The sequence below is a fragment of the Mucilaginibacter sp. P2_A4 genome (assembly GCF_056405015.1).
This window is the reverse complement of sequence record NZ_JBFUCX010000010.1, coordinates 173014-230684: the sequence shown is the minus strand read 5'-3', so window position 1 is coordinate 230684 and position 57671 is coordinate 173014. Positions and strand designations below refer to the sequence as shown.

The window sequence follows — 57671 nt, the reverse complement described above, 5'->3', positions numbered from 1 at the left end:
TCCGCTGTCTTGGGGTTTCCTTACCTCCGGCCATGTATTATAAATCTTAGCTTGTAAAAAATCTATTTATTATTAGTTAACACGTGGCTGTGGTTCATAGCTGTAAGCATATTACCATAGATAGCATTTAATGCACCAAGGTTTTTAGCTAAACGGCCAACCTCATCTTTAAACTGTTTTGAATCATCCAATGATTCGTTAAAGTTGTTCATGGTTAATGACAGGTTTTGGTAAAACTTGTTCATTGATTTTAAATGCGCGCTTGAATCCTGTAACTCCAGTTCATAAACCGCGTTTAATGAACCTAAGTTTTTAGCAAGCTTGTTAATTTGTTCATGGTAGGCTTTTGCGTCAACATTTGAATTGGCAAGCTCAGATAAATTTGCTGATGCCTTATCAAATGATACACTTAAGTTATCATAACTTGCAGTAGCAGCTTTTATTTTAGAAGTAAAAGCAATGGTAGCTTCGCCTGCATCGGTAACCCTTGATATAGCGGCTACTTTATCACCAAATGTTCTTAATCCGTCGCCTAAGCTACGAACCAGCTCGGGGCCTATCTTGGCATCATCAAGCATTTTATCCAATGCAGCCGTACTGCTTGATCCTGCACCAATAACTGCCGGGCGTGATGATGATTTCGGCAATTCGCCCTCAAAGCTTTCACTAAGTTCGGGGTAAACACGTACCCAGTCAACCTCTTTATCCTCGCGCTGTAAACCCAGTATAAAGAAAAGCACAGCCTCGGTACCTAAACCTGCGGTAATGAATTCTGACGCGAATTTCCAGTGTTGTATTTTAAATAACAAACCGATGATAACTACCGTTGCACCAATTGAAATAATGTTTCCTATTCCGAATGGTTTTTTCTTTCCAGCTCCTGCCATAATAATCAGAAATAACTTTGTTTGAAGTTTAGTTTAAATTGTTTAGTTTATCGTTTGTCTTTGATATCCCGGCCCAGGTAGCTTGTTACACAGCGGAAACCGATATATGATTTTGCTGTATCCTGGTATTCGTAGGTACGGGTTGCATTTTGCAAAAAGTAACCGATATCTTTCCATGATCCACCGCGCACTACTTTACGTTTAAGCACTTCGGGATCAGTAGATTTTGCTTCTACGGCAAATGTTGGGGCCAGGTCATGCACAAATGTTGAGGCCGACTCATCAAAGGCTGATGATGTCCATTCTGCCACGTTACCGGCCATATTGTACAAGCCAAAATCATTAGGGAAGTATGAGCGAACATTTACTGTATAGGCACCACCATCATCTGTATAGTTACCGCGGCCCGGTTTAAAGTTGGCCAGTAAACATCCTTTAGCATTTTTTATATAAGGGCCACCCCATGGGTAATCATTGCCTATACGGCCACCGCGGGCTGCATATTCAAACTCCGCTTCGGTAGGCAATCTGTAATCGGCACGGTGGGGTAAGTGCCTCTGATCTTTATAAGCTTCGTTATAACGTGTACGCCATACGGTAAAAGCGCGCGCCTGCCTCCAGGTTACGCCAACTACCGGGTAGTTACGAAAAGCCGGATGCGAAAAATATCCCTCAACCATTGGCTCGTTGGCAGCGTATGAAAAATCGCTAAGCCAAACCAAAGTATCCGGATAAACATTTACGGTATCGCGCAAAATGAAATCAGAACGTCTTGATTTAGGATCGTTCCTGTGGTTGGCGGCATCGCGCAGAACCATTAGCGCGTAATTATATTTCAGGATACGTACATCAAGCTCATCACGATCAAACACGCGGTCTTCATTCTGGTAATACATACCCTGAAGTTTTGACTTGTTACTTGCCGCTCCTTTTTTATTGTTCCAGATGGGATTCTTTTTTACATAAGCCCAATTGATATATTTTTTACCGCTGGTGTTGGCTGCGCCTTTTATTTGCAGGTAATATTTATTATCGTTTACATAGTTGGTGATGGCGATTGAATCACGTACCCAGAATACAAATTTCTTGTATTCACTGTTAGTGATCTCGGTCTGATCCATAAAAAACGGAGCTTCTGTAACCTGTTTTGGCTGAGCTATTTGCCCAAAAGTAACGTCCTGATCGGTTTGCCCCATCATAAATGAACCACCTGGAATATAAACCATGCCGTAAGGCACCTCGGCCTTAAATGACCTTTGTGGTACGCCGGTTAATTCCCCCCTGTCGCCGCCGCCGCCGCAACCGCTTAATAATCCACCAGCCAAAACAACTATTAAAAAGTATATCTGCTTCATTTTAAAAATCAAAAATCAGTTATAAAAATATAACATTATGAGACCCCCGAATATATCAAATTTGCGTTACCGCTCCAAAAAACATTTAATTTAAGCAATAAAATGCCCATTAAATGCCGTTGGCATTGTTTCACTAAGATATAATTTTGTAAAAAACAATAAAACAACTAACTACAATACTGTAAAATTAGTTGTCATTACTACGCTATTATTCCAATAAAAGTTGCAATTGAGTTAAATAAATTTCTTTTTTTATTTATTTACTTGCTTGCAATACTGCTCAATGGCCATTGTCATGGATGGAGCAGCCGGGGTTGGGGCCGGAATATCCAGGATCAAACCAGCCTCAAGCACTGCTTTATGGGTTGTTGCTCCAAAAGCAGCTATGCGTGTATTATTTTGTTTAAAATCGGGAAAGTTTTTGTACAGAGATTGTATACTTGATGGACTAAAGAAGGCAATAACATCATAAAACACCTCTGCCAAATCAGAAAGATCGCTGCAAACGGTGCGGAAAAGCACAGCCGGTGTAAAGTTATACCCATTTTCGAGCAAGAATCGTTGCGTTTCTTCGGCCGCTACATCTGAGCATGGATAAAGAAATTTTTCAGCGGCATGTTTTTTCAACACCTCGGCCAAATCAGCGGCGGTTTGTTTGCCAAAGAATATTTTGCGCTTACGGTATTGAATATATTTTTGCAGGTAAAGCGCAATAGTTTCCGAAAGACAGAAATACTTCATCTCAACAGGCACTTCAAAACGCATTTCTTCGCAAATACGGAAAAAATGATCAGCAGAATTGCGGCTGGTAAAAATAACGGCGGTAAAATCAGCCAGATTAATCTTTTCTTTTCTGAAATCCTTAGCAGGCACACCTTCAACATGAATAAATGATCTGAAATCAATTTTCAGGTTTAGCTTCTTAGCCAACTCAGCATACGGATTTTTGTCATTCTCAGGCTTTGATAAAGTAACTAATATACTTTTAACCTTTTTTTTTCTATCTTCCAAGTCAATTATTTTAACTACCTAAATTTTAATTTCCAATGCCTTTATTAAGATTAAAATAGGGCAAATTTCGAGGGCACAAAGATACGTAAATAAATAAAACTTATGAAATCTGAAAGTAGAAATTATATTTACGCTACTTCTGAGGTATTGCCATATAAAAATCACTATGATAACAACGAGTGTAACACTCAGTAATACAGGTATATACTGTACACCAAGCAAACTAAAGCATATTACTACCGGTAAAAAGACAAATGCTATATTAAAATAAGTGAGGTGTAATATATTCAGGTACTCGCTCACCAGGCGGTTCATATCAAACACAAAGCCAAGGAACTTTAATACGATAAATTTCAAGGCAAATAAAGCGATTACGATGATAGTAAGTAACACAAAAAGCCTGCTGCCACTTACCCGGTAATACACCCCTTTGTATGCTGCCAACTGGTATAAAAACAAGCTAAAAGTTGAACAGAACAATAAAAAGAGGCCCAAAAAAGCCCATGAACTTACCAGGGCATCTTCTTTACCTGCCTGCGAAAGTACCCGCTTACTAAAAAACGAATGCAGTACAAAACCCACATCATTATTCAGGGTGATGTTGAGTATAGCTGTATACAATAGCATGCCTATAATTAATGCGATAATCCAGGGATCACGTGATGTGCGGGGAATACCATCTTTTACCCTGCCCTTATTTTGTAAATGGCTATCCAAAAAGCCATACCCTTTATACAAAGCGTGTGCAAATAAGCTATCGGTAAATTCACTGCGGGTACTTGAATCGGGGATGCGGATATAACGCATGTTAATAGAATCGGCCACAAAAAGCTTACGGTTCTGCATAGCATTGGCAACAGAATCAAGGAGGGAATTACCGCCAGCCCTGATATGCCTGTATGCGGGTGCTTCGGCACTTGCCGCGGTAGTATCCTGCTGAGCGAATGCTGCAGAAAAACTCCATAAAATCAACAGAAAGCAGCCAGCAAAAAATCGCATCTAAAAAATCAATCCTTTAAATTCGCTGCAAAATTACAGTAATAATTGATTGTTTTATAATGCCAACAGATTAAAGATTAGGCTATCAAAAATTCAGCATAGGATAGCAGGCATATTTAATTAAAATTAGCTCAAGCCCCATAACCGTTTAATTTACTACTCCTGCAGCCGCCCAAAAAACAAGGAAACCGCCCTTCGCTTTTTTAATCCCAATATAATTCAATACCCTTTTAGGATCGGGGTGAATGTTTAATACATCTATATTATGATGGTTATTTTCTGTCATTACATCGTTTTTACCCCATTTGGCCAGATCATGCAATAGGTAACCCTGGTTAGGATCACCTGCAGCAATGTCGTTATAATAATCGGGGATCTTAAAAACCTTGATCTCGATGCCATCCCAATAGCTTAATTCAACCTCCAATACTGACGGACCTTCGGCACTGGTGAAGCATAAATAAATGTCACTGTACTTTTTACCGGGTATTTTAAAACCAAATTCCCCCTCGCCTGCAACATAGCGTGCCTGGTAATTAACACTATCCTTATTATCATAGTGCAACAAAATTGGCGGATGCATACTGGTAGCAGCAATAAGCGGATCATCAGGCAAAGCATGTGAACTTTTATCACCATGAAATATGGATGCCGACATGGTGAGATAGCCGTCACCATCGCCATTACCGTCGATGCCTTTCGTCCAGCTCGTTAATTTGCCGTTTGTAATGGTGGTTACCGGACGGGCGTTTAACAAGGGATCAATATTAAACTGCACTACCCTGTTGGCCTGCTGAGCATGCGCAGCAATTGAAAGCAAGACAAGGGAAACAAACAATGACGCTGGTTTAAGGTTCATACTTTTAATGGTGGATATAAATAAAGGAAAGGCAAAACCTGGGAGGCATTTTATCCAGATCATATTTTTAGCAACTGTTATTGATCAATAAATTTATCACTAATTTTTTTGTACTAACGAATATGTGCCCAAAATTCAAAACATAAAGTAACCAACTTATCCATACTTTTGTATCATTGGGTACAGAGAAATTAAAACTAAAATGCATTGATATTTCTGAGTTAGTTTTGCGGTTATAAGCCAGCAAACCTAACTCAAAACTAAAGTTTTAAAACGGCATTTTTTTATGCCGAACCTATCAGGCAAGCCCTATCATAGTTGATTGTATAGATTTCAGTATCTTTACACAGGCAAATATGATGTATTGTAAATTACATTAACATGGCAGCAAATAATAAAATCACGGTACTTTATGTAGACGATGAAGAAAACAATCTTTTTTCGTTTAAAGCTACCTTCCGAATGAAATATGAGGTACTAACTGCAATTAGCGCTAAAGATGCTTTAACTGTTTTATCAACAAAACAAGTTCATGTTATACTTAGTGATCAGCGGATGCCGGAGATGACCGGTGTTGAATTCTTTGAGATAATATTAGAGAAATTTCCTGATCCGATGAGGATTCTGCTAACAGGCTATGCAGATATGAGTGCGGTGGTTGATGCTGTTAATAAAGGTAAAATATTTCATTACCTCGATAAACCATGGAACGAAGAGGAATTGGACCAGACAATAAACAGGGCCTATGAAAAATACCTTGAACACGTTCAATTAAAAATAATGAATGAAAAACTGGCAGACTCTAATGAACAATTGGAGTTTTTGCTAAGGCAGAAACTACTTTCGTAACCTCCGTTATTTCTATTGAAAACACTACGCTAACCGGGTAATTAACGCCTGTAAATCTGCTTTATAAAGAGGTTTCTCTATCAAACTAACAACAGTTTTATGTGCCATTATCCGGGAAATATCACTGGCATTCCGGGTACATGACAATACGCATATTTTATATTTATTTCTGATTTCAGCGGGAAGCTTTTCAAATTCTTCCACAAACTGAAAGCCATCCATCACCGGCATTTGTAAATCAAGCAAAATTATTGTCGTGAAACCTCCGCTTATACGGTTTTCACGGATGCTATCCAATCCATGTTGCGCGCTCTGAAAAACATAAACAATTAAATTCTCATCCACCTGCTGTATAACCTTTCGCGCAATGAAACAATCAAGCTCGCTTTCGTCAATAACAATGAATGCCAAATCCATATTAATTATATTGAAGGGATGGTTACTTTAAAAGTTGTTCCTTCGTGCATCACAGAGTTAACTTCTATCTGACCGTTTAATTTCAACAATGCACTTTTTACATTATATAACCCAAAACCCGACCCAACCTCCTGGGAGTTTGCCCGGTAAAAAAGGTTAAATATCTCGCCGATATGGTTTCCTAAAATACCAATACCGGTATCCTTTATAAGAATTGTTGCTACGTTTTTATGCACATCAACAATTATTTCTACTGATTTATCTTTTTTGCTTTTATCCTGGTACTTAAACGCATTTGATAAAAGGTTGTTCAGGATAAGTTTTACCGGCACCCTATCGTTTCTAAAAACCTCGTCCTGGTTAACCGTTATTTTAAACTCTACATTATTTATTTTTGAAAGCACCATATATATGGCCTTCATTTCATCAATAATTTCGTTAAAATCAATCTCTTTTATTTTTAGCTCGCCCCTTTGTAAGCTATAATAATCATGCATACTTATGATGTAAGTATCCAATTTTTTTAATGACTTCTCCATCAGGAACAGCATCTCTTTCATCTCCTCTACATCATCAATTTCGCGTGCTAAATTAATGGCACCCAAAATTCCGGATATAGGCCCCCTGATATCGTGACTTACGCTATAAGCAAACTTATTAAGTTCATTATATGCCTTTTGCAATTCATCATTTTTAATTAATAACATTGAATTGGCCATATAAAACTTATTGGCTTCTTCAATAGCCGAAATGATATCGGCTTCGAGCCATGGCTTTTTTACATATCTAAATATATTACCCTTATTAATGGCATCAATTATGGATTCAATATCTGTATAGGCGGTTAATAAAATACGTACAGGTAAAGGGTAACTGATTCGGATTTCTTCAAAAAACTCAACCCCGCTCTTACCTGGCATCCGCTGGTCGCAAAAAACAACTTTAATATCCGGGTGGTTACTTAGATAATTTAATGCCTGTGGTATATTTACAGCGGTAAAAATCTGATATTCAAGCCTTAACGATGCTTTAAAACCTACCAGGTTTTCCTGCTCATCGTCAACATATAGCACTTTTATTTTCTCTGACATTTTCTTAGGTATTAGGTGGCAACAATTGTAATGTGATGCAACCTAAAAATAGGTTATATCATACATTACCAATCCTTTATACATATTTATTTAAAATTATGTTGACTTTAAATTAAATATTATTGGTATTTGCAAAATTAATTCGGTTCCATCGCCCGGTTTACTGTTCACGAATATTTTCCCGTTGTGCTTTTTAACGGTATTATATGCAATAGACATTCCCAGGCCTGTCCCTTCTCCTACTTCTTTTGTTGTAAAAAATGGTTCAAACACCTTTTTTTGGGTTTCAGGCTCCATACCAATTCCATTATCCTTTATCGCTATTATTATATTATCCTTATCGTGGGTTGTTGTGATAACTATTATACCACCCTCCGCATCACCAAAACGCTTCTGCACCGCGTAAATGGCATTTGAGATAATATTTAAAAACACCTGGTTCAGCTTACCGGGGTAACATTCTATAGAAGGTAAATCACCATAAGCTTTAGTTACTACTATTTTTTTAAGCAAATTGTTTGCAATAACCATAGTTGATTCTAAACCCTCGTTAATATTCGCGCTCTTTAATCCATCTTCATCCAGGCGTGAGAAAATTTTCAGTCCTTTAACAATTTCAGCTGTTCTGCTGGCCCCTTCATTAATCCCTCTTATCAAATGGTTAATTTCAACGGTGAGGTAATCAAAATCCAACTCCTCCTTATATTCCCTGATCTGTTTCTCCTTTTCGGCTACTGACAAGTTGGATACCCCAACATTTTCAATAACGGCCAGGGCATCAAATATTAAACCTATATCCCGTTTTAAAGGCTTAATGTTTGAAGTGACAAAGTTTATGGGGTTATTAATTTCATGCGCTATGCCTGCAGTCAGCTGACCCAATGAAGCCATTTTCTCCGACTCCACCAATTGCGATTGCGCCTGTTTTAAATCTTCAAGCGTTTTGTTCAGCTCCTGGTTTGATGCACTTAACGCAACGGTACGCTCGTTTACCTTTGTTTCCAATAGCACGTTTTGCTCCCTAACAATCCGTTCATTTTCTTTTAAGGCTATTACCGTTTCTTCCTGCGATTTTTCTTTCTCTGCTTTGAAAATGTTTATTTTATCGGCGAGTGCCAGCGAAAGCAGGGTAACTTCAAAGGCCGTACCTGCCTGCATGGTATAGTTTGTAAAATTATTATAAGGCAATACACCCAAATTACGCAGTACAAATAAGATGATGCCGGTTAAAAATAATGTCCAGGCTAACAAAAAAAACCTTGCCGGCCTGTATCCATCAATAGAAAGTTTAATGATTACTATATATACACTAACCGTTAAGCACAACGCGCAAATATCAATCAACCGGTAGCTAACATGGGCATAACCCAGCAGCCTCACCACAATAGTTGTAGCATATAATATGATTATTGATTTAAGCACACGGCTCATAACAGGCAGCCTTTTCTTGATGCCTAAAAACGATTCGGCAAACAATAAGAGGGAGATACCCGCCATAGCCGGGAATAAAATAATGCCTATACTGAACAAGTATGGAGAATTGGCAAAAATAAACCGGTAAGTATAACCTGATAGTGAGGTTTGAGTAAGCCCTATTAACAACGTATAGGAAACGTAATATAAATAACTGATATCCCTGGTTGAGATAAATACAAAGCAATTGTAAAGCATCATCACCAATAATGTGCCTATAAGCCCTCCCCAAAGCAAATCATGAACAAGTTTTGATTCGGCTATTTTTTGTGGTGTACCAATTACTATGGGCAAAACCATCTGCTCGCCACTCTCCACCTTAAGATAAAAAGTGGCCGTACTATCTTTGGGAAGTTTGATATCGAAAAGAAAATCCTGGTGCTTATACTTCCTTTTTAAAAAGGGATTAGTATCGCTCAGCGTCTCTTTTTCAAAAACACCATTAACAGGATAATAAAATTGGCATAAATCTAATGTGGGATATTCAAGATTAAGAATAAGATCACTTTCGGGGCTTTCATTTTTAATTGTAAACCGCAGCCAAAAAGCCGAATTACTCAACTGCAGGTTAGGTACCTGGGTATGTGACTGTACAAACCCGGTGGCCGTACGTACAGATTGTATATCAAGCCGTTTAGTAGCATCTTCCAAAACAGCCACGTTTTGACCAATAACTATATTATCACCCTTAAAAAGAATCGCCTTTTGGGCAAACCCTTTTGTTAAACAAAGTATTTGAAGGAATAAAAGGCTTAAATAAATTTTTTTCATATTAACAGGTACGTGACTTACACAATCGCGCTATTGGTTTATGCAGGTTTGTATTTAATACTAAAAAACTAATGTAATACTAATCCAAAACTAATACCTGGTTTAGCGGCAATCTATAGGCCTTTAAAACAGGTTCTTCGGCTACAGCTATTTTTGTAAAAAACACCTCGGCACGGTTATTACCCAATTGAGCAATCTCATCAAACCTTTTTCTTAAGCCTGTAAGTTCCTTAATTGTTTTAGGGCTTAACCCTTCGCCGTTACCGTGTAATATTCTTGAAAATAAATAAAAAGGAGATATAACCGGGTGCACTGCCAGGTTAAGGTTGGTAGCCTCCAGCCAAAAACGTTCCATTGCACGCCCACCTTCAAAAAAGTTCTTTAAATTATATTCGGGCAAAGTGATCATGCACAGTGCGGATGCTGTTTTTACAATCTTTTTGGAAAGCGAATCAAAACCGTAACCACCTTCAAGCTTGTTGATGGTGCTGATCACTTTCTCATTTCTGATGATGCTTAAGGCTGCCAGTTGCGAGTTTGTGAAACCCAGCGTTTTTACATCAATCCCATCTTTTTTGGTCAGGGCTTCTTCGGATGTCCATCGCATTTCGTGATTGATAAAATCATTATGACCGGCAGGATTTAAAAGACGGGCCCTATCGCAGGCGCCAATAATATCTCCCAGTTCTTTTATGACATCTTCATCAGTAAAATACTGAAAAGCAGCCCCGGGGATAGATTCCGTAATAGCCGACAGCTGTTCAAAAACATTTGGAGCAAGTTCTGTTTTTGGCGATGGGTTTCTGTTGGTATGGCGTTTAAAAATAACGGCGTCAAGGTTAATCAATTCCTGATTTACCTTACTATCGGCTTTTTTGAACCGGATTGCAGCTACTAATCTTTCATTCGGTACCGGCAAAAACTCATAAAAAGCTTCTATTCCTTTAGTAAGCGCATGGATGTACAGGTTTTCATAGGCCGCGCCAAAAGAAATAAATGAGGCAGTTTTTTGAAAATCCCCGAAAGAAAAAGAACGGTATTCATCATGATAAAGAAACAGCGTTTCCTGCTGATACAACCATTTCCATGGTTGGTCGTTCCCGGTTGATGGTGCGGCACAGGCAGCCTTAACCAACTCCCGGATCAAATCATTATCAACATTTATGGTGTCTGCTTTAGCCTCAGGCTTATAGTCCTGCACCAATAACCGCAGGTCATTTTCCTTTAGCGGCGAAAACGGATTAGCCGGTACTTGTGAAATAAAGGGTTCAGGTATTTTATCTGCAATAATTTCGTCCAGGTCAACATAATATCTTCCCGAATCATGAAACTGATCAAGCAGGATCCGCCGGCATACATCGGCGCCTACAGCACCACCCAACACAACAGAACTGGCCAGCTGAGGCCATGTATTAATTGTTTGCTCTACCTCTATCATCGATGCTTTTATACGTAACGAAACGTTTTCGATACCCAGCATTTGCAATACAATGGGTATTTTTTCTTCATTAGTTAAGCCTTTTATAGTGGTGGTATCTACATCCTCAACCGTTCCGTGAAGTATTGGCCTTAGTGGTTCCAGGTCAAACCGTTCCACATCCAGCATCCCACGATCGCTGGTATCCATTACCACCGGTATTTGAAGTTCCCTGGCTTTAAAACGCGATATTATTTTCATATCAAGCCCGTCGCATTCATCCACCAACAGATCAAGCTTTCCATCTTTCAGGAAAAAATCGTCCATATTCTCCTCTGTCAAACCCTCAAAAAAGCAGGTCACATTCAAAAAGGGATCTATTTCAGCAATCTCACGGGCTGTAATCACCACTTTAGGAATACCCAGGTTATGCACCCCGGCCCTAATACGGTTTAAATTGCTCAGTTCCAATTCATCAAAATCGGCAAGGCGTAACTCACCAAATCCACGCTCCATGGCTAAAGTTAAGGCAATGGACTGCCCCACAGAAAGACCAATAATTCCAATCCTCTTGGTGCTTAATATATTCCGTTCGGCCTTAGTTATCTTATATTGATTTCTGTTTGTACGCACCTCCGTAAACTCTTCCTTATCGAGCAAGTGCACCAAACGCTGGTTCCATGGATAATAAACCCATACGCCGTATTCCCGGATATCTTTCCCGGCTAAGTGCTGCTCAATAAGTTGCGGATATTCATCCTGCTTAATTTTAATTGATGGATTATAACACTTAATGAGTTCCTGCAACTGACCATAAATTTCATCACAAACGAACGTTATTTTTGAATCTTCAAATAGTTTTTGAAAGGTTGCTTTATCCGCCTCATTATCCAATCTGAGTATGATTGGTTCATGAACGTTTTTTGTTTCTTTAAAACTTGCCAGAAAATCTGATATATTATTATCCATTGGTTAAGATTATGAACCTCTATACGAAGTGAAGTGAAAATAGTTAATCTTTTAGTAAAACTCAGGATCTTTTCTTTCCGCCTTTGCTTTTAAAAAATTTTCTTGGGCTGATGCTATAGTTGCCGATAAATTCCATTGGTCAAGATGCGGGATCTGCAGTTCAAAATGTATGGTTATTTCCTTTTGCTTTAATTCGTCAATCTTTAACGAATTGGGATGAGATCTCATGGCAAGCATAGAAAGTTTATCCTCTTCGCCGGCTTTTTCTAAAGAGGAAACATCTTTTAAAATCATAGCTGTAGCTACAAGGTCAATCTTTGGATAGTAAAAGGTTCCTTGATTACCAATGCTTGCTACCAATTCCATACCGCAATTAACTACCGGCTTTACGGTATAGGGGGCACACAATGCAAAAAGCGATTTTAAACCTATTTGAGATGAAATGGCAATACCGGTGCGTATCAATAGCGGGGTTCCTATCCCATATCCAGAAAGTTCCTGCGAGTTCCACAAACCACATATCTCGCCGGTACCATATTGTGCAAAATCATTAACCAGTGCAAACACCCTTGAGTCCATTGCCCCGGTAGCCTGTTCAATAGGTAATAGCTGCGATCCGCCGGCAACATGAACCCGGGCGCCACCATAAACCTTTTTGCCATCCAGTGATTCCACAATGATTACAAAAGCGGCGGGGTTAGTTGTCCATTCATTTTTGGAGGATGTTACTTTTGTAACCCCAATGCTGGTTAACACATTGGTATGCCCTTCAATAAATAGTTCGCAAGTTTCAGGTTCGTTAATTGCCCTGAACGCTCTAAGTCTTACGTTCGGTACTTCTTTAGTTACACTATGCTCCATTAATAGCTTTTTTCACAATCAATAAATTTAATCTGGTAAGATTATCATTTAATTAGGGGTGGATTGACGGGCGCAAATTTAGATAAATTATCGGTCGGTTTGACGTTTTTAGCTAAAGGCCTTAACTAAAAAGCTAACAAAATGACAGGGATCGGGTTCAATCATCGCAAAAAAAATCGCGAACTAATTAATAGGAAAATATAATAACTCATACATTATCCCTGTCCATAACTGCCCTTTCGGTTAAGTTAAAATGCACCCAATAACAAGAAGGCTTTATACATTCTATATCCCAAAAAAGGCCTTGAAATTTTAAACCAACACAGCGGGCAAACTGTTGACGCCAATACAACCTATTACTGGCGGGTAGTTACTATAGATGCAAAGGGCAATATATCAGATTTGGGCACGTATAACTTTTTCTTAAAATAGCCCCGGAAGCCTTTGGCCCGGGTTGCGGCAGCAAAATTTTCGTTAATTGACTAAAAAAATCCTTTATAGTAATCATAATTAGCCTAAATGGACAACCCCTGGTTTTATTAAAATAACTAAAAGTTAATTTAATAAAGTTATTTTTAAGTTTCTTTAAAAAGCATTTTACTGCTTAAACATGCCTTTACGGCATTTGCAGAGGATATAAAATTAAAACCTCCACACATGCGTTTTATTTGAATTTGTTTTTACTGACTAAAAAAACATACAGGCACTTGCTTTGCAACTGGCAGGTACGATGAACCTCTTTATAAAAAACATGGTTAGCATCCGTTGCAAACGGATTGTTGAATCAGAACTTGCAAAAGTTGGAATTAAATGCACAATGATAGATTTGGGTCGGGTTCAGATAACCGGGAGCATTACACAACTGCAAACTCAAGAAATCGCGATAGCTTTACTTGACTACGGATTGGAGCTTTTAGATAACAAGAAAAGCATCTTAATTGAAAGAATTAAGCAGGTGATAGTTGATATGATCCATCATTCAGAAATCCCCCTGAAAACAAACTTTTCTGATTACCTGAGCAATAAACTAAACCTTGATTACACTTACCTGGCCAATATATTTTCAGATGTGCAGGGTATAACTATAGAACAGTTTATCATCCTTCATAAAATTCAATTTGTAAAGCAATTGATACGGCAGGATGAACTAAACCTTACCGAAATTTCCTGGAAAATGCACTACAGCAGCGTAGCGCACTTATCTACCCAATTCAAAAAAGTTACGGGCTTAACCCCCTCGCAGTTTAAACACTTTACTTTTCAAAACCAAACCGCGCTGGTAAATGTGTGAATTATATAATTTATAAAAAAAGTTATGTAACATACGGGCTACAATCTTGCACCACATTTGTACCATCCTGAAATCTGACCCAATAGGACCCCGGGAATAACAATAAATATTTCAAATACATATTCATGAAAAAAACTTTTACTATGCCTATGGATGGCACCGGTATGCGTCAAAGCAGCGGTTATTCCAAAACATTTAAGGCCATTTGGTCGCTCATATTGCTTATTACGGTTTTAGCCTCCGGTTGTAAAAAAGACGATTATAAAGGAGAGATCAAAGGCGTATGCCCGGTTGTTGTTTCAACCGATCCGGCTGATAAGGCTGCAGACATTGTTTTAAACAAAGCGATATCTGCAACTTTTAATACCAGTATGGCCCCATCAACCATCAATGCAAAAACATTTATTATAAAACAAGGTGCCACAGCTATAGCAGGAACTATAACTACTGCCAATAACGGTACTGTATTTACATTTACACCAACCCAGCCATTATTGCCTTTTGTAACCTATACGGGTACCATTACGGCTGCAGTAACTGATACCTTACGCACTGCCATGGTGAGCGATTATTCATGGACCTTTACAACCATTCCGCAGGTAACATTAACATCAACTCCTACCCTGGGCGGTGTAACTGACGGTGCAGGAACGTTTGCACAGGCATCTGTAGTAACCGTAACAGCAACACCTAACACTGGTTATACATTTACTAACTGGACAGATAATGGAGTTATTGTTTCAACAAGCTCAAGTTATCAGTTTACCATGGCCGGTAACAAAGCATTAGTGGCCAACTTTAAGGTTATACCTGTATCACAATTTGCAGTGGTACTTTTATCAAGCCCTATTGCAGGCGGCTCAACAGATGGTTCCGGAGCTTATAACGCTGGCACCAAAGTAACTGTAACCGCCGATCCTAACGCCGGTTATACTTTTGTTAACTGGACTGATAATGGCAATATAGCATCTACAAGTTCAAGCTACCAGTTTACTTTGGCTGCCAACCGCAAATTAGTAGCCAACTTTAAAGCAATACCTGCATCGCAATTTGCATTAATATTGTCTTCAAGTCCGGCAGCTGGTGGCACAACAACAGGGTCTGGCGCGTACAGTGCAGGTTCATCTGCAAGTGCAACAGCAACTGCAAATCCTGGTTATACATTTACATCATGGAGTGGCGATGCAACGGGCACCAACAACCCGCTAACCATTACCATGAATGGAAATAAGCGTGTTACCGCAAACTTTACGCTTAACGTAGTTATAATACCTCCTATTTTGGGTAATGCCGCAAAATTTGGCGCCTTTGGTGGCAATGCAGGTGTAACCAACCAGGGCTTAAACACCGTAATTAATAACGGAAGCATTGGTACAACCGCTGCATCAACCTTAGTTACAGGGTTTCATGATGGCTTAACTGCCGATATTTATACAGAAACACCGCTTAATAAGGGTAATGTAACCGGTGGAATATTTACAGCCCCTCCGGCTCCCGGCACTGCTACCTCTTTTGCAGTTGCTTCGCAGGGACTGCTTGATGCAACCATTGCCTATAACAGCATTTCTCCGGCTTCTAAGCCAGGTGGTATTGACCCGGGTGCAGGTGAATTAGGTGGATTAACTTTAGCCGCCGGCGTTTATAAAGCGGCAAGCGGTACATTTAAAGTAACCAATGGCGATTTGACCCTTGACGCCAAAGGCGACCCTAACGCAGTATGGATTTTCCAAACAGCTGCCGGCCTTACAGTAGGCACCGCCGGACCAGCCGGAGCAAGGAATGTGGTATTGAAAAATGGCGCTCTTGCTAAAAATGTTTATTGGTATGTAGGAAGCTCGGCCGTAATTAACGGCGCAGGCGGCGGTATCATGACCGGTACTATCATATCATCTGCAGGCATCACCTTCTCTACAGCCGGCAACGCGGTACAAACGGTATTAAATGGCCGGGCAATTTCGTTGGTAGCTTCTGTTACCATGGTAAACACAACTGTTAACGTACCTCAATAAGCACAAATCGTATTACATCCCCTTCGGGGGATTTTACTACCGTGTATCACCTAAAATATTAAAGAAACATCTTATGTTACCAATCAATAAAATATTTCAAAAAGTCATCATCTGTTGTTTGATGATCATCATGGCCGGCACAACGGTTAAAGCGCAAACTACAATACCAACCTGGTGGTTTGGTGTATCTGGCGCAGCAAATTTTAACTTTAATGATGGCACAACCCAAAGGTTAAATAATTCACTAATTGCCCCCACTGCTTTCCATAAAGGCCATGATGTGCGCCCTTATGCATCCATACTTACTGAATATCGCCCGGCGGGTATTTGGGGCGTTTCATTAAATATAGCCTATGATGGCCGCGGCGGTAAGTTTAAAGATGTGGAGGCCCCTTGTAATTGCCCCGCTACCTTAGAAACCAGTACCAGCTACATTGCTATTGAGCCAAGTTTACGTTTAACAGTACCCTCAACCGGCCTGTACTTTTTTGCCGGCCCAAGGGTTGCTTTCAATATAAATAAGGATTTTGAATATACGCAGCTTAAACAACCTAATACCAATGGCGAGCTAAGCGCCATGCGCAAAACGCTTGTTTCGGGTCAGGTTGGCGCTGGTTATGATATTATGGTATCATCAGCAAGCAGCACTACCAAGGTTAGTATATCGCCATTTGTTTCTTTTCACCCATACTTTGGGCAGGAGCCACGTAGTATTGAAAGCTGGTCGGTTACTACAGTGCGCGCAGGTATAGCGCTTAAATTTGGTAAGGCATCGAAGGTTGCCCCTAAAGAGGTAACCACCACACCCGTACCAATGCATGATTTTGTATTTAACGTAACCGCGCCAAAAGCAGTGCCGGCAAAACGCCAGGTAAGCGAAGCCTTGCCATTACGTAATTCTGTATTTTTTGATGAAGGATCAAACCAAATTCCGGGCAGGTATATAACGCTTTCAAAAGATGCGTCGGCAACTTTCAGGGAAGACCAGTTACAAAACGAGCAATCTGATAACATGACAGGTCGCTCTGCAAGGCAGTTGAGTGTTTACCATAATATACTTAACATTTTGGGCGATAGATTAAGATCAAACCCGGGTGCTACTATCTTACTTACCGGTGCCGCTGCTAAAGGCCCGGGCGAAGGTAAAGCACTGGCAGAAGCAGTAAAACAATACCTGGTTACTGAATTTGCAATTGATGCATCAAGGATCGCTATTGCAGGCCGTACCAGGCCACTTATCCCATCTGAACAACCGGGTGGTACAAAAGAGCTTGTATTGCTGCGTGCCGGCGATCGCAGGGTAGATATTTCAAGTAGTTCGCCAGAATTATTAACAGAAGTAGGCGGCGATATGATGAAGCCTGTTCAAATAAACGCAACACAGGCCGATCCTCTTGATAGCCATGTAATTTTTAATATCGATAGTGCCAAGCAACTGCTTAAATCATGGTCGGTTGATATTACTGATGAAAAAGGAACAGCTCAACATTTTGGACCATTTATAAACGACCAGGAAAGTATATCAGGAGCCACTATCTTAGGTAACAATCCCGATGGAGATTATAAAGTTGTAATGACCGGCGAAACCAGGAAAGGCTTGCCCATCAGAAAAGAAAGCACCGTGCACCTGATACGCCAGGACGAAACAGTTAGCAAAGGATTGCGCTATAGTATCCTGTATGATTTTGACAGATCAAACTCTATTGCATCTTATGATAAGTTTTTAACGGATGTTGTATCAGCTTCAATTACCGATGGATCAACAGTGATTATCCACGGCCATACTGATAATATTGGCGATGAGGAGCATAACATGAAATTATCAACAGAGCGTGCACATGATGTTCAGCATACTTTAGAACTTGCTTTAGCTAAAGCAGGTAAAACCAATGTTAAGTTTGAAACAATAGGCTTTGGCGAAGATTTGAGCAAAGCCCCTTTCGAAAATAATTTTGTGGAAGAGCGTTTTTATAACCGCACCGTTATAATAGATATTATCCCCGTTAAGTAGTAAATTTTAATTCAAGTGTAAAGGAAAAGGCGGGAGAGATCTCGCCTTTTTCATTTTACCCCCCTTAGCTTTTTAAATGATGGAGGCCAAAACCAATTTCACATTGCGGATTTATAACAATGCGTGGAAGATTCCGTTAAGTAAGTTATAACATTATAAAGCTTCAGGTTTGACGAAAATCTTTTATTTTTTTTGGAACAATGTTTATAGTTTTTTGTTATCTATAATTGCATGTTACTAAATAGGGTGCATTCTTTAGGAATATCCTAAAGATCTCTTTTTTTATTCTTTTGTACTAATCCGGTTTTTTTAAGCTTAGCAACTCAAAATCAGCTTACGATAATTGTGTAGATCTGCCGTTCGGACGGTTATGATATACCCACTTAAAAATGATAATTGTCAAGCCGTATTATGGACAAAATGAATCTATCAGACCAATTAATCATTGCAAACAGAGAGTTGGTTATTCAAAATCAGGAAAAAGAAAAGCTTGCTGCCCAATTAAGCCATGCTAACAGCCTGCTGCTAATTCAAAATAAAGAAAAGGGAAAGCGTGAAGCGGAGTTAATTGTTGCCAACATCGAGCTTGATTTCCAAAACGAAGAAAAACTTAAACGTGCGGCAGAATTAATTAAAGCAAACCGGGAGCTGGATTTTCAAAACGAAGAGAAAGAAAAACGGGCCGCTGAATTAATTATAGCATATGCCCAACTCAGTCTACAAAACGAGGAAAGGGAAAAACGTGCTGCCGAACTGATATTGGCCAACACCGAGCTGATATTCCAAAACCAGGAGAAAGAAAAACGCGCCGCTGAGTTAATAATAGCAAACACCGAACTCATTTTTCAAAATTTAGAAAAAGAGAAACGGGCTGCCGAGTTGGTAATAGCCAATGCGGAACTCATTTTTCAAAATTTAGAAAAAGAGAAACGGGCTGCCGAGCTGGTAATAGCCAATGGGGAACTCATTTTTCAAAACCAGGAAAAAGAAAAAAGAGCCGCAGAACTGGCAATAGCCAATGCAGAACTCATTTTTCAAAATCAGGAAAAAGAAAAAAGGGCCGCAGAATTAGGCATTGCAAACAAGGAGCTCGTATTTCAAACCCAGGAAAAAGGGAAGCGCGCTGCCGAATTGATATTGGCTAATATTGAGCTTGATTTTCAGGATGAAGAAAAAGAAAAACGGGCTGCCGAATTAATCATAGCACTTAAAGAACTGGGCTTCCAGGATGAAGAAAAAGGGAAACGTGCGGCAGAGTTAATTATAGCCAATAGAGAAGTACAAATTCAGAAACAGGAAAAAGAACAACAGGCCGCGGCCGAAGCAAAGAAAAATGAGTTCTTTAACATGGTAAGTCATGAATTTAAAACACCCTTGACTAATATAAAAGCCATTAATCAACTACTGGAAAAAACCGCCGACAAAACCGACAAAACGTATGCCTTTATTTTAAACGCCAACAATAGCATTAAACGCCTGGAAAGATTAATAGAAGATTTGCTGGATGTTACCCGGATAAACGCCGGAAAAATAGAACTGGACATTTCTAAGTTTAATTTTTCTGACGCGCTCACCAATAGTATTTCCAAGGTACAACAGATGGTTTCCACAAACCATGAAATCCTCCTTGAAAACTCGGTTGATATGCCTTATACCGGCGATCAATTTAAAATAGAACAGGTTTTGATCAATCTCCTTAAAAATGCAATAAAATATTCGCCGGAGGCTAATAAGATAATTGTAACAGCTAAAATTACTGCCGGGAACATCGTAGTTACTGTAAAAGACTTTGGAATAGGAATTGCAAAAGAGGATATGGGGCAATTATTTCAGCGTTTTTACCGGGTAAGTAAAACATCAATGCTTTACCAGGGCGTTGGCCTTGGGCTGTACATCGCATCTGAGATTGTAAAAAAACACCAAGGAAGTTTCGCCGTAGAAAGCGAAACAGGGAAAGGAAGCAGCTTCAGTTTTAGTTTACCCCTAATTTCGTAATCATCAATTGATAAAACACTGTTTGCCCCTGGGGCTTAAAATTATGACAATCAATACAGTAGTAATTACGTACCTTGTTTTCCAAACTTCCTCTTTCTCTAATTTCCGATACATATGCCTTTAGCCTTAGCCTACCAGGAACACTCCATTCAAGTAACCCAGGATCATTTTAAGATAGCGCTTGATCAGGTACAGTTAGGTTTTTGGGAACTTAACCTCAGTGACTATGCATTAAACTGCACTTCAAAATGCAAAACCAATATCGGCATTTCCATAAACGATGTATTGGATTATGATAAACTGCTGGAATGCATATTGCCCGAAGACAGGCCTTTAATGCCCGACGAAATTATAAAAGCCATACAATCAACAGATGGGATTTATAGTTTACAGTACCGAGTTAGGCATACCGACCAAAGTATCCACTGGATTGATGCCAAAGGCACTGTTCTTTTTGAAGGAGCGGTTCCTGTCCGCATTATTGGAACCATGGTTGATATTACCGAAAAGAAGGATTTGGAACTGCTAAGGGACGAATTGTTTAACGTAACCACACACGAACTTAAAACGCCACTTTCGGCAGTTAAGGGTTACTTGCAATTGCTGGATAGGTTTATTGCAAGCGTCGGCAATGAAAAGATAACCCAGGTAGCTAAAAGAGCCTTAGGTTCTGTTGAGCGCATTACAAGGTTATTAAATGAAATGGCCGACCCGGTTAACCTGTATTCCAATCAAATCCGTTTAGCCAGAGATTATTTTGATTTAAACGCGCTTGGTGAGGAAATAGCAGGAAACACCATGCTCATTAATCCTGACTACAGGATACAGGTACTAACTACCAATATTGATAGCCTGGTATTTGCCGATAGATACCGCATTGGGCAAGTTTTAACCAACCTTATTAATAATGCCGTTAAATATTCTCCGGAGTGTAAAGATGTAGAAGTATCCATAGGAACCTACAACAACGAGATTAAAGTGCAGGTTAAAGATTACGGCATTGGTTTACCAACAAGCGAACATCATAAAGTATTTAAAAAATTTTACCGGGCCTCCTCAACGCCAAAAAACATCCCTGGATTTGGCATCGGTTTATTTTTAAGCGCCGAAATCATCATCAGGCACGGCGGACTTATCGGGGTGGAAGAAAATGAAAACCAAACTGAAAATGGAACTTGTTTTTATTTCACTCTTCCAATATATCCGTTCAGGTAACTCTGGCGTTAATACCTTATTTAATTAACAGCACAGCCAACCATTTGCAAAGTGGATGGTTTAATTTTTTTATAGCAAAGCTAAATGCATTCATTAATTTAGCTTTATCAACAACTAACACACCCAATAACGGATGCGAAATATATTTAAAGTCATTTGTATTTTTTTGATTTTAATACAAGCCTCAACCCTAAGCCAGGATTGTTCTGCCCAGGTCAAAAAGAAAAAGGGCCATTTATCAATAAGAGACTCTTTACGACAAAAGGTTTTGCACAGGGATTCCGTGATCCGTTCCTTTAAAAACGCCAATGGCTCAGTAAATATCCTGCTTGGTAAAATTGAGGATTATACCACCGCATATGTAGAAACCAACTCCGATCTGTCTCGCGGTTTTGATACTTTAGATATCAGCGAACGCTTACCTTCTTTAGAAAAGAGGATGGCTTTAATGCGCAATACCATAAACTCCTCCAGCACGCTGGGCAACCTGGTAACTATCCGCAGTATGATTGATCACCTAAAAGACCAATTGGGTGATTGGGAGGATCAGCTCACGATATACAATGACCAACTTGATAAAATGCGCGATCAGATATCTGAATTTAAAACAGATACGGTGCTGCGCACGGCTCCTGCCGATAGTAGTTTACGAGACAAGTTTTTTAGCCAGGTACAGATTTTAGATGCTAAATGGAAAACCCTGGACAAGGCCACGCAAAAATCAGTTATCAGGATAGGACTTTTACAGAACAGGGTATCTTCCCTGTCGGTATTAGTGATTGACCTTGATGACCGGATCGACCTGAAAATACACGAGTTTACCATTAAAACCATGGATAATGAATATGGCTTTATTTGGGAGATGAATGAACACGGCAAAACTGCCAGGTTAGATACCGCGGTTGTTAAAACCTATAAATTAAATTCAAGGCTATACAAGTATTTTTTTACCAGTAAATCAAATTATTGGGCACATTTTGCAAGCGTGTTGCTACTCATTGCCTTTTTTACATGGATATATACCAGCAAAAGAAAAATCGCCCGGCTTAACGAAGGGCATGCAAGCATATTTGAGCAAACGCATTATATCATAAAGCACCCATATCTATCTGCCTTAACGGTTTTCAGCATACTATCGCCATACTTTTATGATCATCCGGCACAAGTGTTTGCAAATACAATGCTTTTGATCATGATGGGCAGCATTGGTCTTTTAATAAAAGACAACTGGCCTAAACCTTTATTCAAATTTTGGCAGATATTGTTTATTGCTGCTTTATTTTTCTGTTTAAGTAGTTTACTGATATTAATAACCTATGTTGACAGGATCGTTTTGCTGTTGATATCCGGATTTATCATTTATTACTCGTTTAAATTTTTAAAAACCTTAAAAAACGCTGCCGATAAATACCCTCCTTACATGGCAGTTATTTTAAAAGTATTTATTGGCTTGCACGGACTTTCTGTTTTATTAAACATATTAGGAAGGTTTAGCCTGGCTAAAATAGTGGGTACTACCGCAACCTTAAACCTTTGTTTAGCAATGGGATTTTATCTGCTTGTGCAGATATTGATGGAAAATTTGTTTTTACAATTAGAAGCCAATAAAAACAAGGATAATAATACCGACATCACTTCATTTATTGATTTTAAGGTATTGCAAAAGAAATCCAAAAGCATCCTGGTTAAAATCACCGCTATATTGTGGCTGGTAGCTTTAACTAAAAACCTGGCGATCGACGATTATTTATATGATCAGGTTAATGATTTTTTAAATCATCCTTATAAATTTAGCAGTACTGCCTTCACCTTCCGTAGTGTGCTGGTATTTATTATTGTGATCTGGATCTCGGGTCTTTTAGCACGAATCATTAGTTATTTTTATGATTTTGCCGGCCAGCAAACTAAACTTACCCCGCAGGCTAAAAAAACAAGATCATCTATATTACTCATCAGGCTAACTGTTTTTGTTGTTGGTTTTTTTGTAGCTATAACTGCAGCAGGCATACCTATGGATAGGGTAACCATTATTATTGGCGCATTAGGAGTAGGTATTGGTTTTGGCTTGCAAAACATAGTAAATAACCTGGTATCGGGTATTATACTGGCCTTTGAAAAACCGGTGCAGGTGGGTGATATTATTGAAGTAAGCGGTAAGTCCGGTACTATTAAAGAAATAGGTATCCGGTCAAGCAAAATAGAGTGTGGGGATGGATCGGAACTTATTGTACCCAATGGCGACCTGATATCACACCACGTGGTAAACTGGACCTTAACTAATAATAACCGCCGTGTAGAGCTTATTATTCGTGTTACTTATGGATCAGATGTGGTGAAGGTTGAAAATATACTTAAAACCATTATCCAGAGCCATGACGATATCATGAGCACTCCCGCGGCGTCGGTTTTTCTATATAATTTTAGTGATACTGCAGTTGAATTCAGAGTATGGTTCTGGGCTGCGGAAATTACAAAATGGCTAAGTTTAAAAAGCAACGTAATGCGTGCCATATACATTGAATTTGCTAAAGAAGGCATAGAAATACCACAGGGCAAAAATGAGTTCCTTTTAAATTTCCCGGGCAATACTCCGCAGGAAGAAAAACCCAGGGAGCCTTTAGTTCCGGGTGATGCGCCTGCTACAGAGAAGTAACGGCTCAAATGAAGTAAGTACCTGGTTATTGCATTTAGGGTTTGGCTCCGTTTGAAATTTAATTTTCATTCGTAGCCTCAACCCCATAGCGTATGGCCGCTTCAAGTATATCAATGTTTATATCTTTTAGCGTTTTAAACTTAATGCAATACCCGGTTACGCTCGCCTTGCCTATTGCTTTTCCATATGTTTGGGGTAAATACGTCTTATCTTTGATACCCATGATATAGACAGAGATCCCTACGGTGTTTGCGCTCAAACCAATTTGAAAAAAATCCCTGGTCTTACCGTCAGCATATTTTATGGTGTATAATCCATAGCCTATATTGGGGTTACTAACAATTTTACCTTCGCTGTTTTTACCGCTGTCGAACCATAATTTACAACCTGGTAAAACTTGAAGTGTGCGATTGTGCAACTCTTGCATTTCATTGCGCTTTGGTTCAGGTTGGCTGGTAATATACTCGTTGATTTGTTCCTGTACGTTCATATGAAATATTAAATTAAGGATTGTTTACTTTGGCTTTTCAAATTTCGCTTTATTTTTAGTCATCCACCAATTCTTCGAAAGTACTTTTTCTTGTTTTCAATGGTTCATCATTCAAACTTAGAGACTACAACATTTAGTAACGATGTACTTATATTAAAGCCTGTTACCCATACCAGTATCATCTTTATCTATATATATCTTCAGAAACCCGCAATTGCACTTACCTTTGCCATTTAAGCTATCATAATATAATGGCAGGAATGTAATTAACCATTGATTTTCAAATAGTTAAAAACATAAAGTAACAAATAAGTAACATCACCAGTAAGATAAAGTACCATAAATCACGCTAAAGTAGCCCTATGTATAACCCGTATTCGCCCAAATCAAGCATAATCATGGTTTCCGCAGGTTCCTGCTCAAAGGATTAACAAAAACCGAAGTCGAAATCGGCTTACTTTCCATCGGACATAACCTCAGAAAATAGGAAGCGTAAGCAAAACTTCGCTTTTTTCGCTAAAATCCTGCTCAAATAGAAAAATCCCCCGACAATCTACCATTACAAACTTTGTTCCTAGTGGGGCTATTAAATGCTTTTTAAACAAAAACCGTCTCATAAACTAGTTATGAGACGGCCTTCTCTTTTATCTCCAGTGACCTGGAACCCAAATTGAGCCGCGACGTGTGTTTCGCCAATGCCCTCTAACATAGAAAGCCCCCGGTCGAGGCGGCGCTGTCCAATAACCACCATGCCAAACATATCTGCCACCACTTAGCTGCCAGTCTTCATCTACCCAAACGTGGCGGGGCGACGGCGCGGGCGGCCGATTAATAACTACGGCAGGTCTTGCAGGACGAACTCTGACGATGATTTGACCAAAACTTTTGTTTCCGCCTAATGTTAGGACGGATAACAATATTAGAAAACTTGCTATTTTTTTCATAAAAATGTATTGAGAATGCGAATCAAGGGTTAAAAGACAAGATAAATAAAAGCGGCAGCAATTTTACCAAAAACATGAATAAGCAAACCCTTTGTTGATCTGACCTTACTGGCTCTCTGTATATCCGTTTTTGTTATCAGCCAGTTAAATAGGGACTCAATAGGCTGCCTAATGGTAGAGACAGCAGTGGAGAACAGATCATTTGCAGCTTTATCTCTTTGTTTGATTACCTCGGGTTGTCCTTTTATCCCCTTAACAGGTGTAAGCATGATAGAATTGGTATTTATAGCTAAATCTTTAAAGAATTCCGCATCATTGTAAATTTTATCCCCAAAGAAAGTGCGGTTGTTTATATTGCTCCAATCTTGCCTGAAAACATTTAAATCATTCTCGGATGCCGGAGTGATTACTACATGTTCGGGAAAAGGCAAGCGTTTTGGGCCGTGAAAGGCCAGGGCATGTAACTTAAGCCCATAGTAAAACATGGATTTAGTAGAGCAATACCCTTTGTCCGTGATTTCAGTGGCTACTTTAGCGCTGCGCTTTCCTGAGCAGGTAATAATAGGCATAGAATCGAGTAAGCTTATAGCAGTGTCACATTCCGGTGGTATAAAAGTCGAAAAGGAATGAGCAGCTACAGCTTTAAACGCCTCACTAAGCCTGTTTAACCTGTTATTAAAAGCTTTGTAAGAAGGCAACGCAGGAAACCAGGAACGCAGGTACTGGTCAGCAAAAGCATAGCCCTGCGATACACTGAAACGTTGCTCCTGCTGAACAGTAAAAAGATATAATGTCATAATTTCCTGATCTGTAAAGTCGGGTTTGTCGTTATTGGTGTATCTTTGAGATAGGTGTTTGAGTTCGTCGCTGTGTAACTTGCATATATACAGGTATATAGCGATTAGTTTGAGTGCCTTAGCCTTGGGAATCATTCTTAAAGTTCGATGTGGTAATCTTCTTTAAGATACTGATTTTCAAGGCTTTAACCAAATATATTCGTCGCTAAATCGCTCACAATCAACGATTTATCTCCTGAAGTTATCAACATATTTCGACTCTTGATTCGCATTGAGATTTAATAAATATATTAACGATAATGACCCGGAACCCAATGCCTGCCACCGTAAGGACCCACATCATAGTGACCGGGAATCCATCCGGGTCCACGCCTGACTACACAGGAACTAAAGCTGAATGCGATTACAAAGAGTAAAAGCAGATATTTCATTATTTTCATTTTGATAGGTGTATGATTAAACAATTAATTAATTGACAGCTGCATTGTGTTTTTTATTGTAAATTGTTCGGCTATCCCGGCTTTCTTGATGGCGGATCATGCTCCTTTCCCTTGGGCCGACTTTTCCGTTTGCTCTTGCAATTCTTTTTTCTGCGTTAATATTTCGTTCATTATTTCTCAGCGTATGTGCCTCATGATGGGTCAATTCACCGCTTCTTACACCTTGATTAATCCTTGCTTTTTGGTTTTTCTCCCGGTGATTGATCAATGGTGTCCTGGTCTGTGCGTTGGATACACTGGTCACTGCCAGCATGGCAACAAATAAACCACCAACAATTGATTTCTTTTTCATAGATATTATTTAGTTGTTATTAATTCATTTTCTAGCGGTGGTTAGTCCGCCTGTTTTCCATTTCTACTGTGTTTTGCCTTTTTTAATTCTTTCCATTTAAGGTATGTTGCTTCTTGATCAGCAGAGAGTATTTTTTCCATCCTGCCGTCAGTCTGGGCAATAATTTGCCGTTTTGTTAGCCGCCGGTTTCTCTTTTCTGCTTGCCTGTTAGCTTTAAGGCTATCTATGCGAACAGCTTGCTCCAACATTATTACTTTTACTTTTCTGGCTTGTTCTTTATTAAGCGACAATTGTTTTTGAAGTAAAAGAGTCTTATGTTCAGCCCTCTGATTGGGTGTTTTTTGCATTTGCTGCGCACACGCTACGTTCATAATTGAAATAAATCCACACAGTATGATTAGCTTTTTCATCTTTAAAATTGATCGATAAATACATCCTTATACAATGCATCGTATCTTATATAAGTGTTAAACTCAATATTCAATTAAAGGTTTAATCTTTTTCAAAATATACCTTGCTATAAAGGGTATGTAATCATTTTAGGGCTATATTTGCCTAAAAAAAAGTATGTATTCTAAAGAGCTGCTAAAGGGTACAATTGAGATTATTATCTTGAAACTACTGTCGGAAAACGTTAAGATGTATGGGTATGAGATCACCCAAACGGTGAAAGAACTTACCGCTAATAAAATTCAGATCAGTGAGGGTGCGATGTATTCGTCTCTCCACAAATTGGAAGCGACTGGGGTTTTGGAAACAGAATCTGTAATGGTAGGCAAAAGGCCGAGGGTATATTACCGGCTGACGAAAAGCGGCGCTGCCGTAGCAACCGAAAAGATCGCTGAACTGGCATCTTTCATCAAATCGCTAAATGATGTAATTGATTTTAACGTAAATATCGCATGAAGCGAGAATTAACGGAATTTGAGTATGACCAGATAATAGGTTATTTGAAACATTCTGGAGTAATTGAAGACAAATTAATCAAAGAGATGGCCGACCACCTGGCAATCCTGACAGAATTATATCTCGGTGAAGGAAGTGATTTTGAAACTTCATTTGAGCGGGCGAAGCAAGACGTCAAGCAAAAAGATCTGCTTGAAATTAGTGAAAACACTGAAGGATTCAAAGGATATCCAAAATTCCTCGGCAAAAAGTTCTTGGTATCATTTGCAGTCATGATATTAACTGTTTTCATCTTCCGCTTGCTTATGAAATATCAGCATATACCCAAACATAGGCTGGTTATTGTAATATCCAGACGGTTGATCAGCTTCGCACTTTTACCTTTGTTATTGCTTTATAATCTGACGATATCTGCTAACAAAGCCAAACAGGTGCTTCAGTTTGTTTTCCAGTTTTCATTATTTCAGACGATTGCGGAATATCTGATTAAACAGAAAATAAGTATTATTTTTCTAAGTTCAAGTGTAGTATTTGGATTAATCTGGCTGTTTGTATTTCTTATCGTTCCCTTGATAAGAGACAAGAGAATTACAAAGGTTAAGAAAGGCATTTAGACTAAGCCAAATGCATTACGGCATATAAAGCCGCAACTGATATGATGATCCAAAGAACAACGCCCTGGAATAATGGTTTAAAACCAACCGACAAGATCACTTTCCTGGATAAGCCTGCACCGATCAGAAACAAGGTAAGGGTTAACCCGGCCTTAGCAATGGAGATCATGTAGGGGCTGATAATTTTAGTAGCTGGGATATAAGTATTGGCTATCATAGCCAGTATAAATAAGCCTATGAAATAGGGGATGCTGATCTTTTTTGATTTGTTTTTGAAAATGAAGGTCGACATAAAAGCAACCGGGATGATCCACAAAGCTCGGGCTAATTTTACAGTGGTAGCCACTTCTAAGGCATGAGCACCGTATTTGCTTGCAGCACCTACCACTGAACTGGTATCGTGGATTGCGATAGCACACCACAAGCCGAATTGAGTTTGAGACAGATTAAAGTGATGCCCTATAATAGGAAATATCACCAATGCTATGGAGTTAAGGATAAATACACATCCTAAGGCTACAGATATTTGTTTTTCATCAGCTTTGATCACTGGTGAAATAGCCGCGATAGCGCTTCCACCACAAATAGCTGTACCTGCTGAAATAAGATAAGAGGTTTTCTTTTCAATATTTAACCACTTGCCCATGAAATAACCAAATACTAAGGTCCCGGTTATTGAAGCGATGGTAAATAAAATTCCTTCTTTACCCGCTTGCATGGCGCTATGTACATTCATCCCAAAACCCAGGCCTACAACAGCTATTTTTAATAATAAGTTAACAGCTTTATGATTTAAGTCAATGTAAGGATGACCTGTAAATTGTGCGATAACGATGCCTATTAATAAAGCTATTGCGGGGCTTGCAAAAGGTGAAAGGCAAAAGATGACACATATAAAAAATAATATCTTTTGAGCATTGGTGCCAATATTAAATAGTAGGCCGGTCGATGGTATTGTTGATTGTTGGGTATTCATATTCGTTGTTTTGATACCCAAAGATCAATCAATTTTACCCGGCGTTTTTATCATAAAATAGTATGCTCAATAACAAAAGGTTATTGATTCTTTTGAAATACACAAAAGATAAACTGCTGTAAGGTTTGAAATGGAGTTGTATGATCCTTAATGAAACAATTTATCTTTTTAAAATACCGGCTAAAAAGCCTGGTAAGTGTAAGCTCCGAATATTGCTGTACCGGCAAATTACTGCACTTTTCGGGGCCTTTTACGGAAAATGTACCGAGCACTAAATAACCGTCATCCTTTAAGTTCTTGTTTACGGTATATAAATATAGCTGCTGATCCTGCGGGTCGGTCAGGAAATGAAAAGTTGCCCTGTCATGCCAGACGTCAAATTTTTCCGTTCCGTTAAATAAGAGCATATCGCTTACTATCCATTTAATTAAAACGGCTTTTGGGCCTAAACGGAATTTAGCACGTTCAATCGCTGCTGATGATATGTCGAGCACTGAAATATTGGTATAGCCCAATGCTAATAAATGATCGGCTAATAAACTGTCACCCCCGCCGATGTCAATGATCGCGGCATCTGTAGACAAGCCTAATTCTTCTATGATCTTAACCGAAGTTTCAGGTATCGGCTCAAACCAGCTGACTTCCAAAAGTTGTTTGGTTTGATAAACATTTTCCCAATGATCTTTTCTTTCCATGACTAACGGGACAGTTTTAATAAATAATCTGCAAATTTTGCACTACTATAATCACCTGCTCCTTCATGATGAAATACCAACTGCCCTTTTTTATCAAAGATAACGGTAATAGGAATTGAGCCACTCAATAAATTCTCCGGTATCTCGCTGTTGGCCTCGTAAAGGGGAAGGGTGAATTGATGCTTATTCATAAATGGCACTGATTTATTAAAGTCATGATCTGCATCTACCATGATAAAAACAATATTTTTATTGTGCTGCAGTTTTTCATAGAGCTCATTAACAGATGGCATTTCCGCTATACAGGGCGGGCACCATGTCGCCCAAAAATTTATAAATATGACCTTGCCTTTTTGATCGCTTAGGTTTAGTATTTGCCCGTTGGTATTTTGAAAAGTGATATTTGGCAAACTGGTATTATTAGTGGTTTTTATCGGCTGCGATATATCGGGTTGAAATAAACCGACCTGCATTAAACCGCGAATCAGTAAAGCCTTGGCAGAGGGGTTGAAAAAAACGATGAGTACCAATACAATGAAAACTCCATTCAGCATATTTGCAACGGTCAGCCTTTTACGAATGGATGATATACTCATGTTTATAAAAATGCTTTTATAGATTCACCAAGGTCATATACTTTTGTTTTATCGCCAAAAGCATTATTAATGATACTGCTGCCAGCCGCGCTGCGATAGCCACCAGCGCAATGTACAATTATGGGTTTATTAAAGGGTATTTCCGAAACTCTTTCCCTTAATTCGGGAAGCGGTATAGGAATGGCATTTTTAAAAACCGGGTGTTCCATCACTTCTCCACTATTCCTGATGTCAACAATGGTATATTCCGTTTGATTCGTTGAAAACCTATCTATGTTAATAGCATCCATTATTGCTGTTCCTGCCTGAAAAACAAATGCCCGTTCAATAAAATGCTCATAGCCAATCTTCGCGCAGCGCAAGATCAGGCTTTCGAGTATTTGCTCATTTTCCGCGACCAGGTAAAAGGCTTCCTCGGGTGCAATAATGCTCCCCAGCCAGGTTTCAAACTTGCCGCCATTTTGCAGGTTGATAGATCCCGGAAGATGCCCTTTTTTAAATTCTTTTTCAGCCCTTGTGTCAATGATATAAATACTGCTGTTTAGTATACCAGCCTGGCCAACAGGAACATTTTCAATTGCCTGCGCCAGGTTTCCTGCGCCGTGTCTATTTAATTCTACATCAAATGGGAAATATTTAGGAACAAAGGGCTGATCCTGCAAAAGCAGCTTCGTGAATTCGATTTCGTTCATGGGCTGCAGCGACCAGTTACTCAATTTTTCGGCGCCGATGGTACTACTGTTGGCTTCGCTTAATGCCTTACCACAAAGTGTTCCGGCTCCATGCGCAGGGTAAACAATTACGTCATTGTCCAGCACCATTAACTTATCCCGGAGTGAATGATACATTTTAGCTGCTAATTCTTCCCGTTTAGCGGGCAGGTTACCAGCACTTTCACGCAAGTCCGGCCTGCCGCAATCGCCGATGAATAAAGTATCACCTGTAAATACCGCTTTATCTTTACCATCGTGCATTAATACGATGGAGATACTATCAGGAGAGTGGCCGGGCGTATTTAGCACCTTTAATGTTATCTTACCAAAACTGACACTATTCCCATCATCAAAAGTTTGATGCGGATAAGCTGCGCCTACTAATGCAGAACAAAAAATAGTCGCGCCAGCTGTTTGATGCAATTCTAAATGCCCGCTTATAAAATCCGCATGCGGATGGGTTTCGATTACGCCGATGATCGTCGCTTCATTATTTTCAGCATAAGCCAAATAATGGCTTACATCCCGTGACGGATCTATTAGAATTATCTGCCGGTCACATTCACTTAAAATAGCATAGGAATAGTGAGACAGTCCTTTATCTTCAAATTGTTCGATTTTCATTTTATCTGTTATATTAATGACGCAATTTCTCCCTTAATAAACCATAAGTCCACGTTCCCGTAATCGCGCTTAACAGCGTAACGATAATTACGAAGAAGCCGCTGCCGATCTCGGCGAAAAGCGGTCCCGGACAAGCTCCGGTTATTGCCCAGCCTAAACCGAAAATCAATCCACCGTAGACATTACCCCAATGAAATGTTTTGTCAGGAATAACAATTTGCTCTCCGTGTACGGTCGTTAACTGAAACCGTTTGATGAGCTGAATTGAAATGATGCCTACAACTATGGCACTGCCGATAATCCCATACATATGAAAGGCTTGCAAGCGGAACATTTCCTGTATCCGGAACCAGGAGATCACTTGTGATTTGACGAGGATAATACCAAAGATCATCCCTACCACTAAGAATTTTATATTTTTCATAACTGTAATAAATAAGGTAAAACAAACCAGGTCATTACAAATCCTCCGATCATAAAACAACCCGTTGCTACTAAAGATGGCCATTGCAAATTCGATATTCCCATGATGGCGTGACCTGAAGTGCAACCTCCCGCATAACGGGTTCCGAAACCAACCAGAAAACCACCCACAACAATAAAAATAAATCCACGGAGGGTGAACAGCTGGCTAAAGCTGAATATATCCTGCGGCAATAACCCGCTGAAATCTTTTACACCTTCCTGCTGTAGCAACGCTGTCGTATGTGGATTGATATTTATCTGCCCGGTGTTGGAAAGCAGGTAGGAAGCGATAAAGCCGCCTATAATTATTCCGGCAGCAAAAAAGAGATTCCAACTTTCCTTTTTCCAGTCATACTTAAAGAATGAAATATTGGCGGGAATACAGGCAGCGCAGACCTGTCTAAGCGTTCCGGAAATACCAAAGGTTTTATTACCTAAAAGAAGTAAAGCCGGTACGATCAACCCGATCAGGGGGCCAGCCACATACCAGGGCCAGGGTTGTTTAATTAGCTCCATGTTATTTAATTAAAGTTGTGATCAAAACAAAAATCCCCATTAACAACACAAACCAGCCAAAAGCAGGCTTTAGTTTTGTTTCGCTTATATATTTGGTTAAATAGCTGCCCGTTATAATTCCGGCTATGGCAAATGCTGAAAACAGCAATAAGAATTTATAATCGATTGGGGCATGCCGGCTTACGTCACCCATTACGCCTAACAATGAACTGATGGTCATTACCATTAAGGATGTGCCTACCGCTTTTTTCATTGGTAAACCCGCGAATAGCACTAAGGAGGGAATGATCAAAAAACCACCCCCTACGCCAACAAAACCAGTGATGATGCCCACTAAAATACTTTGGATCACTAATTTAGTATAGCTCAACAGCGGGTCGGAAACTAAAATTTCTTTTTTCTTCCTGATCATAGAAATAGAAGCGGCCAACATTAATACCGCGAAAACAAGCATTAACAACACCGGTTTGGTCAATTCAAACGACCCCATATTGAGCAAATGATGCGGTAGGACGGGCATCACCCATTTACGCATGATGAATACAGCTATTAATGATGGGATACCAAATACAAAAGCTATTTTAAAATTAACATTACCTTTTCGGTAATGGCTTATCGCGCCTGCCGAGCTGGTTAACCCTACTACAAACAGCGAATAGGTTGTCGCTATAACAGGGTCGATCAGGAAAAAATAAACTAATATGGGAACAGTGAGAATAGAACCGCCACCGCCGATCAAACCTAAAGATAGACCTATTAATATTGCCGCCGCGTATCCTGCTATTTCCACTCATTTTTTGATTAGGAAACAAATGTACCAGGATGCAGACTGTGAAATGGTGACCTATGTTACAGAGGGATATTTAAAATGATTTTATTTCTGGAGAGCGTAATTAATTCCTGTTTTTCCATTTGTTTAAGCAGCCGGGAGATCACCTCGCGGGTGGTGCCCAATTCTTCGGCCAGTTGCTGATGGGTAATGCTGAACTCATTCGATCCGTAAACACTTGCTTTTCTTTTCAGCAAGGTCACGATCCGGTCGTCTAACTTTTGAAAGGCAACCGCGTTGATCACATCCAGCAATTCCTCGAAACGTCTATGGTAAAGTTTAAAGATAAAGTCCGCCCATTCCGGGTATACCTTGATCCATTCACTGGCTTTGGCAATAGGCAGCATCAACACTTCCGAATCTTCCTCCACCACTAATTTGACCTTACTGGTATCTTCATGTATCCCGGCCAAAAAAGACATAATGCAGCTTTCGCCGGGTTTGATGTAGTAAAGTAATATTTCCCGCCCGTCTTCATCTTCGCGAATCACACGCATGCTACCGGAAAGCACCACCGGGATAGACCGAATATAACTATTCGATTGCATCATCACCGTTTCAGCCGGCAGGGTTTTAAGCTGGCTGTTGGCTCGCAGTTCTTCTTCTAAAATTGCTCCGAATAGTTTCATAGAACAAAGATAGCGGAACTAACGGATTACTGTTCAAAAACTAAATAGTCAGGCGTTACCCCCTCCAGTTTTAAAGCTTCATTGATAGCAGACACCATTTGGTCCGGGCCGCATACATAGAAATGTTTATCGAAATTTTTAACTTCGGCTTGCAAAAATGCAGCATCTATCCTGCGATGGTCATGCGCAACATCGTTTTGACGAGTAGTTGTGAATATAACATTCTGGCAAAGCATATCCTGTAGCTCGTCGTGAAGAATAATATCCTGATCGGTCTGATTTGAGAAGAAAAGTTTATTTCCTTCCAGCTGCCCATATTGATGTAGTTGCCTTAATATGGCCAACATTGGCGTAATGCCTGCACCACCTGCGATAAAATACCCCGGCCCTTTATATTCAATAGCTCCCCAAACATCTCTTAAAATGAGTTCGTCGCCTTTTTGCAGCATATCCAAATGGTTAGTTACGCCCTGATGATCATTATAAATTTTTATAGTGAATTCAAGAAAACTATCATTATTGAGGCTGGTAAATGTAAACGGGCGTTTTTCTTCCTTCCACCCGGGGGCATTAATGGACAATTCGGTAGCTTGCCCGGCATTAAAATGATAGCCAGCAGGCTTTGTCACTCTAAATCGTTTTACATTGTGAGTAATGTCTTTGATCGAAATTATTTGAACGATGTTTTCCATTTTATAAGCGTTTTTTTTCAAAAAAATCCTGTTATATATAATAAGGCTTATTTACAATACCTGGCTATTATTCTGCTTGTTTTTGGTAAATAACCCTTTCACCTGGCAGGTCATTGTAAGTGCGCTTACTGCAAGATACATGGTCAAAGGAGCAATAAAGATCATCGTATGGGTGTGTAACTACCAGTCGATAGCGGAGAGTGTCGGCATAAATACTACGATTATTGCCCTTATACCCGCTTCTTTATAAGAAAGGTTTTGCGGTGCATCTTTATCAAACCAACCTGTTTTGGTTTTAATCCCAATCATTGCTTTGTCTTCCAAAGCGATATGTTCAACGTTTTTTACCGGGGCGTAACTGTAGTGACAAGATTTACCGGTAATTAAGATTTTGGGGTCGACTACTAATTGAAATGTTTTCATGATGTTTTTTCTTTTTGTTGATACAAATATCAATCAGAAAAACTCTCAATTTTTATCACACTTATTGATTTACAATAACCATTAGTTATTGATTAAACAGCATTATAAACTTAATGTGCCTTGTAAGTTTTGGAAAAACGCATAAATAATTCAGCCAGTGAGGATGGTTGACCGTGTAGCTGAATGAAATAAAAAGGCCGTTCTATATTAAAGTCTTTAACATCTACTATTTTCAAAGTATTTGCCTTAAGTTCATTTAATATAGACTGAACAGAAAGGAAGGCGAAACAACTGCTATGCATCAGGTACGATTTAATGCTCTCAGTTCCTCCTAACTGCATTTCTGTTTGCAGGTCGGATAATTTAATATCAAATGGCTTCAGCGCATGTGCAATAACATCCAGTGAACCTGACCCCGGTTCACGCAACAGTAAAGGAAGCGTTTTTAATTCTTCCGGCTTTATCATATCTTTTTTTATGATATTATTGGCCGTACTGCAAACCAGCACCAGTTCATCGGCAATAAATTCCTGGTATTTTATCTGCGGGTTACGATTTATTCCTTCTACCACTCCCAGGTCTATCTCTTTATTTAATAAAGCCTGTTCTATTTGCTCTGTATTACCCGTAACCAAGTTTACACGCGTGTCTGTAAACTTTTTATGAAACTGTGCCAGTACCGGAGGTATTACATACTGTGCGACGGTATTACTACCACCAATACGCAATACGCCTGAATGCTGTTTTATCAGTAGGTTCATATCGAATTCTAATTCTTTATAAATGGCCAATAGCTTATCAGCATATTGAAGCAACATATCACCCGCCGGGGTCAATACGATCTTTTTATTGCCGCTACGTTCAAAGAGGGTTGCCTTATATTCAGCTTCTAACTCTTTAATGTGTTTGGTAACCGCTGGCTGGCTAATATATAGCTCGGTTGAGGCTTTAGTGAAATTAAGCCTTTTGGCTACCGTATAAAATACCTGCAATCGGAAATCTAACATTTGGATGTATTAAAGTTTTAAGATAACCTGGCAATCATTAATATAAAAGGTAAAACTAAAAATGCGAAGGCTGCTATTATTGCCCCTGTGTTAATTGCTTTATCACCTAATATGATTGTTCTTTCTGTAAATTGGTGATGAGTTAAGCTTTGTAAAGTTTTCATGATCTGTTTGATTTTGTTAATCAAAGATCAATTATAAAAACACGCCATTTTCATCACCATTATACATGGTTGATAATGTAAAGTTATGGATTATTTGTTTAGAGATTTATTCAAATAAGCAAATAGCCATCCGAGTACCAATCCGAATAACCAATTCGTTATCATAAAATAACACATTCCTGCTAAGGAGAGTTTATAATTACCAAGCAAACCGTACCCTAAAAGTGGTAACACTATAAATCCATTAATTAGCCAGGGCAATAAAGAAAAAAGGCTGCCTTTAATCCATCCAGACATTTTTAGCAACCGGCTAAACCAGCAAATATAAATTATTACCATTACAAGTCCTGTAAGGTAATGAAAGACAACGCCAAATAATGAGGTATATAAAAAAGCAATATGGCCGGTTATTGGCCGGCCATATTGTAATAATAATTTTAAAAGTCCGCCACCTTCCGCCTTAATATGGATCATAGGTGCAAGTTGGAGCAATAAAGTATTTACCGAGATGGCGATAAACCCGGCAATTAAGGCGTCATTTAATAAAGGCATCTTACGCTTAATTATTCCCAACCCCATTTTTTAAATATCGCGTGACCCGCTGCGCTTTGAAGGAACTGAACAAATTGATTTGACTGCTGCCTTTGCTTACCGTTTGTCGTTAATGCTACGGGAGTACCACGGTACAAGAGTGATGAGGCCGGAAATTCTACTACCTGTGTAATACCTTTCAGGTTTTCATGCCATGAGGCATAAGTAATCCAGGCGTCATAGGTATTATCTTTTTTCCAAGCATCTATGCCCAAAGCGGTATTGGCGAACGAACCTGAGATATTCCGCTGGATATTTTCAATCAGACCCTCTTTTCCGGCAATATCTTCCCATAATCCAAATTGCCCTGCACCGTTCACATCTAAAATATGTATCCCCCGTTTGGTCAGGTCTTTCAGCGATGCAATATGTTTAGGGTTTCCCGGCCTGACCAAAATGGCTGCTCTTCTTTTATACAGCTCAACTCTTGTACCGACATCAACCATCCCCGGATGGGTCTGGATAAACTGGGTAAGCATATATTCGGCACCTCCATAGATCACATCGGCATTTTGCTGAGCCGGGGTCAGCCATTTAGGCTCGGGGCCTCCCGTTACGATTACAGGAATACCTGTCTTTGCGGTAAATACTTTAGCGCAATCCTGCATCGCCGATAGTGGGCCTCCCGGTCCATAGACGTGCAGGGTATCAGTTTGAGCGTAAGTTGCGAAACAAACCGCCATTATCATTGCGATACTTAAAATGTATTTTTTCATGATTATCTTCTAATTATTGACCTGCCATTACCGTAGTTTTATTGGCATCGTTGATCAGGATCACCATTTTATAATCAGCCATAGGCTTGCCTACACTCTTAATAATACCGGTAGACTGACCGCTGAAAGCTCCCTTGGCATCCGTTTTAAATGCATTGATTACATAATCTGTTTTGTAGGGCTGTTCGGTGGAATTGGTGAGTGCTAAAGTATATGCGGTATTAGCTTCCAGCTTTTTGAAATCCTGTTGTACCAGGTCGGTTAAGCCTACACTTCTTGCATTGAGCATGCCTGTAGCGCTGATCGCGCCGGTGCTTTTCATTTTAATTACCTGGCTTTTATTACCTGCATTCAGGGGTGATAAGCCCGTCGTAAGAGGTGTTACCGGTCCCGCATTAACAGCGTACAGTAAAGCCTGTGGGCACTGACCGATCGGGATCGTTTTTACAATGGCCATTTTTACCAAGTCCACTACCTGAACCTGATCATCATTCTCCAGCCCTACATAAGCAAATTTACCATCGCCGGAAGGCCATACGCCATGTGGTAATGAACCCGTGGTTATGCTATCCACCAGTTTGAAACCCTGGTTGATATCAAATACTTTCAGGGTGTTTTCGCCGCCAACGGTCACGAGCATTAAGGGCACCTTGTTGGTAACGGTAAACGTAACGTGATTGGTAATCGGGCCGGTATTGAACACTTTTTCTATTTTATTGGTGGCGGTACTGATCTGGGTTACCTTGCCAACGTCTTTATGGGTCATTGCGATCCATTTACCGTCAGGGCTGCAAAATATATTCGGCGAGAACGGGCTGACAACCGGGATACTTTTAACTACTTTATAGGTCGCCGTATTCACCACATCCAATTGCGCCGTAAAGCTGGAACATACATAGGCCCATTTTCCGTTCGGGGTAAAGGAAACCATGCCCGGCCCGTCTGCCACAGGAACTCGTTTGATCTCTTTCAGCGTGGCGGCATCGATCACACTGATGTAAGCTTCACCTCTTACCGAGATCCAGGCTTGTGTGCCCGACGGATTAAACGTAGCCTCATGCGGCGACCTTCCAATATAAACTGTTTTCAGTAACTTGTTGGTGGCAGTAGAGATAAATGTAACTGAGTTGGAGCCGATAGATACGGCGGCCAGTAATTGCCTTTTTGGGGTATAGCCCAGGCCGTGTACCAGTGCCTGGCCTTTATAAAGCGGACTTAAGATCTCCGGCTGGGGTTTTCCCAATACGATCTCACCCAGATAGGTTTGCGTTTTAGGGTCTATCACCGATACCGTATTTGAGATCTGGTTACCGGTGTACACACGGTCCTGTGCGCTTAATTTAGTCAGCGGCAATAACAGGAACAGGATCATTAATTTTTTCATCGGTGTTTGTTTATTGGATAGGTGTGAATTTCTTCATTTGATCAATTTCGATCTGCTCATCCGAGATAATACTTTCGGCAAGACGCTTGGTGTTTTTATCGGTCCCGTATTGCAACGCCACCTTAGCCATGTCAATAGCGGCCTGGTGGTGCGGGATCATGACTCGGGCAAAAGCATTGTCGTCGTTACTTAGCGTTTTATCTTTCGGCATTTGCTGCATCATGACCACCATCATTTTTTGATTGGCCTGTTGATGAGCTTTGCCTTTGCCGGCAAATGTTTTGGTATTGCGTAGCAGCAATTGCATTTGCTGGATCTGCACCAGTTGTTCGGCTTTGATACTTTTGGCCAGTTGGATCAGCTCCCGGTTTTTGCCGTGCGCTATTTCATAATTCGCCATATCCACAGCGCCCTGATGATGCGGGATCATCATCGCCAGGAAATCTTCATCGGCTGACGCGGTGGGTACGACCCTATCCATATTAACCATCATCTGATCCATCATTTTCAGGTATACGTTTGTTGAAGTAGGCATCGACATTGACATAGACATATCGTGATGCTGAGCTTTGGCTACACCAAAAAGCGACATCAACAAAATAACAAAACTGAGTTTTGGCATCATATAAAATGAATATTTATAAACATTGAACCAGTCTATTGTTTTGTCGGCTGCGGCGTATACCTTAAATAAGGTTTCACAATACGATGTCCTTCGGGAAACTTTGATTCAATATCTTCTGTTTTAACACCTAAGCCAATAATGACATCCTCGCCTGCTTCCCAATTCGCTGGCGTAGCTACGCTGTATTCGTCGGTTAGCTGTAAAGAATCTATCACCCGTAATACTTCATTGAAATTACGCCCGGTAGATGCCGGATAGGTGATCATCAGTTTAACTTTTTTATCAGGCCCGATGATAAATAAGGAACGAACGGTGGCTGTTGCCGATGCATTTGGATGGATCATATCATATAACATCGATACTTTTCGATCTTCGTCTGCAATAAGTGGAAATTCTACGCTGCAATTTTGGGTTTCGTTAATATCACTGATCCAGGCAAGATGCTTATCAAGCGGGTCTATACTTAAAGCAAGTGCTTTTACATTTCGTTTATCAAATTCGCTTTTTAATAGAGCAGTCTTACCCAGTTCAGTAGTGCATACGGGAGTATAGTCGGCAGGGTGAGAAAATAATACGCCCCAGCTATCGCCCAGGTACTCGTAAAAATCAATTTCCCCGATGGTAGTTTGTGCGGTAAAGTTTGGAGCTAAATCTCCTAAATGCAATGACATATTTTTAATGTTAATGTTCGTTTATTATTTGGTTGTAAATCCGTATTTGCGGTATATCGCTTTGGCTGCCGGGCTAACCAAAAAGTCCATAAAATCCCTGGCTGCCTGTGCATGCGGCGCATTTTTTAGTTGTCCTGCAACATAAGTCGCGTTGATATTCTGATCAGAAGGGATCTCGACCATATCAACCGGGTGTTTGATCATCACCTGGTAATAAGCCTCACTATACCATACCGGGGCAGCGTCCGATTGACCGTACATAATACGCATCGGTGATTGACGGTGATGGATCTGGGTAAGGTAAGTGGTACTATCCTTTAACTTATCTTCCATAATAGTCTTACGCAAAGATTCTGTACCTGCGAGTACATAAGCCTGCTCAATGCGTTTACCTATCCCTTCAAAATCCGGGTTCGGCATACTAACACGAATCGCAGCCTGCCCTAAATCTTTTAATCCTTTAATATTTTTCGGATTGCCTTTCTGTACCATTATAGCCAGACGGTTATAGGCGTACGGTTCGGTTTTGCTGAAGTATTCCGGCATTTGATCTGTACGGTTTTTTCCTGCAGTATATACATCAGGTTTAAGCGTAATACGCAGGTTTCCGATGGTGATCGAACCACCCATAATTTGTTTGGCTAAAATGCCCGGAGGCAACGTTTCCGCAAATACCCGCTGATATTGCGGATAAGCCTTCTTAAATGCCGCCATCATATCATCCAGGCACATAAACTGGTTACCGGCAAAGAACACAACTAACTGCGGGTCGTTGATGTCACCAAACAGGTCGGGAACATTATCAACCCCCGGCACGGTAAACATCACCTTGCTTTCCGGCGGAGTGTTCCAGGGCGGATCAAACCGGTGCTCCTGGGCTTTAACTTGGTTGCTGCATGCAATAAATGCTGCTACGCTAAACAATATATTTTTATAATTTTTCATTTGACTTTAATGTTTGTAAATGATTTTTAGAATGATAAGGAGGTTATGGATGAACGACAGCCCAGCCTTGATATTGACGGATGATAATCTCGCCATTACCGCTTGGTACGTAGGATACAAACGGGAATAGGTCGTTTTTATCTATTTTTCGTTCTTTGATCGTATTGCTGCATTGAGCTAAAACAACACCTTTGGCTTGCAAGTCTTTTAAGGTTTGCTCATATGCGCCGCTCTTCATATAAACGGCAACGCCATCGCCGAAGGCGATAAGCTCCACATGCAATTTGCCTTTCAGGCGGACATCTTCCAGCGCGTTGTCAATATTGCGCAGCGTGCCCTTTATTTTTTTATCGTCGTTTGAATTTAGGATGTATAGCGCATCGTAATGCTTCAATTTTGCTGTTGCGCCGGTAAAAGCTGCCGGATCGGTTTGGGCGCTTGCTGTTTTTACAAAAGTTAAAAAGGCAAAGGCTACTAAAATTAAGGTGTACTTTTTCATGGTTTTTATGTTTATGATTTTTTAACGGTTAATTCTTTTTGTGCGTCTTTGATTGGCTTAAAGGGGCCAAGTTTGTGCTGTTTTTCGCTAAAGGCATCCGCATACGGCCCAAAAGGAAAATCTATCGGTTTCTTTTTCAAATCCTTCCAGTCATTGTGCTGGTCTTTGTGCGGACGGGGTTGGGTGTTAATAAAGGCTGCTACGTTCCAGGCTTCTTCATCTGTCAGCTGTGGACTTTCATAAGTGGCGCCGAAAGGCATATTGTTTTTAACAAATCCGGCAAGATTGGTCAGCCTGTACATACCCGCACCATCATTATAACTATGCTTACCCCATAGAGGCGGATTGGTGTAGGATTTTTTATCGGCCGCTAACATGCCTTCTCCGTTATTGCCGTGACAGCTTTGACATTTCATGGTAAAAACCGCCTTTCCTTTTATCGGATCGGCAGCCCCATCCATGAAGGCCAACTTTTCTGTTGCACTTCCGAATAGTTTCTGCCCTTTTTTTACATCCTTACCGATCCATTTCATGTAGGCCAATATAGATTGGATCTCTTTTTTTGAAGTATCCGGTACTTTACCTGCCAGGCTGCGTTCAAAACATTCCGCTATTCGTTCTGAAGCTGGCTCTACCTTACCGCTGCGCCCACTCATTTTTGGATAGCTGGCAATGAAACCGGCGTAATCGTTTCCGAACAATTTAGTGCCGCCTGCAAGGTGACAATTCTGGCAGTTCATGCCGTTGGTAATATGCGCAACCGAACCCTGCGGGCCAAAATATTGAGATGTATGTACTAAAAGCTCTTTTCCATAACGAATCATGTCGCCTGCTTTTCCTGCCGGGATGGTGCTTTCATCCGGCGCTTTCCAGGCATCTGCAGGTATGGCTCTCGGCGTAGTTCCAGCTGCGGCAAGCGGAGATGAAGGAGCAGTAACACTGGTTGTAGCTGCGCCCTCATTTGCTTTGGGGCTTGCTGTAGTTCCCGATCCGTTATTGAATAAGGAAACTATTGTAATTGCCATACATGCTACAGCAATCAACGTAATATAAATCGTATAGCGTGATACCTTTACTATCGTTTTAACCAGTTCTTTTTCTTCTTCGGGTTGCATGATACTATTATTTATTAAGAGGATTATTATAATTCTTTTAAGCTTAAAAGAGCGCCGTTAATGTCGTAAATTATCTGGTAATCTTCCCATGAGCCGTAACCCTCGGTAGCCATTGTACTTCCGCTATGATTGTCAATGGTTAAAACATATAGCGTTCCGTTTTGGGTGGTAACTTCCTTGATCTCATCTTCATAGAATGAAGCATATTTGCTGTTCCTCAATGCAGTTTTAACTGCCAACGGCATGTCTTTGGTCCCGCTTAGCTTTATCGAACTTTTTAACCAGGTTCCGTCTGCAGCGTAAACAGCAGTTTGTTTTTTGTGGTTAAGCTTAAATTCTGCCTTGTAACCGGCTTTGTCCATTTTCCAATCCTTAAGTACTGCGCCGGGATATTTAGCTGTAAATTCAGCAGTAACTTGTTCTGGCGCTTTTACACCGCCTGTTGCAGCATTGGCGTTAATTGTAAATCCTGATACCATCAGGATAAGTGCTGTTTTGATTATTGAGTTTTTCATTTTGTAATATTTTGTTGTTATTTAATACATCAAAAGTAATTACAGAATGAAGGGTATTTTTATCATGATTAATGATGTTCAATAACTAAATGTTATTAAACAATTTTGATTATAGACCCGGTATCAGGTAGATCACTAATAAGGCACCTACTATCACAATAGCTAGGGTTAGTAAAAGTGAAGGAAGCTGTGATGGCTTATAGGCCTTATTTAAGAGTTGCTTTTCCGTATTTCGATATCTCAAGTACGAATACAAAGCCATAAAAGCACCAATGGCCACCAGTAAGATTCCAATTTGTGTAGAATAACCTTTGCCGGGTAACACGGTTTGTTTAGTATTCAAGACTAATGAGATCTGTTTAATAAAAAGCGCAAATTTTACCACCACAAAGCCGAAGCCCATTATGGCAACACTGGTCCTGATCCAGGCTAAAAATGTTCTTTCATTAGCGAGGTGGTCGCTGGGGTTTGAGGTTGGCTTGTTTTCTTCGGTTGACATAAGTGTTTCATAAACAACAAAATGTTTAATTAGTTAGCAACGATTTACTTTATAGGACGGTAAGCCACGACAATTAAGCTATTGAGGCTTTACTAATTATAAGATAACTCGTTAAACAAGTATAATCTCAGGTAATGAAACCATAACTTGTGCTTAATGTTATTGAGTAGATAAATAATTAAAACATGGATGAATCGATAAATGCTAAAGAGCGCGACGAAAGGGAATTTGAATCAAGTGAGGCTTATGATTTTGAGTATTGGGCAAAACACTTTAAAATTTCAGTCGATGAATTAAAGTCCGCAATAAGTAAAGTAGGAAACTCTACAGAAGAAATAGAAAAGTATTTAAAAAAATAAGGTAGTGAAGATTACAAAATACATTCATTCTTGTCTTTTATTTGAAAAAACTGGCTTTAAAATTCTATTTGATCCTGGAAAGTTTTCTTTTGCTGAAGGGTTAGTCACAGCGGAAATGTTTAATGATGTGCAATCGGTGATTATCACCCACAATCATCCCGACCATTTGGATATGGAGAATTTGAAAAAGATAATTGAACTAAGTAAGGCTACTATTTATACTAACGCAGAAGTTTCGAAAGAACTTTTTGCCAATGGTTTGGAAAGTATTCTTGTCGAAGAAGGCGAAATGACAATTGGTCCTTTTAGTTTGGATGTTTTAAATGTTGCTCACGAGCCTATATTGGATAGCCCCTTCCCGGATATGCAAGCTTACGTTATTGACGATACAATATTGAATCCGGTTGATTCGTTTGAGCTAAAGCTTTATGCATATGAAGGAATAAATTTATTGATTCTTCCAATCATGGCACCCTTTACTACCGAACTGAAAGTTGCTGAATTTGGCGACAAAATTCATCCAAAGCATATACTTCCGGTTCACGACGGCTATGCGAAAGACTTTTTTCTGAAGCAACGGTATGAGAACTACGCTAAACATTTCAAGAAGAGAAATATTGAATTTTATGCTGCCGGAGAGGCTGGGTTTAGTGTAGAAATTGATTAAAGGTGGCTTTCCTGCTTGTCCTTACTATCATAAAAATGTTCCTTTATGATAAGGTTCTTGTTATTAAAGACATTTCTTTTACAGATAAAATTCTAACTTAATTAGTAGTTGAATTCACCATCCCATTTTCAACGCTTAGGCACCAAAAGCGCAAGGTGGATGAAATGTCAAGGCCGAAGCACCGCTAAAAAACAAATTAAAATGCTTCGCTTGTATAGCCTTTACATTTCATCCGCCGGTCGGTAACTTTGCCGAGCGCGGTGAAATGGAATGTTTACCGACCAATTCCACGTGATTGATCTTTTTTATTTTCTTGATTCTGTTCGGGTTGCTGCTTGTCCATGATTTTTGCATATTGATTTAACTCAGCAGTTTTTACAAGGTCATTCGCCCAATCAGGAATTAATTCTGCTCGCTCCTCAATTTGGCCAGCCTCGATTGTTAAATAGGAGGTTAGCTTCCTATCTAACTCATTTGATGCAAAGCTCTTCACTAAGTGAACAGAGTCGAAATCTTGATAGTATTTAGTCAAATTCTTCAATCCCATTTCATAATTAGCTTTTATATTATCCAGGCTAACCTGATGACCACCATTCGCCACCCGAAGTTTTACGCGTTCGATAGAAGCCTCCAGGCTATCAAGTCCGAAAAAGATGAGCCTGGCTTGATAACCGGATTTTTTAAATTCAGTTACAGAGTTCATCACCTCTGAGGATCTGAAATTAGTTTCAAAGGCACAATCGAGCGACTGTTCCATTGCTTTATTCTTCCAATCGGAAAATATATGCCCATTTACGGCTTCGTAGAGATTGCCACTATCGGTGGACGGGAATTCTTTCTTTAACAATGCAAACTCCTTATCACCGTCAAATATGGGCGTACCAGGCAAAAGCATACTCGCCGACAGCGTGCTCTTACCGGCACCATTGGGTCCGGCAAAAACATACAATTGTGGATGCTTCATTAGAAACTTCTCCTGATAGTTTGGGTTTGGCCCGTATCCGCATTTACTTTTACAAGTTCACGGTGGTCAGTATATTGATGTATAAAGACATCTTTGTCTTTGCAATATGTATCGTCCTGATAAATATTATATAATCCTTTTTGCAGGTGTTCTGCTTCAACCTGTTCAATTTCCTGATCCAGCCAATTATTCTGCTCTTTTAAAGAACGTTCAAAAATCGGTTTAAATGTTAATTGATCCATTAGTTGATGCAGTTCAGAATTTTTATCTACCGTAGGTGCTATCTTTTTCCATTGCTCCAATGGAATTAATACACCAATTGGCTCATGTTTAGCATTTATAAAAATGCTAAGTTCGCTGTTCTTCTCAAACTTATTCAAATTTAACGTTTTGTTCATTGTCTTACAAATAAAGGGTTCACTTATTCTGTTTTGTCTGTATGGTGCAAAAACTGTTTTATTCTTCCAGCTTTCATTTTATGTTTTTTAAAAGTTTTATTTGGGGAGAACCGGTTAACAGTATCTCTAGTTGATATATTTTCAGCGTTGTTTTTCAGTTTAAATTCATATGCTTCGAATGCGAAGCCCATTGTCGTACCTGTCAATGCGGCTACCAGTAGGATGAGTATGCTGCAAATGATAAGCAGCCAACTTGTCTTTGGATCAAAGTAACGTTTAGCCAATGCCCTTATATCTATATTTAAGGCGTCTATTTTATCTATAACTTTTTGGAAGGATGCAGTGGACGTTTCTTTGCCGGATTCGGCATAAGCTTTTTGAATTTCCGCAAAGATCTGTCCGAACTCTTCACTGTAGTCAGGTATATAAACCTCAGGATAATTCGTTTTACTTTCCATTGCTTTAATTATAGGAACAAGGTCTTTAATATTCTCTATATGCTCTTCGAGTTTTACTTGTCTTCTTTCCATATCCGTGTTGGTTTTGACTAAGGTGTCAATAAGTTCATCTACTCCATTTATCCTTTGGTTTAGTTCATCTATTTCTTTCATCTTGATATTCCTTTACTTTGCTGTTGTTCATTTTTCTTTCGCCGTCTTCTTTCCGGGCTGTCATCGTCGTCGGCTATATTGCCAAGCATGCCACCTAATAAATCCGCTCCTGCTGATAGCGATTGCCTCAGGTAATGGGTTTCCGGCTCCGGCTTTAAATAAGTTATTTTTTCGGTCTTGTCCTGGCTTTCTCTTTCCTGCTTTGCGTTTTCCATTACTTCTCTTAGCTGGTCTGCCAAACTCTTTTCCGGTTTAGCCTGCTGTTGTTCTATTGCCTGGCTAAGCTTTGCATAACTTAAACTCCGGTCTATCTCTGATCCTTTAAATCTATATTCGCCTTTACTGAAACTGATGCCCTGTACCTCAGTGGTGCCGCTCTTATATTTCAAATAGGTAACAATACCCTGTTTAGCTAATACCTGCTTTAGCTCATTGATATTTTTTACTTTTTTGCTGGCGGCCCTGATGGCATCGAATAATTCATATTTAATTTTATCCTCACCTTTAAGCTGCTGGCGGTTAACGCGCTCTTTACCCGATGACAGGTAAAGGCCATGCTTTAAAGTCAATTCTTTAGCAACCTGTACATTGCGCTGTTTTTGAAAGTTATCGGATATGGTTTTACCATTATTACTTACCCGGTTGTAAACGATGTGGATATGCGGATGATCTTTATCTTGGTGTTTTACGATTAAGTACTGCGTGTCCTGTATCTTCATTTTTTGCAGGTACTCTTTCGCCAATGTCACCATTACCTCATCGTTCAGCTTAGCGGCATCGTTAACGCTCCAGCTTAAAGCAATATGTCCAACTGCTTTTCCTAAGTTGGGATTGTATTTTCGTTGCAGGTTAAAATCGTTGATGATTTGATTAACCTGTTGCATTCGTACGCCAGCTGCATCCAATACCACTGCATCATTTTTTTGTACCACATAGCGGATGCACCCGCCAAAGCTTCTACCCGTTATCACTTTCCCTATCATTGTTATTGAGCTGTTTTAAAGTAATATCTATCTCTTTCAAAATTTTATCGCAGTTACGAACTACCGTCAATAAACCTACCTGGTGCGCAAGCTTTGTCAATTGATTCAGGTTATTGGCAAGCTCGGCAAGCATCCAAAGGATGCGCCGCTCATCGTCTGTTAAGCGGGGAACCACCTTGGCACTTTTGGCTGCTGCTCTTATCCAACTGCTTGAACGCATGCCTGCGGTTTTGGCTTTGCTGTCAATATAAAAGCGCTCGGTCGCTGTCATCCTGATACGTATAATCAACTCCCGTTTAACCCTTTTCTTTGGTGCGCCTCCTTTGTTTTTGGGCTGGGTTACCGGTTGTTTATTAGTTGTCTTAACTGTTGCTTCCATCGGTTACCTCCTTACTTTTTCTTTCGTTTTTCCCTTTTGCAACCATCGGGCGCAAAAGGCAAGTTTGCCCGGTGCCGACAGGCATCCGGGATGTTTTTGTGGCAACAAAAACACAAACTTGCTCCTTACAAGCGGATAAAAAACGGCCATTCGCCGTTCGCCCTTTATACCGATATACATCTATACAGCAAGCAGTATTTGCTGATGAAAAAAAACTGGTTTACCGTCCCAACCCCAGCCCCTTTTCTTCAGGCGCTTCGCGCCTTGCCTCCGCTCGCAAAGCGCCCCTCCTTTGGGCGCTCAGGTAATCGTTCACATCGTTATAGCCTTTGTAAAACTCGCTGGCATCAATGCCGTTGATATCTGCTTGTCTCAACTTTTCTGCGGCGGTTTGTCCGGCCTTGTCGTTGTTTAAAAACAGAAATACATCTTTGTAACTTTTCAAAAAAGTGGTCTTGCCTGTATTCCGTTCGGTGCTGACCAGGCAAAGGATGGGCAACATCTGCATCGGTATTTCGAGTAGAATTTTTAAATAATCCAAACCGTATTCGAGCTGGTCGCCGAAAATATGGCCCAGGTAGGCCAGCGTCCGTTCTGGCTGGCCAATCTTCGGAACATGTATAAATGGATGATACCGATTATAAAAATTGCCGATAAACCGCTTGTAATGCAGGTGTGACGGTACAAAGCAAAAGCCATCATATTTCGGTATACCGGACAGATAGCTCTTGCCATGATCTTGCTTAATGCACTCTACCGAACAGGGAAGGAGCAGTGTCATGCGGTCACCCGAAGCGAGGGGCTTTTGAACGATCTTGTAATAGGCCGTGCCGATTCGGAGATAAGGATATTCCTGTTCCATATTTCCCCTTATTTTCTGCGCAAACGGCGTTTAAAAACAAAATTTTCTGCTTTCTCGGCTATGTCTTTGTCGGTTAGCCTTTTATGGGACATCAGCCAGCTAACGATCTCCTTTTTAGAGAACCTGACACCACCGTTAGGAAGGACAATGCAGGGAATCTTTCCTGCAGATTTTAACTGGTAAAGGGTTTGGCGTGCGTAACCCGTAGTTTTCTCTGCTACCTCATAGCCTCCTATTTCATCTTCGTCGCTTGGCACCAGTATTGGTGCGGGCAAAGCTGTTGCGGATTCTTTTAAAATGGTCAACAGATCTGATACTTTAAGATCTATTACCCTGGTGTTTTCATTGATATTCATTCGACCTCCGTTTTGGTTAACGGAAGCAAAAAAATAGAACAAAATAGACCTATACGACCGATTGGGCGGTATCGTACGAACGTACTTTATGTCATGCTTGGGTACATTATGGAGTTCTATCCAAAACGTTTATTCTTTAAGGATTGATTTATATACCTCGACATAATCATCGGGTAAGGTTTTAAATCTTTCGTTCTCTAATACGACAAGTCCTTTGTTTTGACCGATCATAAAAACGGAATGCAATAATCCCCTATGACTTTTTTTCAAAATATCCTCCGAAAGTATTTTCCGGTCTTTAATGCAGTATTTAAGGAAACCTGCCAGCGTTTTGTCGGGCGCACCATTACGTATAATTTCGGTAAGCGCTATTTTTCCCTGCTCATTATATTTAAAAAGTGGCCCGCTTTTACTATGCCTGTTTAGGTCTTCTATTAATTTTTTAAATGCCATTTCCTTTTCTTCTACTGTTTTACCTTGCCGCCAAAAATCATAGAATGACTGCGGTTTACGCAATAACTGAAAATCCTCCTTGTCTATCTGAGCAAGTGCAGAAAGTTGTTTTTGCCAGTCCTTGCTCCAAAACAGATAGAAAACAGCATTGATATTTTTCTTGTTTCCGTCGGGAAAAATCTGACCAATCAAGACGTAGCCGATAAAACAGGTAATAATAAATCCCAAAAGACTTATAGCAACAAAATACGTACCTTTAGAATAGACACCGAAACCCAAAAACAAAAGGCCGATCAACAAAAATGACAGGCCATAGAAAATCATCAGCAGGTAGTGAAAAATACTTATATTGATATAAAACAAGCGAAGCTTGTTAACCTCTATCGGGTCAAGACCCTCAAAAGTACCCTTAACCTGCAATAAACGCTCCTGTGTCGGCAAATGATGAAAACGGCCACTAAGTTCATCCTGCCAGTTTTTAAAACTTACCGATAAAAATAATTGGACGGGTAATAGCCAAATGCCTAATACGCCAAAGGTAATAATCAGCGGCAAGCGTATTCCCGGAACCAAAAGGTAGACCAGGGTAAACGCTATTACTAAACCGATTTCAAAAAAAACCTTTTTCATATTCAAAGTTTAGGAAATTTCAACATTTCGTTTCGTTTCTTTTCGTCAACGATTTTAGCATAGATTTGGGTCATTTCAATTTTACTGTGTCCCAGCAGTTCTTTCATGGTATATATATCGATTCCAAAAGTCAGGCCAATGGTTGCAAAAGTGTGCCGGGCAGCATGGAAATGGAGGTTTTTTTTCAGACCGGCTTCCAATGCCCAAAATTTTAAGTAAACATTTACCACCTGACTTGTTGGCAAATCCCAAAACACTTTCTTATTTATAGGATGCTTGACCACTTTTGCAATAATTATTTTTGCTTCATCGGCCAATGGTACAGTAACAATTTTCTTTGTCGTTTTTGCCGGTCGAAAAATCAGCTGTTCGTTAACAATTTCATCGTAATGCAATTTCTTAATATCCGAAAACCGCAAACCAGTAAAACAAGAAAATATAAAAGCTTCCCTGATCTGGCTGTTTCCTCTTTTGGGAACGTAATTAGCTAAGGTTCTTACTTCTTCAATAGTGAGCGTGGTGCGCTCCGAGTCTTCCTCCTCGATAATCTTAAAACTACCAAAAGGAGAAGTTTGAATAATCCCTTTAATTACCAGTTTATTGAAATGCTGCCTGAATACGGACATGTAGGCATTAGTTGTATTTCGGCTAACCTGATTAAGCAGGTAACTCTGAAACTTATCTAAAAATTCTTCATCTACTTCCTGGAATAATATGGTTCGTTTGGGGCAATACTTTCCAAGATGAATGATCAGGCATTCCAGTTTATAATTAAATTTCTTTGCAAGGCATTGATCAAGATAGTCCTGAAGATAATAATTGATCTTGGCAGGTTGCTTATAGCCATGCTCCGAGAAATTCAGTTCGTCCTCTCTTTTATTACGAAGTGCTTTAATAATCTTCAGTTTTTCTTTATCAGGCTCGCTAACACGGCTTGCTGCATCAGAATAGTCTTTATCTACATAAATCTTAAGAAACTCGTAATTGCGTTTACCTTTACCCTCACCAGTATTGGAATAGACATCCAAATAAGCACTAAATTTGCCTGTGCTTAGCTTTTTGTATCTAATAGTTACCATGACTTATTAATTACTGTTTATTTGTTACTTTTGTTACTCGTCAAATCTGAATAGTAACACCTGAGTAACAAAAGTAACATAAAATAGAATAAAAAACAAAAGATTAAGAAAGCTATTAAAACATTTTTAACATTGACAATCAATACATTAACATCATTAACCTATCCCATTCTTTATGGGATTATATACTCTTAAAAGCATGGCAGGCATTTACATTCATATTCCTTTTTGCAAGCAGGCATGTCATTACTGCGATTTCCATTTCAGCACATCGCCAAAGTATAAGGACGAACTTGTACAGGCCCTGGTAAGCGAGATCAGGCTACAAAAAAACTTTTTAAACGGCGAAACGGTAGAAACCATCTATTTCGGCGGCGGCACCCCATCAGTGTTAGCGGCCGATGAGATCCACCTGCTCATCAATACCGTTACGGAGTTTCACACCGTATCATCAACGGCCGAAATTACACTGGAGGCTAATCCTGATGATTTGGATGTGGCTAAAGTGAAAGCTTTGCGCCAAACAGATGTAAACCGTTTCAGCATTGGCATACAATCTTTTTTTGATGAAGACCTGGTTTGGATGAACCGGGCACATCGCAGCCGGGAATCAGAATCGGCAGTGAAAAGAGTACAGGATGCCGGTTTTGAAAACATCACAGCCGATTTGATCTATGGCTACCCCCTGCTAACCGATACCAAGTGGAAACAAAACCTGGATAAGATGTTCGAGCTTTCCATTCCGCACATTTCGGCATACTCCATGACGGTGGAACCGCAAACAGCGCTTGCCGCTTTTATCAGCACAAAAAAGCAGCCCCCCATGAACGATCAGCAAAGCGCCGCCCAGTTTATGGTGCTGATGCAAGCCATGGCCGATCATGGTTTTGAGCACTACGAGATCTCGAACTTTGCCTTGCCCGGTCAATATTCAAAACATAACTCCAATTACTGGCAAGGTGTAAAATACCTGGGCATAGGCCCATCGGCACACTCCTACAACGGCGAAGTAAGGCAGTGGAACATTGCCAACAACGCCAAATACACGCAAGCTATTGTAACCGGTAAAATACCCGCCGAAACAGAGACACTGACCGAAGAGAACCGCCTGAATGAATACATCATGACTTCCATACGTACCATGTGGGGACTTGACCTGGACAGGCTTAATACAATAGCAAAAGGCTCGGCTGATCAATTGCTGATTTCGGCAGGGAATTATTTCGACAGGGAGTGGATCACCCAAAAAGATAATATCATTTTCCTTACAGCTACCGGTAAGTTATATGCGGATAACATTGCCGGGGGATTGTTCTTTTAACACAGTATACCCTAAAAAGGTGTAAGAAACATCCCGTCCCTCTAAATCCAACTCCACTAACTACCCGTATCTTCTTATAAATAACAAACAACTAAAAGCCGGTTAAACGTCAAGAGCTCGTGACAGTTTAATCAGCTTTAAAACAACCAACCAGGCACCCTTGTGCTATTTAACCACATTTATAAGAAAACACGACAATGAAAAAATTAATCATCGCTGCATTTGCAGTAGCAGCTTTAGCAGTAACACCAAAAGCAAACGCGCAAAATAAAATGGTAGGTGGCGCGGCCATGTATCCCACTAAAAATATTATTGAAAACGCTGTAAATTCAAAAGATCATACCACGCTGGTAGCAGCAGTAAAAGCCGCGGGTTTGGTTGAAACACTTTCATCTGCAGGCCCATTTACTGTATTTGCACCAACTAACGAGGCTTTTAATAAATTACCGGCTGGTACTGTTGATAACCTGGTAAAACCAGCTAACAAAGCAACACTTACCAAAATTTTAACTTACCACGTTGTTGCAGGCAAATTAAGCGCTGCCGATTTAGTAGCCAAAATAAAAGCAGGCCATGGTAAAGCCGAATTAAGCACAGTAAGCGGTGGCACTTTAACCGTTATGGCGAAAGGCAAAAAACTTTACCTGGTTGATGAAAAAGGCGGCAAATCATGGATTACTATTGCCGATGTAAACCAAAGCAATGGCGTAATACATGTAGTGAATACCGTTTTAATGCCCAAATAAGTTCTTTACTGCAGGCGGGCTTTAATACTAACCCGGTACTGTAAAACCAAAAACAAAGGCCGGATGCATTTAGCGTCCGGCCTTTGTTTTTGCAAGGAAATTATACCATTTGAAGTTTTATTTCGTTCCTTTGTTTACTTTTTGGTAATATGAAGTAATTGTTAAAATAAACACACCCGGAAAGCACCCCTATATGAGTTTTATACTTAACCCGATTGATACCGTTGAAAATATTTCTCCCGAGGATTTTAAGAAGAATTATTTAAACCCACGTCGCCCTTTGGTAATTAAGGGACTAACCAAAAGCTGGCCTGCCCGTGAAAAATGGACCCCTGAATATTTAAAAGAAGTTGTTGGCAAAAAGGTTGTGCCTTTATATGATAACTCCAAAGCTGATCCATCAAAACCCATCAATTCATCAGCAACAGAAATGCCTTTTGATGATTATATTGATATGATCCGCACCCAACCTACCGAGCTGCGTATCTTTTTCTTTAATATTTTTAAACAGGCGCCGCAGTTATTGGATGATATTGTACTACCTAAAGACCTCATGGGTGGCTTTTTAGAAAGCATGCCGGCCATGTTTTTCGGCGGCTCAAACTCCGTTACTTTTTTACATTACGATATTGATCTTCCGCATATTTTCCATACCCATTTTGGCGGACGCAAACATGTGATCCTGTTTGAGAATAAGTGGAAACGCCGCTTGTACTGTATCCCCAACGCTACTTACGCGCTGGAGGATTATGATGTACAAAATCCCGACATTAAAAAATTTCCGGCCCTTGATGGTGTGGAAGGCACCGAGGTATTCCTGGAGCATGGCGATACCCTGTTTATGCCAACCGGTTATTGGCACTGGATGAAATACATCGACGGATCGTACTCACTAAGTCTGCGTGCCTGGGATGCATCATTAACCCGCAAAGCTGCCAGCTTATACAACCTGGCTATCAAAGGCGGTGTTGATAGTGTACTAAAGATGGCCTTCAAAGAAAAATACGCCAAATTTCGCGAGGAACTGGCCGTTAAGTGGGCTAATAAAGAACTTGCAGCCGGCAAACCTTTATAAGGTTAGGTCCGGGTTTCGGGATGCCTGTTGCGGGCTTTTGATAAAGAATTATTTATAGCGATGAGGGGTCCTCATCGCTATTTTTGTTTTTGAGTGTAAATGTTGGCTGTGAGGACACAGCCAACGGATTATGCCCGTCAACGCACATCTTTGATTATAGTTATTTATATCTTTAGGGAAAATCCTTATCCTTATGATTTCCGAGAAATTAAAACTTCACCTGGGCAACTATGTCAAGATCACAAGAACAGTAGCCAAAGGTGTCGACGAAACAAGCAGCGGATATATTCTTGATTATTCTGATGATTTTGTTTTGATGCAGGAGGCTGGTGATTTTACTCTTCACGGCTATATTGTTTTACCTGTTAACCAGTTAAAAAAGATTCGCCATAACAAATATGATAAGTGTTTTAAAAAAATAATGATTGCCGAAGGCGAAGCTGATAAAGTAGGTATCAACTACAAAATTGACTTGAGTAGCTGGCAAACAGTTTTTAACAGCATAAAAGATATCCCACAAAATGTAATTGTTGAATGTGAAGATCCTAAGATCGGCAGTTTCACCATCGGCCCCATTGTAAAGGCAAATAAAAAAAAGATTAATATACAATACTTCGACCCTACCGGCTTGCTTGATGAAACGCCTACATATGTCAATTATGAAGATATAACCAAAGTTTCCTTTGATAGCAGATATATTAATGTTTTCAGTAAATACTTAAGGGAGAAAAAAAGCTTAAGGCCGTTTATACAGCAAAAGTTGGCTGTGAGGACACAGCTAACGGAGTATCGGTGTAGATGTTCGGAAGATTTGTTAACGGATTTTCAATTCCCTCCCTCGGGAGGGGCGCGGCTGTAATGTGCGCAATGGCAGGGAGGGGTTTCGCCGACATCCATCTGCGACGTGCCTGAACGCCTGATTTAACCCCTACCTCCTCCTTCCCCGAGGAAGGAATCGCTCATTGCCCCTACCTTTTTTATTTCTTCCGAACATATATGGTGAGGACTCAGCCAACGGGCATCGGTGTAGATGTTCGGAAGATTTGTTAACGGATTTTCAATTCCTTCCCTCGGGAGGGGTGCGGCTGTAATGTGCGCAATGGCAGGGAGGGGTTTCGCCGACATCCATCTGCGACATACCTGAACGCCTGATTTAACCCCTACCTCCCCCTTCCCCGAGGAAGGAATCGCTAATTGCCCCTACCTTTTTTATTTCTTCCGAACATATATGGTGAGGACTCAGCCAACGGGCATCGGTGTAGATGTTCGGAAGATTTGTTAACAGGTTTTCAATTCACTCCCTCGGGAGGGGTGCGGCTGTAATGTGCACAATGGCAGGGAGGGGTTCCGCCGACATCCATCTGCGACGTACCTGAACGCCTTATTTAACCCCTACCTTCCCTTCCCCGAGGAAGGAATCGCACATTGCCACTACCTTTTTTATGTCTTCCGAACATATATGGTGAGGACTCAGCCAACGGAGTATCGGTGTAGATGTTCGGAAGATTTGTTAACGGGTTTTCAATTCCCTCCCTCGGGAGGGGTGCGGCTGTAATGTGCGCAATGGCAGGGAGGGGTTTCGCCGACATCCATCTGCGACGTGCCTGAACGCCTGATTTAACCCCTACCTCCTCCTTCCCCGAGGAAGGAATCGCTCATTGCCCCTACCTTTTTTATTTCTTCCGACCATATATAGTGTGCTCACAGCCAACGGGCATCGGTGTAGATGTTCGGAAGATTTGTTAACGGATTTTCAATTCCCTCCCTCGGGAGGGGTGCGGCTGTAATGTGCGCAATGGCAGGGAGGGGTTTCGCCGACATCCATCTGCGACGTACCTGAACGCCTGATTTAACCCCTACCTTCCCTTCCCCGAGGAAGGAATCGCTCATTGCCCCTACTTTTTTATGCCTTCCTAACATATCATAGTGTACTCACAGCCAACGGGTATCAACATAAAACAGAGTCATTTTATTTTCTACCACCTCTCCAATCCTAAAAGCTTCTTCCCTAAATCAGTAAGCTCTGCAACAGGGTTTTGTTTTTCCCGTTCCATCGGGTCGCCGGGGAAAGCGTAGCCTTGCATCGCTTCACGGCTTTGCCAGCTGTTAATGCGCCATTGCCTTAAGTCTTCATTATCTTCCTGGGCGGGCATCATGGCTATGTATTGGGCTATCCTAACCTTATCATTGCTGGTGTTGGGCCGGATGCCGTGTGGCTGCAGG

63 protein-coding genes and 1 pseudogene (2 of these 64 only partly in view) are annotated in these 57671 nt (G+C 40.2%); 16 read left to right on the top strand and 48 right to left on the bottom strand.

Going from position 1 to position 57671, the window contains the following annotated elements; translation table 11 throughout:
• The 6 genes from porM to AC1DYB_RS19140 all read right to left on the bottom strand — a co-directional run.
• A protein-coding gene (gene porM / locus AC1DYB_RS19165) for a type IX secretion system motor protein PorM/GldM (RefSeq protein WP_295712566.1) crosses the window boundary here: on the bottom strand, positions 1 to 34 show its beginning. The gene continues 1481 nt to the left of window position 1, outside the view; only the first 34 of its 1515 coding nucleotides appear in the window; its start codon is at positions 32 to 34; its stop codon lies off the left edge, out of view.
• Between the two features lie 28 nt (positions 35 to 62).
• A complete protein-coding gene (porL, locus tag AC1DYB_RS19160) occupies positions 63 to 887 on the bottom strand; it encodes a type IX secretion system motor protein PorL/GldL (RefSeq protein WP_477398819.1) in 825 nt (274 codons plus the stop codon).
• 47 nt (positions 888 to 934) lie between these two features.
• A complete protein-coding gene (gene porK / locus AC1DYB_RS19155) occupies positions 935 to 2242 on the bottom strand; it encodes a T9SS ring complex lipoprotein PorK/GldK (protein WP_295712571.1) in 1308 nt (435 codons plus the stop codon).
• A gap of 252 nt (positions 2243 to 2494) precedes the next feature.
• Entirely contained in the window at positions 2495 to 3259 is a 765-nt protein-coding gene (locus AC1DYB_RS19150) for a uroporphyrinogen-III synthase (RefSeq protein ID WP_477437247.1), read from the bottom strand.
• 12 nt (positions 3260 to 3271) lie between these two features.
• Positions 3272 to 4252, bottom strand: coding sequence for a DUF4271 domain-containing protein (locus tag AC1DYB_RS19145; RefSeq protein ID WP_295712574.1), 981 nt, complete (start codon positions 4250 to 4252; stop codon positions 3272 to 3274).
• 148 nt (positions 4253 to 4400) lie between these two features.
• Positions 4401 to 5111 carry a hypothetical protein gene (locus AC1DYB_RS19140; protein WP_477437126.1) on the bottom strand — a complete coding sequence of 237 codons (711 nt, stop codon included), beginning with the start codon at positions 5109 to 5111 and terminating at the stop codon, positions 4401 to 4403.
• A 381-nt stretch (positions 5112 to 5492) separates the two neighbouring features.
• Here AC1DYB_RS19140 and AC1DYB_RS19135 point away from each other — a divergent pair, with 381 nt between their 5' ends.
• On the top strand, positions 5493 to 5960 hold the full coding sequence (locus AC1DYB_RS19135) for a response regulator (protein ID WP_295712580.1): 468 nt from the start codon (positions 5493 to 5495) through the stop codon (positions 5958 to 5960).
• Between the two features lie 24 nt (positions 5961 to 5984).
• On the opposite strand, the gene AC1DYB_RS19130 is transcribed toward AC1DYB_RS19135, so the two are convergent.
• The 5 genes from AC1DYB_RS19130 to AC1DYB_RS19110 form a co-directional block, all read right to left on the bottom strand.
• Positions 5985 to 6377 (bottom strand): response regulator, encoded by a 393-nt coding sequence (locus AC1DYB_RS19130; RefSeq protein ID WP_295712583.1) that lies wholly within the window; start codon positions 6375 to 6377, stop codon positions 5985 to 5987.
• Positions 6378 to 6382: 5 nt separating this feature from the next.
• The gene (locus tag AC1DYB_RS19125; protein ID WP_477437124.1) at positions 6383 to 7468 is read right to left on the bottom strand and encodes a hybrid sensor histidine kinase/response regulator; all 1086 of its coding nucleotides are present in this window, start codon (positions 7466 to 7468) and stop codon (positions 6383 to 6385) included.
• Positions 7469 to 7564: 96 nt separating this feature from the next.
• A complete protein-coding gene (locus AC1DYB_RS19120) occupies positions 7565 to 9712 on the bottom strand; it encodes a sensor histidine kinase (protein ID WP_477437122.1) in 2148 nt (715 codons plus the stop codon).
• A gap of 79 nt (positions 9713 to 9791) precedes the next feature.
• The gene (locus AC1DYB_RS19115) at positions 9792 to 12098 is read right to left on the bottom strand and encodes an Rv1355c family protein (RefSeq protein ID WP_477437120.1); all 2307 of its coding nucleotides are present in this window, start codon (positions 12096 to 12098) and stop codon (positions 9792 to 9794) included.
• A 51-nt stretch (positions 12099 to 12149) separates the two neighbouring features.
• Complete coding sequence (locus tag AC1DYB_RS19110; RefSeq protein ID WP_477437118.1) at positions 12150 to 12959, bottom strand: hypothetical protein; 810 nt, start codon at positions 12957 to 12959, stop codon at positions 12150 to 12152.
• Positions 12960 to 13776: 817 nt separating this feature from the next.
• On the opposite strand from AC1DYB_RS19110, the gene AC1DYB_RS19105 reads away from it, so the two are divergent.
• The 6 genes from AC1DYB_RS19105 to AC1DYB_RS19080 all read left to right on the top strand — a co-directional run bounded on the left by AC1DYB_RS19105 (position 13777) and on the right by AC1DYB_RS19080 (position 24133).
• A complete protein-coding gene (locus tag AC1DYB_RS19105; RefSeq protein WP_366086712.1) occupies positions 13777 to 14250 on the top strand; it encodes a helix-turn-helix domain-containing protein in 474 nt (157 codons plus the stop codon).
• 125 nt (positions 14251 to 14375) lie between these two features.
• Positions 14376 to 16259 carry an InlB B-repeat-containing protein gene (locus tag AC1DYB_RS19100; protein WP_477437116.1) on the top strand — a complete coding sequence of 628 codons (1884 nt, stop codon included), beginning with the start codon at positions 14376 to 14378 and terminating at the stop codon, positions 16257 to 16259.
• 73 nt (positions 16260 to 16332) lie between these two features.
• Entirely contained in the window at positions 16333 to 18270 is a 1938-nt protein-coding gene (locus tag AC1DYB_RS19095; RefSeq protein ID WP_477437114.1) for an outer membrane beta-barrel protein, read from the top strand.
• A 420-nt stretch (positions 18271 to 18690) separates the two neighbouring features.
• Entirely contained in the window at positions 18691 to 20265 is a 1575-nt protein-coding gene (locus AC1DYB_RS19090; RefSeq protein WP_477437112.1) for a sensor histidine kinase, read from the top strand.
• Between the two features lie 114 nt (positions 20266 to 20379).
• Entirely contained in the window at positions 20380 to 21480 is a 1101-nt protein-coding gene (locus AC1DYB_RS19085) for a PAS domain-containing sensor histidine kinase (protein ID WP_477437110.1), read from the top strand.
• Between the two features lie 166 nt (positions 21481 to 21646).
• Positions 21647 to 24133, top strand: coding sequence for a mechanosensitive ion channel family protein (locus AC1DYB_RS19080; RefSeq protein ID WP_477437108.1), 2487 nt, complete (start codon positions 21647 to 21649; stop codon positions 24131 to 24133).
• A 58-nt stretch (positions 24134 to 24191) separates the two neighbouring features.
• Here the strand turns inward: AC1DYB_RS19080 and AC1DYB_RS19075 are convergent, their stop codons facing one another.
• Positions 24192 to 24623, bottom strand: coding sequence for a hypothetical protein (locus AC1DYB_RS19075; protein WP_477437106.1), 432 nt, complete (start codon positions 24621 to 24623; stop codon positions 24192 to 24194).
• A gap of 373 nt (positions 24624 to 24996) precedes the next feature.
• Here AC1DYB_RS19075 and AC1DYB_RS19070 point away from each other — a divergent pair.
• Positions 24997 to 25110 (top strand): annotated as a pseudogene (locus tag AC1DYB_RS19070) (transposase); the annotation flags it as partial.
• Between the two features lie 157 nt (positions 25111 to 25267).
• On the opposite strand, the gene AC1DYB_RS19065 reads toward AC1DYB_RS19070, so the two are convergent.
• From AC1DYB_RS19065 to AC1DYB_RS19050, 4 genes are all read right to left on the bottom strand, one after another.
• Positions 25268 to 25567, bottom strand: a complete 300-nt coding sequence (locus AC1DYB_RS19065; protein ID WP_166091351.1) for a YXWGXW repeat-containing protein — start codon at positions 25565 to 25567, stop codon at positions 25268 to 25270.
• A 29-nt stretch (positions 25568 to 25596) separates the two neighbouring features.
• Positions 25597 to 26499, bottom strand: a complete 903-nt coding sequence (locus AC1DYB_RS19060) for a transposase (protein WP_477437104.1) — start codon at positions 26497 to 26499, stop codon at positions 25597 to 25599.
• A gap of 333 nt (positions 26500 to 26832) precedes the next feature.
• Entirely contained in the window at positions 26833 to 27156 is a 324-nt protein-coding gene (locus AC1DYB_RS19055; RefSeq protein ID WP_166091349.1) for a hypothetical protein, read from the bottom strand.
• 41 nt (positions 27157 to 27197) lie between these two features.
• A complete protein-coding gene (locus AC1DYB_RS19050; RefSeq protein ID WP_166091348.1) occupies positions 27198 to 27566 on the bottom strand; it encodes a hypothetical protein in 369 nt (122 codons plus the stop codon).
• A gap of 157 nt (positions 27567 to 27723) precedes the next feature.
• Here AC1DYB_RS19050 and AC1DYB_RS19045 point away from each other — a divergent pair, with 157 nt between their 5' ends.
• Positions 27724 to 28062: a PadR family transcriptional regulator gene (locus tag AC1DYB_RS19045; protein ID WP_166091347.1), complete on the top strand. Its 339-nt coding sequence runs from the start codon at positions 27724 to 27726 to the stop codon at positions 28060 to 28062.
• A complete protein-coding gene (locus AC1DYB_RS19040) occupies positions 28059 to 28676 on the top strand; it encodes a hypothetical protein (RefSeq protein ID WP_166091346.1) in 618 nt (205 codons plus the stop codon). The genes AC1DYB_RS19045 and AC1DYB_RS19040 overlap by 4 nt, the downstream gene beginning before the upstream one ends.
• Before the next feature lies 1 nt (position 28677).
• Here the strand turns inward: AC1DYB_RS19040 and AC1DYB_RS19035 are convergent, their stop codons facing one another.
• The 22 genes from AC1DYB_RS19035 to AC1DYB_RS18930 all read right to left on the bottom strand — a co-directional run bounded on the left by AC1DYB_RS19035 (position 28678) and on the right by AC1DYB_RS18930 (position 44565).
• Entirely contained in the window at positions 28678 to 29652 is a 975-nt protein-coding gene (locus AC1DYB_RS19035) for a YeiH family protein (RefSeq protein WP_166091345.1), read from the bottom strand.
• Positions 29653 to 29732: 80 nt separating this feature from the next.
• A complete protein-coding gene (locus AC1DYB_RS19030; protein WP_166091344.1) occupies positions 29733 to 30347 on the bottom strand; it encodes a class I SAM-dependent methyltransferase in 615 nt (204 codons plus the stop codon).
• 2 nt (positions 30348 to 30349) lie between these two features.
• Positions 30350 to 30943: a TlpA family protein disulfide reductase gene (locus AC1DYB_RS19025; protein WP_166091343.1), complete on the bottom strand. Its 594-nt coding sequence runs from the start codon at positions 30941 to 30943 to the stop codon at positions 30350 to 30352.
• Positions 30944 to 30945: 2 nt separating this feature from the next.
• Entirely contained in the window at positions 30946 to 32280 is a 1335-nt protein-coding gene (locus AC1DYB_RS19020) for an MBL fold metallo-hydrolase (RefSeq protein ID WP_166091341.1), read from the bottom strand.
• 13 nt (positions 32281 to 32293) lie between these two features.
• A complete protein-coding gene (locus AC1DYB_RS19015) occupies positions 32294 to 32704 on the bottom strand; it encodes a DUF6691 family protein (RefSeq protein ID WP_202985354.1) in 411 nt (136 codons plus the stop codon).
• Positions 32701 to 33261: a YeeE/YedE family protein gene (locus tag AC1DYB_RS19010; protein ID WP_166091339.1), complete on the bottom strand. Its 561-nt coding sequence runs from the start codon at positions 33259 to 33261 to the stop codon at positions 32701 to 32703. Before AC1DYB_RS19010 ends, AC1DYB_RS19015 begins: the two co-directional genes overlap by 4 nt.
• Position 33262: 1 nt before the next feature.
• Positions 33263 to 34051, bottom strand: a complete 789-nt coding sequence (locus AC1DYB_RS19005) for a sulfite exporter TauE/SafE family protein (protein ID WP_166091338.1) — start codon at positions 34049 to 34051, stop codon at positions 33263 to 33265.
• Between the two features lie 59 nt (positions 34052 to 34110).
• Positions 34111 to 34719, bottom strand: a complete 609-nt coding sequence (locus tag AC1DYB_RS19000) for a Crp/Fnr family transcriptional regulator (RefSeq protein WP_166091337.1) — start codon at positions 34717 to 34719, stop codon at positions 34111 to 34113.
• 26 nt (positions 34720 to 34745) lie between these two features.
• Positions 34746 to 35411 carry an FAD-binding oxidoreductase gene (locus tag AC1DYB_RS18995; protein WP_166091336.1) on the bottom strand — a complete coding sequence of 222 codons (666 nt, stop codon included), beginning with the start codon at positions 35409 to 35411 and terminating at the stop codon, positions 34746 to 34748.
• A 180-nt stretch (positions 35412 to 35591) separates the two neighbouring features.
• Positions 35592 to 35834 carry a hypothetical protein gene (locus AC1DYB_RS18990; RefSeq protein ID WP_477437099.1) on the bottom strand — a complete coding sequence of 81 codons (243 nt, stop codon included), beginning with the start codon at positions 35832 to 35834 and terminating at the stop codon, positions 35592 to 35594.
• Positions 35835 to 35944: 110 nt separating this feature from the next.
• Positions 35945 to 36841, bottom strand: coding sequence for a LysR family transcriptional regulator (locus AC1DYB_RS18985; RefSeq protein ID WP_166091333.1), 897 nt, complete (start codon positions 36839 to 36841; stop codon positions 35945 to 35947).
• Positions 36842 to 36858: 17 nt separating this feature from the next.
• Positions 36859 to 37005: a hypothetical protein gene (locus AC1DYB_RS18980; RefSeq protein ID WP_166091332.1), complete on the bottom strand. Its 147-nt coding sequence runs from the start codon at positions 37003 to 37005 to the stop codon at positions 36859 to 36861.
• 90 nt (positions 37006 to 37095) lie between these two features.
• Positions 37096 to 37557 carry a hypothetical protein gene (locus AC1DYB_RS18975; protein ID WP_166583841.1) on the bottom strand — a complete coding sequence of 154 codons (462 nt, stop codon included), beginning with the start codon at positions 37555 to 37557 and terminating at the stop codon, positions 37096 to 37098.
• An 11-nt stretch (positions 37558 to 37568) separates the two neighbouring features.
• Positions 37569 to 38312: a substrate-binding domain-containing protein gene (locus AC1DYB_RS18970; protein ID WP_166091330.1), complete on the bottom strand. Its 744-nt coding sequence runs from the start codon at positions 38310 to 38312 to the stop codon at positions 37569 to 37571.
• Between the two features lie 13 nt (positions 38313 to 38325).
• The gene (locus AC1DYB_RS18965) at positions 38326 to 39696 is read right to left on the bottom strand and encodes a beta-propeller fold lactonase family protein (RefSeq protein WP_202985353.1); all 1371 of its coding nucleotides are present in this window, start codon (positions 39694 to 39696) and stop codon (positions 38326 to 38328) included.
• A gap of 10 nt (positions 39697 to 39706) precedes the next feature.
• On the bottom strand, positions 39707 to 40321 hold the full coding sequence (locus AC1DYB_RS18960) for a DUF305 domain-containing protein (protein WP_166091329.1): 615 nt from the start codon (positions 40319 to 40321) through the stop codon (positions 39707 to 39709).
• A 32-nt stretch (positions 40322 to 40353) separates the two neighbouring features.
• Positions 40354 to 40992, bottom strand: a complete 639-nt coding sequence (locus tag AC1DYB_RS18955) for a peroxiredoxin (protein ID WP_166091328.1) — start codon at positions 40990 to 40992, stop codon at positions 40354 to 40356.
• Positions 40993 to 41016: 24 nt separating this feature from the next.
• The gene (locus tag AC1DYB_RS18950; protein ID WP_166091326.1) at positions 41017 to 41937 is read right to left on the bottom strand and encodes a molybdate ABC transporter substrate-binding protein; all 921 of its coding nucleotides are present in this window, start codon (positions 41935 to 41937) and stop codon (positions 41017 to 41019) included.
• Between the two features lie 43 nt (positions 41938 to 41980).
• Positions 41981 to 42436: a DsrE family protein gene (locus AC1DYB_RS18945; protein WP_166091325.1), complete on the bottom strand. Its 456-nt coding sequence runs from the start codon at positions 42434 to 42436 to the stop codon at positions 41981 to 41983.
• Between the two features lie 11 nt (positions 42437 to 42447).
• The gene (locus tag AC1DYB_RS18940) at positions 42448 to 43551 is read right to left on the bottom strand and encodes a c-type cytochrome (RefSeq protein WP_202985352.1); all 1104 of its coding nucleotides are present in this window, start codon (positions 43549 to 43551) and stop codon (positions 42448 to 42450) included.
• 26 nt (positions 43552 to 43577) lie between these two features.
• The gene (locus AC1DYB_RS18935; RefSeq protein ID WP_166091324.1) at positions 43578 to 44066 is read right to left on the bottom strand and encodes a hypothetical protein; all 489 of its coding nucleotides are present in this window, start codon (positions 44064 to 44066) and stop codon (positions 43578 to 43580) included.
• A 109-nt stretch (positions 44067 to 44175) separates the two neighbouring features.
• Positions 44176 to 44565 carry a YidH family protein gene (locus AC1DYB_RS18930; RefSeq protein WP_166091323.1) on the bottom strand — a complete coding sequence of 130 codons (390 nt, stop codon included), beginning with the start codon at positions 44563 to 44565 and terminating at the stop codon, positions 44176 to 44178.
• A 185-nt stretch (positions 44566 to 44750) separates the two neighbouring features.
• On the opposite strand from AC1DYB_RS18930, the gene AC1DYB_RS18925 reads away from it, so the two are divergent.
• Together AC1DYB_RS18925 and AC1DYB_RS18920 are read left to right on the top strand one after the other, a co-directional pair.
• Positions 44751 to 44924, top strand: coding sequence for a DUF3606 domain-containing protein (locus tag AC1DYB_RS18925; protein ID WP_166091321.1), 174 nt, complete (start codon positions 44751 to 44753; stop codon positions 44922 to 44924).
• Between the two features lie 4 nt (positions 44925 to 44928).
• Complete coding sequence (locus AC1DYB_RS18920; protein ID WP_166091319.1) at positions 44929 to 45591, top strand: MBL fold metallo-hydrolase; 663 nt, start codon at positions 44929 to 44931, stop codon at positions 45589 to 45591.
• Positions 45592 to 45865: 274 nt separating this feature from the next.
• Here the strand turns inward: AC1DYB_RS18920 and AC1DYB_RS18915 are convergent, their stop codons facing one another.
• The 9 genes from AC1DYB_RS18915 to AC1DYB_RS18875 all read right to left on the bottom strand — a co-directional run bounded on the left by AC1DYB_RS18915 (position 45866) and on the right by AC1DYB_RS18875 (position 52306).
• Positions 45866 to 46555, bottom strand: coding sequence for an ATPase (locus AC1DYB_RS18915; RefSeq protein WP_166091318.1), 690 nt, complete (start codon positions 46553 to 46555; stop codon positions 45866 to 45868).
• On the bottom strand, positions 46555 to 46953 hold the full coding sequence (locus AC1DYB_RS18910) for a hypothetical protein (protein WP_166091317.1): 399 nt from the start codon (positions 46951 to 46953) through the stop codon (positions 46555 to 46557). The genes AC1DYB_RS18915 and AC1DYB_RS18910 overlap by 1 nt, the downstream gene beginning before the upstream one ends.
• A gap of 23 nt (positions 46954 to 46976) precedes the next feature.
• Positions 46977 to 47564 carry a hypothetical protein gene (locus tag AC1DYB_RS18905; RefSeq protein ID WP_166091316.1) on the bottom strand — a complete coding sequence of 196 codons (588 nt, stop codon included), beginning with the start codon at positions 47562 to 47564 and terminating at the stop codon, positions 46977 to 46979.
• Positions 47561 to 48547, bottom strand: a complete 987-nt coding sequence (locus tag AC1DYB_RS18900) for a relaxase/mobilization nuclease domain-containing protein (protein ID WP_166091315.1) — start codon at positions 48545 to 48547, stop codon at positions 47561 to 47563. The genes AC1DYB_RS18905 and AC1DYB_RS18900 overlap by 4 nt, the downstream gene beginning before the upstream one ends.
• A complete protein-coding gene (locus tag AC1DYB_RS18895; protein ID WP_166091314.1) occupies positions 48522 to 48926 on the bottom strand; it encodes a plasmid mobilization protein in 405 nt (134 codons plus the stop codon). The genes AC1DYB_RS18900 and AC1DYB_RS18895 overlap by 26 nt, the downstream gene beginning before the upstream one ends.
• 220 nt (positions 48927 to 49146) lie before the next feature.
• A complete protein-coding gene (locus AC1DYB_RS18890) occupies positions 49147 to 49788 on the bottom strand; it encodes a hypothetical protein (RefSeq protein WP_477437093.1) in 642 nt (213 codons plus the stop codon).
• Positions 49789 to 49796: 8 nt separating this feature from the next.
• Positions 49797 to 50144, bottom strand: a complete 348-nt coding sequence (locus tag AC1DYB_RS18885; protein WP_166091312.1) for a helix-turn-helix transcriptional regulator — start codon at positions 50142 to 50144, stop codon at positions 49797 to 49799.
• Positions 50145 to 50273: 129 nt separating this feature from the next.
• Positions 50274 to 51227 (bottom strand): hypothetical protein, encoded by a 954-nt coding sequence (locus tag AC1DYB_RS18880; protein WP_166091311.1) that lies wholly within the window; start codon positions 51225 to 51227, stop codon positions 50274 to 50276.
• A gap of 2 nt (positions 51228 to 51229) precedes the next feature.
• Positions 51230 to 52306: a site-specific integrase gene (locus tag AC1DYB_RS18875; RefSeq protein ID WP_166091309.1), complete on the bottom strand. Its 1077-nt coding sequence runs from the start codon at positions 52304 to 52306 to the stop codon at positions 51230 to 51232.
• 199 nt (positions 52307 to 52505) lie between these two features.
• Here AC1DYB_RS18875 and hemW point away from each other — a divergent pair, with 199 nt between their 5' ends.
• From hemW to AC1DYB_RS18855, 4 genes are all read left to right on the top strand, one after another.
• Positions 52506 to 53627: a radical SAM family heme chaperone HemW gene (gene hemW, locus AC1DYB_RS18870; RefSeq protein ID WP_477437090.1), complete on the top strand. Its 1122-nt coding sequence runs from the start codon at positions 52506 to 52508 to the stop codon at positions 53625 to 53627.
• Between the two features lie 197 nt (positions 53628 to 53824).
• The gene (locus AC1DYB_RS18865) at positions 53825 to 54373 is read left to right on the top strand and encodes a fasciclin domain-containing protein (protein ID WP_295717511.1); all 549 of its coding nucleotides are present in this window, start codon (positions 53825 to 53827) and stop codon (positions 54371 to 54373) included.
• A gap of 193 nt (positions 54374 to 54566) precedes the next feature.
• Positions 54567 to 55448 (top strand): cupin-like domain-containing protein, encoded by an 882-nt coding sequence (locus AC1DYB_RS18860; RefSeq protein WP_477437088.1) that lies wholly within the window; start codon positions 54567 to 54569, stop codon positions 55446 to 55448.
• Between the two features lie 193 nt (positions 55449 to 55641).
• Positions 55642 to 56307: a hypothetical protein gene (locus AC1DYB_RS18855; RefSeq protein WP_477437086.1), complete on the top strand. Its 666-nt coding sequence runs from the start codon at positions 55642 to 55644 to the stop codon at positions 56305 to 56307.
• 1117 nt (positions 56308 to 57424) lie between these two features.
• Here AC1DYB_RS18855 and AC1DYB_RS18850 read toward each other — a convergent pair.
• Positions 57425 to 57671, bottom strand: partial view of a phytanoyl-CoA dioxygenase family protein gene (locus AC1DYB_RS18850; RefSeq protein ID WP_477437085.1) — the final stretch only. It continues 728 nt past the right edge of the window; 247 of the gene's 975 nt are visible here — the last part of the coding sequence; its start codon lies off the right edge, out of view; its stop codon occupies positions 57425 to 57427.

Coding starts and splice junctions, on each gene's coding strand:
- porL (WP_477398819.1), bottom strand. CDS start 887: ATGGCAGGAGCTGGAAAGAAAAAACCATTCGGAATAGGAAACATTATT.
- porK (WP_295712571.1), bottom strand. CDS start 2,242: ATGAAGCAGATATACTTTTTAATAGTTGTTTTGGCTGGTGGATTATTA.
- AC1DYB_RS19145 (WP_295712574.1), bottom strand. CDS start 4,252: ATGCGATTTTTTGCTGGCTGCTTTCTGTTGATTTTATGGAGTTTTTCT.
- AC1DYB_RS19140 (WP_477437126.1), bottom strand. CDS start 5,111: ATGAACCTTAAACCAGCGTCATTGTTTGTTTCCCTTGTCTTGCTTTCA.
- AC1DYB_RS19135 (WP_295712580.1), top strand. CDS start 5,493: ATGGCAGCAAATAATAAAATCACGGTACTTTATGTAGACGATGAAGAA.
- AC1DYB_RS19130 (WP_295712583.1), bottom strand. CDS start 6,377: ATGGATTTGGCATTCATTGTTATTGACGAAAGCGAGCTTGATTGTTTC.
- AC1DYB_RS19125 (WP_477437124.1), bottom strand. CDS start 7,468: ATGTCAGAGAAAATAAAAGTGCTATATGTTGACGATGAGCAGGAAAAC.
- AC1DYB_RS19120 (WP_477437122.1), bottom strand. CDS start 9,712: ATGAAAAAAATTTATTTAAGCCTTTTATTCCTTCAAATACTTTGTTTA.
- AC1DYB_RS19115 (WP_477437120.1), bottom strand. CDS start 12,098: ATGGATAATAATATATCAGATTTTCTGGCAAGTTTTAAAGAAACAAAA.
- AC1DYB_RS19110 (WP_477437118.1), bottom strand. CDS start 12,959: ATGGAGCATAGTGTAACTAAAGAAGTACCGAACGTAAGACTTAGAGCG.
- AC1DYB_RS19105 (WP_366086712.1), top strand. CDS start 13,777: ATGATAGATTTGGGTCGGGTTCAGATAACCGGGAGCATTACACAACTG.
- AC1DYB_RS19100 (WP_477437116.1), top strand. CDS start 14,376: ATGAAAAAAACTTTTACTATGCCTATGGATGGCACCGGTATGCGTCAA.
- AC1DYB_RS19095 (WP_477437114.1), top strand. CDS start 16,333: ATGTTACCAATCAATAAAATATTTCAAAAAGTCATCATCTGTTGTTTG.
- AC1DYB_RS19090 (WP_477437112.1), top strand. CDS start 18,691: ATGAATCTATCAGACCAATTAATCATTGCAAACAGAGAGTTGGTTATT.
- AC1DYB_RS19085 (WP_477437110.1), top strand. CDS start 20,380: ATGCCTTTAGCCTTAGCCTACCAGGAACACTCCATTCAAGTAACCCAG.
- AC1DYB_RS19075 (WP_477437106.1), bottom strand. CDS start 24,623: ATGAACGTACAGGAACAAATCAACGAGTATATTACCAGCCAACCTGAA.
- AC1DYB_RS19065 (WP_166091351.1), bottom strand. CDS start 25,567: ATGAAAAAAATAGCAAGTTTTCTAATATTGTTATCCGTCCTAACATTA.
- AC1DYB_RS19060 (WP_477437104.1), bottom strand. CDS start 26,499: ATGATTCCCAAGGCTAAGGCACTCAAACTAATCGCTATATACCTGTAT.
- AC1DYB_RS19055 (WP_166091349.1), bottom strand. CDS start 27,156: ATGAAAAAGAAATCAATTGTTGGTGGTTTATTTGTTGCCATGCTGGCA.
- AC1DYB_RS19050 (WP_166091348.1), bottom strand. CDS start 27,566: ATGAAAAAGCTAATCATACTGTGTGGATTTATTTCAATTATGAACGTA.
- AC1DYB_RS19045 (WP_166091347.1), top strand. CDS start 27,724: ATGTATTCTAAAGAGCTGCTAAAGGGTACAATTGAGATTATTATCTTG.
- AC1DYB_RS19040 (WP_166091346.1), top strand. CDS start 28,059: ATGAAGCGAGAATTAACGGAATTTGAGTATGACCAGATAATAGGTTAT.
- AC1DYB_RS19035 (WP_166091345.1), bottom strand. CDS start 29,652: ATGAATACCCAACAATCAACAATACCATCGACCGGCCTACTATTTAAT.
- AC1DYB_RS19030 (WP_166091344.1), bottom strand. CDS start 30,347: ATGGAAAGAAAAGATCATTGGGAAAATGTTTATCAAACCAAACAACTT.
- AC1DYB_RS19025 (WP_166091343.1), bottom strand. CDS start 30,943: ATGAGTATATCATCCATTCGTAAAAGGCTGACCGTTGCAAATATGCTG.
- AC1DYB_RS19020 (WP_166091341.1), bottom strand. CDS start 32,280: ATGAAAATCGAACAATTTGAAGATAAAGGACTGTCTCACTATTCCTAT.
- AC1DYB_RS19015 (WP_202985354.1), bottom strand. CDS start 32,704: ATGAAAAATATAAAATTCTTAGTGGTAGGGATGATCTTTGGTATTATC.
- AC1DYB_RS19010 (WP_166091339.1), bottom strand. CDS start 33,261: ATGGAGCTAATTAAACAACCCTGGCCCTGGTATGTGGCTGGCCCCCTG.
- AC1DYB_RS19000 (WP_166091337.1), bottom strand. CDS start 34,719: ATGAAACTATTCGGAGCAATTTTAGAAGAAGAACTGCGAGCCAACAGC.
- AC1DYB_RS18995 (WP_166091336.1), bottom strand. CDS start 35,411: ATGGAAAACATCGTTCAAATAATTTCGATCAAAGACATTACTCACAAT.
- AC1DYB_RS18990 (WP_477437099.1), bottom strand. CDS start 35,834: ATGAAAACATTTCAATTAGTAGTCGACCCCAAAATCTTAATTACCGGT.
- AC1DYB_RS18985 (WP_166091333.1), bottom strand. CDS start 36,841: ATGTTAGATTTCCGATTGCAGGTATTTTATACGGTAGCCAAAAGGCTT.
- AC1DYB_RS18980 (WP_166091332.1), bottom strand. CDS start 37,005: ATGAAAACTTTACAAAGCTTAACTCATCACCAATTTACAGAAAGAACA.
- AC1DYB_RS18975 (WP_166583841.1), bottom strand. CDS start 37,557: ATGCCTTTATTAAATGACGCCTTAATTGCCGGGTTTATCGCCATCTCG.
- AC1DYB_RS18970 (WP_166091330.1), bottom strand. CDS start 38,312: ATGAAAAAATACATTTTAAGTATCGCAATGATAATGGCGGTTTGTTTC.
- AC1DYB_RS18965 (WP_202985353.1), bottom strand. CDS start 39,696: ATGAAAAAATTAATGATCCTGTTCCTGTTATTGCCGCTGACTAAATTA.
- AC1DYB_RS18960 (WP_166091329.1), bottom strand. CDS start 40,321: ATGATGCCAAAACTCAGTTTTGTTATTTTGTTGATGTCGCTTTTTGGT.
- AC1DYB_RS18955 (WP_166091328.1), bottom strand. CDS start 40,992: ATGTCATTGCATTTAGGAGATTTAGCTCCAAACTTTACCGCACAAACT.
- AC1DYB_RS18950 (WP_166091326.1), bottom strand. CDS start 41,937: ATGAAAAATTATAAAAATATATTGTTTAGCGTAGCAGCATTTATTGCA.
- AC1DYB_RS18945 (WP_166091325.1), bottom strand. CDS start 42,436: ATGAAAAAGTACACCTTAATTTTAGTAGCCTTTGCCTTTTTAACTTTT.
- AC1DYB_RS18940 (WP_202985352.1), bottom strand. CDS start 43,551: ATGCAACCCGAAGAAGAAAAAGAACTGGTTAAAACGATAGTAAAGGTA.
- AC1DYB_RS18935 (WP_166091324.1), bottom strand. CDS start 44,066: ATGAAAAACTCAATAATCAAAACAGCACTTATCCTGATGGTATCAGGA.
- AC1DYB_RS18930 (WP_166091323.1), bottom strand. CDS start 44,565: ATGTCAACCGAAGAAAACAAGCCAACCTCAAACCCCAGCGACCACCTC.
- AC1DYB_RS18925 (WP_166091321.1), top strand. CDS start 44,751: ATGGATGAATCGATAAATGCTAAAGAGCGCGACGAAAGGGAATTTGAA.
- AC1DYB_RS18915 (WP_166091318.1), bottom strand. CDS start 46,555: ATGAAGCATCCACAATTGTATGTTTTTGCCGGACCCAATGGTGCCGGT.
- AC1DYB_RS18910 (WP_166091317.1), bottom strand. CDS start 46,953: ATGAACAAAACGTTAAATTTGAATAAGTTTGAGAAGAACAGCGAACTT.
- AC1DYB_RS18905 (WP_166091316.1), bottom strand. CDS start 47,564: ATGAAAGAAATAGATGAACTAAACCAAAGGATAAATGGAGTAGATGAA.
- AC1DYB_RS18900 (WP_166091315.1), bottom strand. CDS start 48,547: ATGATAGGGAAAGTGATAACGGGTAGAAGCTTTGGCGGGTGCATCCGC.
- AC1DYB_RS18895 (WP_166091314.1), bottom strand. CDS start 48,926: ATGGAAGCAACAGTTAAGACAACTAATAAACAACCGGTAACCCAGCCC.
- AC1DYB_RS18890 (WP_477437093.1), bottom strand. CDS start 49,788: ATGGAACAGGAATATCCTTATCTCCGAATCGGCACGGCCTATTACAAG.
- AC1DYB_RS18885 (WP_166091312.1), bottom strand. CDS start 50,144: ATGAATATCAATGAAAACACCAGGGTAATAGATCTTAAAGTATCAGAT.
- AC1DYB_RS18880 (WP_166091311.1), bottom strand. CDS start 51,227: ATGAAAAAGGTTTTTTTTGAAATCGGTTTAGTAATAGCGTTTACCCTG.
- AC1DYB_RS18875 (WP_166091309.1), bottom strand. CDS start 52,306: ATGGTAACTATTAGATACAAAAAGCTAAGCACAGGCAAATTTAGTGCT.
- hemW (WP_477437090.1), top strand. CDS start 52,506: ATGGCAGGCATTTACATTCATATTCCTTTTTGCAAGCAGGCATGTCAT.
- AC1DYB_RS18865 (WP_295717511.1), top strand. CDS start 53,825: ATGAAAAAATTAATCATCGCTGCATTTGCAGTAGCAGCTTTAGCAGTA.
- AC1DYB_RS18860 (WP_477437088.1), top strand. CDS start 54,567: ATGAGTTTTATACTTAACCCGATTGATACCGTTGAAAATATTTCTCCC.
- AC1DYB_RS18855 (WP_477437086.1), top strand. CDS start 55,642: ATGATTTCCGAGAAATTAAAACTTCACCTGGGCAACTATGTCAAGATC.